This is a genomic window from Synechococcus sp. A15-62, assembly GCF_014280075.1.
Classification (GTDB): domain Bacteria; phylum Cyanobacteriota; class Cyanobacteriia; order PCC-6307; family Cyanobiaceae; genus Parasynechococcus.
On record NZ_CP047950.1, the window covers coordinates 1,466,134 to 1,517,156 of the forward strand.

At 58.0% G+C, this 51,023-nt stretch carries 77 protein-coding genes and 1 pseudogene; 38 read left to right on the forward strand and 40 right to left on the reverse strand.

Features of this window, described 5'->3' with window-relative positions; all coding sequences use genetic code 11:
• Positions 1-403: 403 nt before the first annotated feature.
• Complete coding sequence (locus tag SynA1562_RS13050) at positions 404-553, reverse strand: DUF1651 domain-containing protein (protein ID WP_370593282.1); 150 nt, start codon at positions 551-553, stop codon at positions 404-406.
• 60 nt (positions 554-613) lie between these two features.
• Between SynA1562_RS13050 and SynA1562_RS08355 the strand changes: the two genes are divergently transcribed.
• Entirely contained in the window at positions 614-853 is a 240-nt protein-coding gene (locus SynA1562_RS08355; protein WP_186495452.1) for a hypothetical protein, read from the forward strand.
• A gap of 881 nt (positions 854-1,734) precedes the next feature.
• Here SynA1562_RS08355 and SynA1562_RS08360 read toward each other — a convergent pair.
• The 4 genes and pseudogenes from SynA1562_RS08360 to SynA1562_RS08370 form a co-directional block, all read right to left on the reverse strand.
• The gene (locus tag SynA1562_RS08360) at positions 1,735-2,562 is read right to left on the reverse strand and encodes a PfkB family carbohydrate kinase (RefSeq protein WP_186493499.1); all 828 of its coding nucleotides are present in this window, start codon (positions 2,560-2,562) and stop codon (positions 1,735-1,737) included.
• A gap of 160 nt (positions 2,563-2,722) precedes the next feature.
• Entirely contained in the window at positions 2,723-3,085 is a 363-nt protein-coding gene (locus tag SynA1562_RS08365) for a hypothetical protein (RefSeq protein WP_186493500.1), read from the reverse strand.
• A pseudogene (locus SynA1562_RS13055) lies at positions 3,045-3,167 on the reverse strand (carbamoyl-phosphate synthase subunit L); the annotation flags it as partial. The pseudogene SynA1562_RS13055 and the gene SynA1562_RS08365, both read right to left, overlap by 41 nt.
• A gap of 34 nt (positions 3,168-3,201) precedes the next feature.
• Positions 3,202-3,486, reverse strand: coding sequence for a DUF427 domain-containing protein (locus SynA1562_RS08370; RefSeq protein WP_186493501.1), 285 nt, complete (start codon positions 3,484-3,486; stop codon positions 3,202-3,204).
• Positions 3,487-3,687: 201 nt separating this feature from the next.
• On the opposite strand from SynA1562_RS08370, the gene SynA1562_RS08375 reads away from it, so the two are divergent.
• Positions 3,688-3,930: a hypothetical protein gene (locus SynA1562_RS08375; RefSeq protein ID WP_186493502.1), complete on the forward strand. Its 243-nt coding sequence runs from the start codon at positions 3,688-3,690 to the stop codon at positions 3,928-3,930.
• 17 nt (positions 3,931-3,947) lie between these two features.
• Here SynA1562_RS08375 and SynA1562_RS08380 read toward each other — a convergent pair whose 3' ends face one another.
• Positions 3,948-4,109 (reverse strand): hypothetical protein, encoded by a 162-nt coding sequence (locus tag SynA1562_RS08380; protein ID WP_186493503.1) that lies wholly within the window; start codon positions 4,107-4,109, stop codon positions 3,948-3,950.
• A gap of 73 nt (positions 4,110-4,182) precedes the next feature.
• Positions 4,183-4,428 carry a hypothetical protein gene (locus tag SynA1562_RS08385; RefSeq protein ID WP_255445609.1) on the reverse strand — a complete coding sequence of 82 codons (246 nt, stop codon included), beginning with the start codon at positions 4,426-4,428 and terminating at the stop codon, positions 4,183-4,185.
• An 82-nt stretch (positions 4,429-4,510) separates the two neighbouring features.
• Between SynA1562_RS08385 and SynA1562_RS08390 the strand changes: the two genes are divergently transcribed.
• From SynA1562_RS08390 to SynA1562_RS08410, 6 genes are all read left to right on the forward strand, one after another.
• Positions 4,511-4,672: a hypothetical protein gene (locus tag SynA1562_RS08390; protein WP_255445610.1), complete on the forward strand. Its 162-nt coding sequence runs from the start codon at positions 4,511-4,513 to the stop codon at positions 4,670-4,672.
• Positions 4,673-4,892: 220 nt separating this feature from the next.
• Complete coding sequence (locus tag SynA1562_RS08395; RefSeq protein WP_186493505.1) at positions 4,893-5,102, forward strand: hypothetical protein; 210 nt, start codon at positions 4,893-4,895, stop codon at positions 5,100-5,102.
• 33 nt (positions 5,103-5,135) lie between these two features.
• Complete coding sequence (locus SynA1562_RS13060) at positions 5,136-5,261, forward strand: hypothetical protein (protein WP_255445611.1); 126 nt, start codon at positions 5,136-5,138, stop codon at positions 5,259-5,261.
• 714 nt (positions 5,262-5,975) lie between these two features.
• Positions 5,976-6,164: a hypothetical protein gene (locus SynA1562_RS08400; RefSeq protein ID WP_186493506.1), complete on the forward strand. Its 189-nt coding sequence runs from the start codon at positions 5,976-5,978 to the stop codon at positions 6,162-6,164.
• Positions 6,165-6,309: 145 nt separating this feature from the next.
• Positions 6,310-6,486, forward strand: coding sequence for a hypothetical protein (locus SynA1562_RS08405; protein WP_186493507.1), 177 nt, complete (start codon positions 6,310-6,312; stop codon positions 6,484-6,486).
• A 359-nt stretch (positions 6,487-6,845) separates the two neighbouring features.
• Complete coding sequence (locus SynA1562_RS08410) at positions 6,846-7,775, forward strand: pectate lyase (protein ID WP_186495453.1); 930 nt, start codon at positions 6,846-6,848, stop codon at positions 7,773-7,775.
• 660 nt (positions 7,776-8,435) lie between these two features.
• Here the strand turns inward: SynA1562_RS08410 and SynA1562_RS08415 are convergent.
• The gene (locus SynA1562_RS08415; protein WP_186493508.1) at positions 8,436-8,666 is read right to left on the reverse strand and encodes a hypothetical protein; all 231 of its coding nucleotides are present in this window, start codon (positions 8,664-8,666) and stop codon (positions 8,436-8,438) included.
• 144 nt (positions 8,667-8,810) lie between these two features.
• On the opposite strand from SynA1562_RS08415, the gene SynA1562_RS08420 reads away from it, so the two are divergent.
• Positions 8,811-9,008: a chlorophyll a/b-binding protein gene (locus tag SynA1562_RS08420; RefSeq protein ID WP_186493509.1), complete on the forward strand. Its 198-nt coding sequence runs from the start codon at positions 8,811-8,813 to the stop codon at positions 9,006-9,008.
• Positions 9,009-9,404: 396 nt separating this feature from the next.
• Here the strand turns inward: SynA1562_RS08420 and SynA1562_RS08425 are convergent, their stop codons facing one another.
• From SynA1562_RS08425 to SynA1562_RS13065, 3 genes are read right to left on the reverse strand one after another with little or no spacing between them, the layout of a single operon-like run.
• Positions 9,405-9,887: a DUF427 domain-containing protein gene (locus SynA1562_RS08425; protein WP_186493510.1), complete on the reverse strand. Its 483-nt coding sequence runs from the start codon at positions 9,885-9,887 to the stop codon at positions 9,405-9,407.
• A 3-nt stretch (positions 9,888-9,890) separates the two neighbouring features.
• Complete coding sequence (locus SynA1562_RS08430; protein WP_186493511.1) at positions 9,891-10,289, reverse strand: hypothetical protein; 399 nt, start codon at positions 10,287-10,289, stop codon at positions 9,891-9,893.
• Complete coding sequence (locus SynA1562_RS13065; RefSeq protein ID WP_006850800.1) at positions 10,286-10,411, reverse strand: hypothetical protein; 126 nt, start codon at positions 10,409-10,411, stop codon at positions 10,286-10,288. The genes SynA1562_RS08430 and SynA1562_RS13065 overlap by 4 nt, the downstream gene beginning before the upstream one ends.
• 259 nt (positions 10,412-10,670) lie before the next feature.
• Here SynA1562_RS13065 and SynA1562_RS08435 point away from each other — a divergent pair, with 259 nt between their 5' ends.
• Complete coding sequence (locus SynA1562_RS08435) at positions 10,671-10,922, forward strand: hypothetical protein (RefSeq protein ID WP_186493512.1); 252 nt, start codon at positions 10,671-10,673, stop codon at positions 10,920-10,922.
• Between the two features lie 142 nt (positions 10,923-11,064).
• Positions 11,065-12,237 carry a tyrosine-type recombinase/integrase gene (locus SynA1562_RS08440; RefSeq protein ID WP_186493513.1) on the forward strand — a complete coding sequence of 391 codons (1,173 nt, stop codon included), beginning with the start codon at positions 11,065-11,067 and terminating at the stop codon, positions 12,235-12,237.
• Positions 12,238-12,328: 91 nt separating this feature from the next.
• Here the strand turns inward: SynA1562_RS08440 and SynA1562_RS08445 are convergent, their stop codons facing one another.
• From SynA1562_RS08445 to SynA1562_RS08460, 5 genes are all read right to left on the reverse strand, one after another.
• Positions 12,329-12,517: a hypothetical protein gene (locus SynA1562_RS08445; protein WP_186493514.1), complete on the reverse strand. Its 189-nt coding sequence runs from the start codon at positions 12,515-12,517 to the stop codon at positions 12,329-12,331.
• 60 nt (positions 12,518-12,577) lie between these two features.
• Positions 12,578-12,826: a hypothetical protein gene (locus tag SynA1562_RS08450; protein WP_186495371.1), complete on the reverse strand. Its 249-nt coding sequence runs from the start codon at positions 12,824-12,826 to the stop codon at positions 12,578-12,580.
• Positions 12,827-12,896: 70 nt separating this feature from the next.
• Positions 12,897-13,145, reverse strand: coding sequence for a hypothetical protein (locus SynA1562_RS08455; protein ID WP_255445612.1), 249 nt, complete (start codon positions 13,143-13,145; stop codon positions 12,897-12,899).
• 65 nt (positions 13,146-13,210) lie between these two features.
• On the reverse strand, positions 13,211-13,339 hold the full coding sequence (locus tag SynA1562_RS13070) for a hypothetical protein (RefSeq protein WP_255445613.1): 129 nt from the start codon (positions 13,337-13,339) through the stop codon (positions 13,211-13,213).
• 32 nt (positions 13,340-13,371) lie between these two features.
• Complete coding sequence (locus SynA1562_RS08460; protein WP_186493516.1) at positions 13,372-13,623, reverse strand: hypothetical protein; 252 nt, start codon at positions 13,621-13,623, stop codon at positions 13,372-13,374.
• Positions 13,624-13,944: 321 nt separating this feature from the next.
• Here SynA1562_RS08460 and gltS point away from each other — a divergent pair, with 321 nt between their 5' ends.
• Positions 13,945-15,174 carry a sodium/glutamate symporter gene (gene gltS / locus SynA1562_RS08465; protein WP_186495372.1) on the forward strand — a complete coding sequence of 410 codons (1,230 nt, stop codon included), beginning with the start codon at positions 13,945-13,947 and terminating at the stop codon, positions 15,172-15,174.
• 99 nt (positions 15,175-15,273) lie between these two features.
• Here gltS and SynA1562_RS08470 read toward each other — a convergent pair whose 3' ends face one another.
• Positions 15,274-15,957 carry a response regulator transcription factor gene (locus tag SynA1562_RS08470; RefSeq protein WP_255445782.1) on the reverse strand — a complete coding sequence of 228 codons (684 nt, stop codon included), beginning with the start codon at positions 15,955-15,957 and terminating at the stop codon, positions 15,274-15,276.
• A gap of 202 nt (positions 15,958-16,159) precedes the next feature.
• Between SynA1562_RS08470 and SynA1562_RS08475 the strand changes: the two genes are divergently transcribed.
• From SynA1562_RS08475 to SynA1562_RS08500, 6 genes are all read left to right on the forward strand, one after another.
• On the forward strand, positions 16,160-16,363 hold the full coding sequence (locus SynA1562_RS08475) for a hypothetical protein (RefSeq protein WP_186493518.1): 204 nt from the start codon (positions 16,160-16,162) through the stop codon (positions 16,361-16,363).
• Positions 16,364-16,420: 57 nt separating this feature from the next.
• Positions 16,421-16,858: a hypothetical protein gene (locus tag SynA1562_RS08480; protein ID WP_186493519.1), complete on the forward strand. Its 438-nt coding sequence runs from the start codon at positions 16,421-16,423 to the stop codon at positions 16,856-16,858.
• A gap of 15 nt (positions 16,859-16,873) precedes the next feature.
• Positions 16,874-17,266, forward strand: a complete 393-nt coding sequence (locus tag SynA1562_RS08485) for a hypothetical protein (protein WP_186493520.1) — start codon at positions 16,874-16,876, stop codon at positions 17,264-17,266.
• A 153-nt stretch (positions 17,267-17,419) separates the two neighbouring features.
• Entirely contained in the window at positions 17,420-17,662 is a 243-nt protein-coding gene (locus SynA1562_RS08490; protein ID WP_186493521.1) for a hypothetical protein, read from the forward strand.
• A 111-nt stretch (positions 17,663-17,773) separates the two neighbouring features.
• Entirely contained in the window at positions 17,774-18,394 is a 621-nt protein-coding gene (locus SynA1562_RS08495; protein WP_186493522.1) for a hypothetical protein, read from the forward strand.
• Positions 18,394-19,104, forward strand: coding sequence for a GIY-YIG nuclease family protein (locus tag SynA1562_RS08500; RefSeq protein WP_186493523.1), 711 nt, complete (start codon positions 18,394-18,396; stop codon positions 19,102-19,104). Before SynA1562_RS08495 ends, SynA1562_RS08500 begins: the two co-directional genes overlap by 1 nt.
• Before the next feature lie 360 nt (positions 19,105-19,464).
• Here SynA1562_RS08500 and SynA1562_RS08505 read toward each other — a convergent pair whose 3' ends face one another.
• Positions 19,465-19,677 (reverse strand): hypothetical protein, encoded by a 213-nt coding sequence (locus SynA1562_RS08505; protein WP_186493524.1) that lies wholly within the window; start codon positions 19,675-19,677, stop codon positions 19,465-19,467.
• Positions 19,677-19,874, reverse strand: a complete 198-nt coding sequence (locus tag SynA1562_RS08510) for a hypothetical protein (protein ID WP_186493525.1) — start codon at positions 19,872-19,874, stop codon at positions 19,677-19,679. The genes SynA1562_RS08505 and SynA1562_RS08510 overlap by 1 nt, the downstream gene beginning before the upstream one ends.
• A gap of 299 nt (positions 19,875-20,173) precedes the next feature.
• Here SynA1562_RS08510 and SynA1562_RS08515 point away from each other — a divergent pair, with 299 nt between their 5' ends.
• The 3 genes from SynA1562_RS08515 (at position 20,174) to SynA1562_RS08525 (ending at position 21,163) form a co-directional block, all read left to right on the forward strand.
• Positions 20,174-20,362: a hypothetical protein gene (locus SynA1562_RS08515; protein WP_186493526.1), complete on the forward strand. Its 189-nt coding sequence runs from the start codon at positions 20,174-20,176 to the stop codon at positions 20,360-20,362.
• A gap of 152 nt (positions 20,363-20,514) precedes the next feature.
• Positions 20,515-20,790, forward strand: coding sequence for a hypothetical protein (locus tag SynA1562_RS08520; RefSeq protein WP_186493527.1), 276 nt, complete (start codon positions 20,515-20,517; stop codon positions 20,788-20,790).
• Complete coding sequence (locus SynA1562_RS08525; RefSeq protein WP_186493528.1) at positions 20,777-21,163, forward strand: hypothetical protein; 387 nt, start codon at positions 20,777-20,779, stop codon at positions 21,161-21,163. Before SynA1562_RS08520 ends, SynA1562_RS08525 begins: the two co-directional genes overlap by 14 nt.
• Positions 21,164-21,243: 80 nt before the next feature.
• Here SynA1562_RS08525 and SynA1562_RS08530 read toward each other — a convergent pair whose 3' ends face one another.
• From SynA1562_RS08530 to SynA1562_RS08540, 3 genes are read right to left on the reverse strand one after another with little or no spacing between them, the layout of a single operon-like run.
• A complete protein-coding gene (locus SynA1562_RS08530) occupies positions 21,244-21,570 on the reverse strand; it encodes a hypothetical protein (protein ID WP_186493529.1) in 327 nt (108 codons plus the stop codon).
• A gap of 4 nt (positions 21,571-21,574) precedes the next feature.
• On the reverse strand, positions 21,575-22,753 hold the full coding sequence (locus tag SynA1562_RS08535; RefSeq protein WP_186493530.1) for an AAA family ATPase: 1,179 nt from the start codon (positions 22,751-22,753) through the stop codon (positions 21,575-21,577).
• A 44-nt stretch (positions 22,754-22,797) separates the two neighbouring features.
• Entirely contained in the window at positions 22,798-23,100 is a 303-nt protein-coding gene (locus tag SynA1562_RS08540) for a DNA-binding protein (protein WP_186493531.1), read from the reverse strand.
• A gap of 609 nt (positions 23,101-23,709) precedes the next feature.
• On the opposite strand from SynA1562_RS08540, the gene SynA1562_RS08545 reads away from it, so the two are divergent.
• Both SynA1562_RS08545 and SynA1562_RS08550 read left to right on the forward strand, forming a co-directional pair.
• Positions 23,710-24,627 (forward strand): histone deacetylase, encoded by a 918-nt coding sequence (locus SynA1562_RS08545; protein WP_186493532.1) that lies wholly within the window; start codon positions 23,710-23,712, stop codon positions 24,625-24,627.
• Positions 24,624-25,202, forward strand: a complete 579-nt coding sequence (locus SynA1562_RS08550) for a pyridoxamine 5'-phosphate oxidase family protein (protein WP_186493533.1) — start codon at positions 24,624-24,626, stop codon at positions 25,200-25,202. Before SynA1562_RS08545 ends, SynA1562_RS08550 begins: the two co-directional genes overlap by 4 nt.
• On the opposite strand, the gene SynA1562_RS08555 is transcribed toward SynA1562_RS08550, so the two are convergent.
• From SynA1562_RS08555 to SynA1562_RS08565, 3 genes are all read right to left on the reverse strand, one after another.
• Positions 25,203-25,538 carry a hypothetical protein gene (locus tag SynA1562_RS08555; RefSeq protein ID WP_186493534.1) on the reverse strand — a complete coding sequence of 112 codons (336 nt, stop codon included), beginning with the start codon at positions 25,536-25,538 and terminating at the stop codon, positions 25,203-25,205.
• Positions 25,539-25,593: 55 nt separating this feature from the next.
• Positions 25,594-26,595, reverse strand: a complete 1,002-nt coding sequence (locus tag SynA1562_RS08560; protein ID WP_255445614.1) for a hypothetical protein — start codon at positions 26,593-26,595, stop codon at positions 25,594-25,596.
• A 406-nt stretch (positions 26,596-27,001) separates the two neighbouring features.
• Positions 27,002-27,529: a hypothetical protein gene (locus SynA1562_RS08565; RefSeq protein ID WP_370593178.1), complete on the reverse strand. Its 528-nt coding sequence runs from the start codon at positions 27,527-27,529 to the stop codon at positions 27,002-27,004.
• A gap of 40 nt (positions 27,530-27,569) precedes the next feature.
• Between SynA1562_RS08565 and SynA1562_RS08570 the strand changes: the two genes are divergently transcribed.
• Both SynA1562_RS08570 and SynA1562_RS08575 read left to right on the forward strand, forming a co-directional pair.
• Entirely contained in the window at positions 27,570-28,283 is a 714-nt protein-coding gene (locus tag SynA1562_RS08570; RefSeq protein ID WP_011364725.1) for a putative 2OG-Fe(II) oxygenase, read from the forward strand.
• A gap of 42 nt (positions 28,284-28,325) precedes the next feature.
• On the forward strand, positions 28,326-28,577 hold the full coding sequence (locus tag SynA1562_RS08575) for a hypothetical protein (protein ID WP_011364726.1): 252 nt from the start codon (positions 28,326-28,328) through the stop codon (positions 28,575-28,577).
• A 2-nt stretch (positions 28,578-28,579) separates the two neighbouring features.
• On the opposite strand, the gene SynA1562_RS08580 is transcribed toward SynA1562_RS08575, so the two are convergent.
• Genes SynA1562_RS08580 through SynA1562_RS08590 form a run of 3 tightly spaced genes read right to left on the reverse strand, consistent with a single transcriptional unit; the run spans position 28,580 to position 29,818 of the window.
• Positions 28,580-29,341, reverse strand: coding sequence for a metallophosphoesterase (locus tag SynA1562_RS08580; protein ID WP_186493536.1), 762 nt, complete (start codon positions 29,339-29,341; stop codon positions 28,580-28,582).
• The gene (locus SynA1562_RS08585; RefSeq protein WP_186493537.1) at positions 29,319-29,552 is read right to left on the reverse strand and encodes a TIGR02450 family Trp-rich protein; all 234 of its coding nucleotides are present in this window, start codon (positions 29,550-29,552) and stop codon (positions 29,319-29,321) included. The genes SynA1562_RS08580 and SynA1562_RS08585 overlap by 23 nt, the downstream gene beginning before the upstream one ends.
• On the reverse strand, positions 29,552-29,818 hold the full coding sequence (locus SynA1562_RS08590; RefSeq protein WP_114987863.1) for a DUF3764 family protein: 267 nt from the start codon (positions 29,816-29,818) through the stop codon (positions 29,552-29,554). Before SynA1562_RS08590 ends, SynA1562_RS08585 begins: the two co-directional genes overlap by 1 nt.
• A gap of 143 nt (positions 29,819-29,961) precedes the next feature.
• Between SynA1562_RS08590 and SynA1562_RS08595 the strand changes: the two genes are divergently transcribed.
• The gene (locus SynA1562_RS08595; RefSeq protein WP_186493538.1) at positions 29,962-30,417 is read left to right on the forward strand and encodes a Fur family transcriptional regulator; all 456 of its coding nucleotides are present in this window, start codon (positions 29,962-29,964) and stop codon (positions 30,415-30,417) included.
• A 15-nt stretch (positions 30,418-30,432) separates the two neighbouring features.
• Here the strand turns inward: SynA1562_RS08595 and SynA1562_RS08600 are convergent, their stop codons facing one another.
• From SynA1562_RS08600 to stpA, 5 genes are all read right to left on the reverse strand, one after another.
• Positions 30,433-30,633: a hypothetical protein gene (locus SynA1562_RS08600; protein WP_244273010.1), complete on the reverse strand. Its 201-nt coding sequence runs from the start codon at positions 30,631-30,633 to the stop codon at positions 30,433-30,435.
• 104 nt (positions 30,634-30,737) lie between these two features.
• On the reverse strand, positions 30,738-31,133 hold the full coding sequence (locus tag SynA1562_RS08605) for a hypothetical protein (protein ID WP_115081764.1): 396 nt from the start codon (positions 31,131-31,133) through the stop codon (positions 30,738-30,740).
• A gap of 3 nt (positions 31,134-31,136) precedes the next feature.
• A complete protein-coding gene (locus SynA1562_RS08610) occupies positions 31,137-31,352 on the reverse strand; it encodes a DUF3721 domain-containing protein (protein WP_370593179.1) in 216 nt (71 codons plus the stop codon).
• A 48-nt stretch (positions 31,353-31,400) separates the two neighbouring features.
• Positions 31,401-32,354 (reverse strand): arsenosugar biosynthesis radical SAM (seleno)protein ArsS, encoded by a 954-nt coding sequence (gene arsS, locus SynA1562_RS08615; RefSeq protein ID WP_186493539.1) that lies wholly within the window; start codon positions 32,352-32,354, stop codon positions 31,401-31,403.
• 75 nt (positions 32,355-32,429) lie between these two features.
• Positions 32,430-33,638, reverse strand: coding sequence for a glucosylglycerol 3-phosphatase (gene stpA / locus SynA1562_RS08620; RefSeq protein ID WP_186493540.1), 1,209 nt, complete (start codon positions 33,636-33,638; stop codon positions 32,430-32,432).
• Between the two features lie 179 nt (positions 33,639-33,817).
• Here stpA and SynA1562_RS08625 point away from each other — a divergent pair, with 179 nt between their 5' ends.
• Positions 33,818-35,122: a Rieske 2Fe-2S domain-containing protein gene (locus SynA1562_RS08625; protein ID WP_186495375.1), complete on the forward strand. Its 1,305-nt coding sequence runs from the start codon at positions 33,818-33,820 to the stop codon at positions 35,120-35,122.
• Here the strand turns inward: SynA1562_RS08625 and SynA1562_RS08630 are convergent, their stop codons facing one another.
• Complete coding sequence (locus SynA1562_RS08630; protein WP_255445615.1) at positions 35,123-35,575, reverse strand: hypothetical protein; 453 nt, start codon at positions 35,573-35,575, stop codon at positions 35,123-35,125.
• Positions 35,576-35,838: 263 nt separating this feature from the next.
• Between SynA1562_RS08630 and SynA1562_RS08635 the strand changes: the two genes are divergently transcribed.
• The 8 genes from SynA1562_RS08635 (at position 35,839) to SynA1562_RS08670 (ending at position 43,954) form a co-directional block, all read left to right on the forward strand.
• Complete coding sequence (locus SynA1562_RS08635) at positions 35,839-36,402, forward strand: glutathione S-transferase family protein (protein ID WP_186493541.1); 564 nt, start codon at positions 35,839-35,841, stop codon at positions 36,400-36,402.
• Positions 36,403-36,622: 220 nt separating this feature from the next.
• Positions 36,623-38,137, forward strand: a complete 1,515-nt coding sequence (locus tag SynA1562_RS08640) for a hypothetical protein (RefSeq protein WP_186493542.1) — start codon at positions 36,623-36,625, stop codon at positions 38,135-38,137.
• A gap of 82 nt (positions 38,138-38,219) precedes the next feature.
• Positions 38,220-39,338, forward strand: coding sequence for a phosphotransferase enzyme family protein (locus SynA1562_RS08645; protein ID WP_255445616.1), 1,119 nt, complete (start codon positions 38,220-38,222; stop codon positions 39,336-39,338).
• A gap of 1 nt (position 39,339) precedes the next feature.
• Complete coding sequence (locus SynA1562_RS08650) at positions 39,340-39,915, forward strand: DOMON-like domain-containing protein (protein ID WP_186493544.1); 576 nt, start codon at positions 39,340-39,342, stop codon at positions 39,913-39,915.
• Between the two features lie 39 nt (positions 39,916-39,954).
• Positions 39,955-40,974, forward strand: a complete 1,020-nt coding sequence (locus SynA1562_RS08655) for a lytic transglycosylase domain-containing protein (protein WP_186493545.1) — start codon at positions 39,955-39,957, stop codon at positions 40,972-40,974.
• A 43-nt stretch (positions 40,975-41,017) separates the two neighbouring features.
• Positions 41,018-41,689, forward strand: a complete 672-nt coding sequence (locus SynA1562_RS08660; RefSeq protein ID WP_186493546.1) for a hypothetical protein — start codon at positions 41,018-41,020, stop codon at positions 41,687-41,689.
• Positions 41,690-41,717: 28 nt separating this feature from the next.
• Entirely contained in the window at positions 41,718-43,043 is a 1,326-nt protein-coding gene (locus SynA1562_RS08665) for an O-acetylhomoserine aminocarboxypropyltransferase/cysteine synthase family protein (RefSeq protein ID WP_186493547.1), read from the forward strand.
• A gap of 17 nt (positions 43,044-43,060) precedes the next feature.
• Positions 43,061-43,954, forward strand: a complete 894-nt coding sequence (locus tag SynA1562_RS08670; RefSeq protein ID WP_186493548.1) for a homoserine O-succinyltransferase — start codon at positions 43,061-43,063, stop codon at positions 43,952-43,954.
• 25 nt (positions 43,955-43,979) lie between these two features.
• Here the strand turns inward: SynA1562_RS08670 and SynA1562_RS08675 are convergent, their stop codons facing one another.
• Positions 43,980-44,297, reverse strand: coding sequence for a hypothetical protein (locus SynA1562_RS08675; RefSeq protein ID WP_186493549.1), 318 nt, complete (start codon positions 44,295-44,297; stop codon positions 43,980-43,982).
• Between the two features lie 59 nt (positions 44,298-44,356).
• Between SynA1562_RS08675 and SynA1562_RS08680 the strand changes: the two genes are divergently transcribed.
• Positions 44,357-44,941 carry an alpha-ketoglutarate-dependent dioxygenase AlkB gene (locus SynA1562_RS08680; RefSeq protein ID WP_186493550.1) on the forward strand — a complete coding sequence of 195 codons (585 nt, stop codon included), beginning with the start codon at positions 44,357-44,359 and terminating at the stop codon, positions 44,939-44,941.
• Here the strand turns inward: SynA1562_RS08680 and SynA1562_RS08685 are convergent.
• Positions 44,932-45,846 carry an AEC family transporter gene (locus tag SynA1562_RS08685; RefSeq protein WP_186493551.1) on the reverse strand — a complete coding sequence of 305 codons (915 nt, stop codon included), beginning with the start codon at positions 45,844-45,846 and terminating at the stop codon, positions 44,932-44,934. The two genes, SynA1562_RS08680 and SynA1562_RS08685, sit on opposite strands and share 10 nt — an antisense overlap.
• A 472-nt stretch (positions 45,847-46,318) precedes the next feature.
• Here SynA1562_RS08685 and SynA1562_RS08690 point away from each other — a divergent pair, with 472 nt between their 5' ends.
• A complete protein-coding gene (locus SynA1562_RS08690) occupies positions 46,319-46,708 on the forward strand; it encodes an AbrB family transcriptional regulator (protein ID WP_006849603.1) in 390 nt (129 codons plus the stop codon).
• Between the two features lie 159 nt (positions 46,709-46,867).
• Complete coding sequence (locus SynA1562_RS08695; protein WP_186493552.1) at positions 46,868-47,143, forward strand: hypothetical protein; 276 nt, start codon at positions 46,868-46,870, stop codon at positions 47,141-47,143.
• Positions 47,144-47,170: 27 nt separating this feature from the next.
• Here the strand turns inward: SynA1562_RS08695 and SynA1562_RS08700 are convergent, their stop codons facing one another.
• The 4 genes from SynA1562_RS08700 to SynA1562_RS08715 are packed head-to-tail and all read right to left on the reverse strand — an operon-like array spanning position 47,171 to position 50,836.
• Positions 47,171-47,914 (reverse strand): amino acid ABC transporter ATP-binding protein, encoded by a 744-nt coding sequence (locus tag SynA1562_RS08700; protein ID WP_011364760.1) that lies wholly within the window; start codon positions 47,912-47,914, stop codon positions 47,171-47,173.
• A complete protein-coding gene (locus tag SynA1562_RS08705) occupies positions 47,911-48,885 on the reverse strand; it encodes an amino acid ABC transporter permease (RefSeq protein ID WP_186493553.1) in 975 nt (324 codons plus the stop codon). Before SynA1562_RS08705 ends, SynA1562_RS08700 begins: the two co-directional genes overlap by 4 nt.
• The gene (locus tag SynA1562_RS08710) at positions 48,885-49,775 is read right to left on the reverse strand and encodes an ABC transporter permease subunit (RefSeq protein WP_186493554.1); all 891 of its coding nucleotides are present in this window, start codon (positions 49,773-49,775) and stop codon (positions 48,885-48,887) included. Before SynA1562_RS08710 ends, SynA1562_RS08705 begins: the two co-directional genes overlap by 1 nt.
• The gene (locus tag SynA1562_RS08715; protein ID WP_186493555.1) at positions 49,775-50,836 is read right to left on the reverse strand and encodes an amino acid ABC transporter substrate-binding protein; all 1,062 of its coding nucleotides are present in this window, start codon (positions 50,834-50,836) and stop codon (positions 49,775-49,777) included. Before SynA1562_RS08715 ends, SynA1562_RS08710 begins: the two co-directional genes overlap by 1 nt.
• Positions 50,837-51,023 lie beyond the last annotated feature (187 nt).

Genomic DNA, 51,023 nt, shown 5'->3' on the forward strand with positions numbered 1-51,023 from the left:
GATTTGGGCAGAAGTGACCACTGCAGCAGCTCATTTGATCGCTGCCATCGCGTCATTTGGAACGTCACTGCACCCATCGCCTCCGCGATGGTGTCACCGGAAGTTCAGTCGCATGAATTTTCCATCCAATGGAGCGAAACCATTGGGCGCTGATAACACCACTGACTCCTCTTTCATGAGCGATGCGAGGAGTCAGATCAGCGTTTTCAGTTGCCACAACATTCCTGCGACTCATTTGGTCGCCGCTGTCGCCTCATTGGAACTGGACTGCACGACAGCCGGGGTGAGGGTGTCTTCGGAAGTTCTGCCGTTAGGGCTTTCATTTCAATGGTCCCTCCAATGGCCATTGGGCGCTGTCCAAAAAGGCTGACTCCTCTTCTGACCGGGGGGAGTCAGTTCAGCGTTACCTCACTGGCGGCCTGCATCGCCGCCAGGCTGTTTTCAGCACCTTGTCCCACGCCTCTATGGCGTTGTGCCGAAGCATTCGTCTGCGGGTTTGCGGGACTGGCGGGCGGGGCGGAACCCAGCTTGAAGAGCGCACACAAAACAACACTCTCTGTAATCGCAGCAAAGAGTTCAAACTGATACAGCTTGACCAGATATGGGCCAAGCCATGGGCGACTTCAGCAAGGAGCAGGAACAAGCCATCGCTCGGTCAACGATGTATCTGGTCGCAGCACTCCTGAGCATCCTGATGATTTTCATTGCAGGACTGTTTCTTTCTGCGGAACTTGAACAGCAAGCCCTGCAGAAAGCAGAGACGGCACAGCAGATCGCACGTCAACAGGAGGTCACTCCTCAAGCCAAGCGGCCATGGACTCTGTGGAGAAGGCACGCTGATCAGGAAACCTAGGGATACAGCGGTAACAACCAATCCTCACCACCAGGCTTCTCCGGCGGGGGATTGGTGGCGGATGGGTGAGAGCTGGACCCGAGGCATCAGGCAACGGCCTACTCAGCGATGGTGATCTCTGCTGTTGACGGGATGCAACAGCTGAGCGGATGGCTGGCAAAGGAGCCACTCAGGGTGGAAGCCCGACAACACCCACCAAGGGGAAGCACCTAACGAAGCGCTGCAAGCTCCGGTCACCGACGTGGCAGAAGGAAGTGGGCTGGGCGCATTAGGCGAGCTGATTAGCGGGGATTACTACTGCACTGAGAGAAAAAAACTGCAATTGTTTCCTTGTAAACGAATACTTTGCCGCTTGGAAACAAGGTTGAAGATCTGCTGATTGCTAGGTTTACATCCATTAGACCTCGAACCACCTACAGAAGATGAGTTGTTGGCAGATAGCAATTCTGGGCATTGCTCAAATTTCGAATCAATAAGCGGTCCCACGCCATATTCGTCTATGTAATTGTGATACTCGGGAAATCTCTTATATGACATTGCGGTGATTTTTTCTTTGGGCGTCCCTTTACGGAGTTGGTCGCATTCATAGGAAGCCATATTGTACGCCCACTGTGGTCCAGCATTGATAGTGGCTGGCAGCAAAAAGGTACTTACCGAAATGAAACCAAATACTGAAAAAACTTTCATTTGAAAACAAGTCTTTTTTTATTTTAAAGCTTGGATTGATAGTTATGGGTGAATGTGCGCTAAGGAGATAGTTAGTGTTCTCTGAACACCCTTGGCTAAACCACGTCAGTAGTCCATGCCCCAAAAAGCAGGAAACACCTAAGTCAGTCACGCCGAAGCCAAGATCCGCGAGCAGCAAGAACCGACCCAGACACCTAGCCATAAGGTCCAAATCGCGTCGCACAAGCAGCACCACACTGGGCACCCAAGGCAATGGCCCTCGCCAATGACCAGCGCGCAGCAAGGGCAGTGACCACCCCGGCCGCAAAGCTGTCGCCGCAGCCATAACTCTCTACTAACGGCCCAGGCAGAGCTGCAGGGTCATAACGACCACCCGGAAGACTGATCCCCCCTGCGGCACCTTCCGTACGAATGAGCGCACAGGGAGCAGGGTTCAACTGCTCCGGCTCCACCCGTTCACCTGGATCAAGGCCACTGCCAATCAATGCATCGAGTTGCACCCCCGCCTGCTGAAGCACAGGCAAACGAACCCGCGGGGTCGCGGCCAAAACTGCAGCAGAACGGCAGGCTTTCAACAGAGGCGCATCGGCAGCCGTGACGAAGAGGCCGTCGCATTCGCCGAGGGCCTCCCAGGGCAGGTCATCATCCAGTGATGGGGTCAGTCGCTCGCCGATCACTGTGATCGCCCGATCCCCCTCGCCATCGACCATGCTCACGCCCCGACGGGTTGGTGCCTCCCTCCAGGCGACATGAACCTCCAGGCCCAGATCCTTGAGCCTCTTGACGCAGGCTTCGCCGACCGAATCACGACCTAAAGCCGTAAAGAACTGAACGGGTTGTTGCTGCAACCGTGCCATCTGCACAGCAACGACAGCACCACCACCAGCAGGTTCTTGCAGGGTCCGCAAGGCATGACCTATCGCCCCGGGACGGGGGAGCTGATCCACCGCAAGAAATTCAACCCACTCAACATGGCCAACGACGGCCAAACGCAAAGGCGGCAGTGCTGAAGCGGAAGACAACGGCTATTCCGAACGGCTGGAGTCCCATCCTCTCCACACGTCGATGGAAAGTTCCTCAAAGATTGCAGGGGCCTGCTTGATCGGATGGTGCTAACAGGTCGAACAGCGTCGAACTAAAACGACGCACAGGCAGCGTTCTGTTCAGGTCATCTCGATGGAGTTAGACAACAAAAACCTGAGGACGATCGGCGACAAAGACCCGATGACCCTTGTTCAATTTCTTCTGTTGATCGCTCTGGGTGTGGTATTCGCCCTGATCTGCATCTGGATCGGTCCAGTTCTGGAAGTTGTGCTCAGCCTTGGGACCACTGGCATCGTTCTGGTGCTGGTTCGGCGCTTCAGGCCCCGCTGGATCAAAGCCTTTTGGACCTGGTGCATCGATGTTGGCCAGAATCTCCGCCCACGCCCGTAAAAGATCTGATCGATCGCAAAAGTTGCCTACGGCTCGTGTGATGAGCCTGCCTTGTGGCTCTTCTTCAAGAAAGGAACCCACCGAGGACTGTCTGATGTGCAGTGCCAGCAACCTGCAGTACGGCTTGGAAACCAATCGTTGACTTGACCACATCCTTGAGGCTGATGCTCATCACATCACCAAGGTCTTTTGCAATGTGGGTGTGATTGCTCGCCTAGAAGTGCTGATCAGGCCAGCGTCACACCCTTGTTTCGGTAGAAGGCAAAGCGCTCGCGAATGGATTCAGCCTCAGGATTCGGGGTGTCGTAGGCCCACACCGCATTGGTGATGACCTGATCGCCCACCACCACATCCCAATAACGGGCCGTGCCCTTCCAGCCACATACGGTGCTGTGGCTCGATTCACGAAAAAACTCCGTGTTCATCGCTTCACGGGGGAAGTAGGGATTGCCATCCACCTTCACGATGTCATCGCTCTCCGCAAGCACCGTGCCGTTGAAGATTGCCTGCATGATCGCTGAATCGGGCTTAATCGGCACAGACCCTAAACAGAGCTGGGCTGCTCAGTGATCGAACGACTGACTCCTGTGGCCAGACCACTTGCTTCTCCCATCGAAGTGCAACAGTCATCAGCCCATCATTTTTACGATCACGCCACCGGTGAGGTCCTTATGAAATCCATCACCGGGACCGCGGGCACCTAGGGATTTTCAATGCATCCACTCGACCTGTTCGATCGTTTTCGACGCTGGTTTGGCTGGGCTTTACCTGGTCGTCAGAGCTGGGATCGCAAGCCTGAGCAAGTGGCTCCAGAGCGCCCTGATGACTGGCTTCTGGAGCCCCCGAGTCTGGAAGAAGCCCGTTTGTTGTTTCCGCAATTGGATGAGGAGCGGGCCCTGCTTCGCTACCAACAACTCCGCCTGGAAATGCGGGAGCGTGACGGACGTGGTTTCTGATTGTGAGCTAGCCAGCCTCAGATGATCTCTTTACGGCCAGCATTGATCTTGGCTTTGGCTGATACGAGACCAAAAATCAGCAGGATGAGAAGGCCTGCATTCACGCCAACGAAAAACAATGTGTCCATGACATCAAAATGGCTTTGCTCGTCATAAGGAAAGAGAGCAAAAGATCCCATCCGCCAAAAGACTTATTCAATCCCGGAGAAAAAAGAAGTGTTGGGCTGATTTGGGGCGATCTGGCGAAACCAACTACGACTGCAAACCGCCGTCACGATCGGTTAGGTCCTGACCTTGCTGCTGTCGAAGCCGTTCGAGGAGCTCAGGATCACCAACAATCTGACGACGGCATCCGTCTTCACCCATGTAAGTGAGACGTCCATCGGCATCGATGACCAGGGCCGTCATGGGGGTGACTGGAGATGACTCGTCGATGGCGAAATACTCCTCATTCAGATCACCATTCTGCGTCCTCTCAGCACTCCAGCCCGAAGCCATCTCCAAACAGGCAGGGGGGCAACAGCCTTATCGGCAGCTTTGCTCTATGAAGGGTGGGATGAATGGGATTCTTTCCAAACGCGTGACTGACCAACAAGGCAAAGACAAGACCTACTGGATTGATGAGATCGCGTTCCTCGAGGCTCGCTTGAACGGCAGCCAGGGTGACATCGACAGCGAAGACCGAGCGGCTTGCGAAGAAGCCCTGAAGGCAGCCAAAGCAAACTTGGCAGCATCGCGCTGAAGAGGGGGCTGCCGGATGTTCAGGCCAGACCTATGGTTTAAATGTGGGAGGGAGACCTCTTCGGGCGTGGTTGCTTGATTTGGTGGGTGGTGTCACGACCTACTGCCTCTCTCACACCTCATGCTCAAGGCTGAGCCAGGCCCCTCTCCTTGGCATAACTCTTGTAATGACTCGGAAATTCATCAGCGAGTCGAACCAGTGCATCGCTTGATGAGCCCATTTGCTCGTTGACTTCATCAAATACCGAAGCGAAACAGCTCTCACACCTGATTTCAAGACAGAGCTCTTCCCAGCTCGTTTTTTGTTGATTGAAACTGGCAACAAGCTCCTTAAAAGTCACGAGCAACAAACTCTTTGGGTTTGGGCAAGACTAAGGGCAATGGCATCAATCAATTTGAAGCCGAATGACGTCAGCGATGCCATCACCTGATGGTCCAAGGCTGTGATCACGCAAAATTAAAGGATGAAACGACTGCTGCAACTGCTTCAGCGGTGGGCTGGTCAACGCCAGAAGCCGCCATTGCACACGCCTGAGGAGCTGGAGTGCTTTAAAACAGACGCGATCGACAACCGCGGCAAGCACTACTGATGCAGGGGGCCACTGAACTAGCACTACTCGCTCTGGCGTTTGTTGGGCTCCAGCTCTGGTGGCTCAGCAAGGTGTTTCTGAATCGACCCCGTCAGCCAAAACCGCTGGGCAAACCCATGCGGGCCAATTCGCTCCAAAACGAACGAAGCACCCTGCAAAAGATTTTTGATCAATCCTGATCAGCGCCATCATTGACGGCAACTAGGAGAAAACACCGATGTCTGTTGTGATCTGAACGATCAGCGTGGTGCATCAGCGACAACAGCCATGGCCCTGATTTGTTGTGCGACCTGCGGTCACATGCATTCGAGCCTTAGACGGACCTGCCCCCAGTGCAGCCAGCATGGAGGCAAGGTCACCCTCCAGCCGCTGACGAAATTGAACAAGACAAAGCAAGGCAACATCAAAAGCAGAGAGCTGCGTTTTGGTTGCTAACTGTTGAGTGAGTGAAGGAGGCACCATGGCCCTTGAAGCCCCCCCAGCAGAGGGACGTCAGTGCATCAGCTGCGGTGACATCAAAACTCTGAATTTCTTTGGTTTGGATCAGCAGGAGTGCCGTAACTGTGAATCACGACGACGCCAACAGGTCATGAAACAAAATGCCAATGATGCAGTCGAGGAGCCTTGAATCAAATTGAGCCTTAATAAGCATATGCACCAATGTTGAATTGATATCCATGGGCTATCACATGGGGAGAGTTGCAAAGACGTGTAATGGGCAAGGTTCTTTCAGCAGCAAAATGGTCGCTCGATCTACTTGGCCAACGCATCACTGCCCTTCGTCTTACAAAGAGCTTTTCAGAATCAAGGATTTACAGCGACTGGGCTTATGACGAATCACAGATGAAAGAGGCCGATTTTGGCAAGCGTGAGCAGAAATCTCATCTTGAATACGATTGCTGAAGCCACAGGCTGAATCATCAAATTCAAACACCGTGGCTTAGAAGGCGCCAAACCATGGCCTTCAACGGCGAACTGATCACTTAAGGATGGCGGTTGGCAATTTGGGTCCAAGTCCCCTAGAACGCTGTTGAGCACCGTTGCACTGATGGCCTTGATTCCCCGCTGGCAGGTCATGACTGACAGCAGCAAAGCCATGGTGAAGCGATCTGCGATCACAATTGTGGTCGTTCTGATTGGATTAACACTGCTGCGCGCAATCTTTCCTTGGATCCTGCTTGGCCTGGCCCTCTATGGTGCCTGGTGCCTGGCGAACCGGAAATAACCGATGAGCGACGACTCAGCCCCAACCAGACGAACGCTCTATCTCTGGGCCTTAGGCCTCAACGTTGTCGCTTGGGGCGGATACCTGGTTCTGACCAAGGTGATGGGAATCGATTTTGAATCGATTCGGCAAGCCAGATTGGCTGGTTAATATCCCAGCCCCCATGATCGATCTGACTGTTCCGATCAGGTCGTTGCTCCAAGGAATCGGCAAGACCGGATAAGAATCGTCATTCCCCCTGCACAAATCAGCGAGATCACGTCATAACCTTCTCTTAACGAGATGGCTGTTTCGTGAATCGCCCCCTAACGCAAGGATCTGAGGCTCATCCGTCCTCAGAAGAGAGTCGATCCGAAATCTTGCTCAGGCAGACGACGGTGCAGCGCATCTGCGGCCAGGCCTTTGTGTGGTTTGGAGTCGTGGTTATGGGAGTTTCTCTTTATAAATTCATCAGTGCTTTCTGGACTGAGGCCTCCCCTTGGCCCGAGTTGCAACTTGGGGCTGCAGGTTTGATCGTGGTTGCGGCAGGACGCGGATTTCGAAGCTCGGCATTCATAACAACACTGCTTTCAGAAAACAGCCCTTCAGCACGAGCACGACGTTCCTTTCTCATGCTTGCTCTCGCATCCTTCATCATGGGCTGCGTTGTTTTACTGAAACTTTCCGTACAAGACATCTATCGCTACAAACGCTTGCTTGGAGAAGGAGGAATCCTTGAATATTTGCAAGCTCTGATTCTCTTTACATCCGCGTGGATATCGTGGCTCATCTCCAAAGATCTACGCAGGCGCTTGTTCATGCGCCTGCATTCAGTGGTTTATGCGATCATTTCCTTCGTGATTCTGTTTGTGGGCCTAGAAGAAATTGCCTGGGGACAAATCCTATTCGGGTGGAAAACACCTGAGAACATCGCTGCAGTTAACGCCCAAAACCAGACAACCCTCCACAACCTTGATTTCTTCCAGAATTACCTTGACCTCAATCTTTTCTTGGTCTCGGTCGTGCTTTTGGTGTTAGTGCTGTGGAGACCTTCAGTTCGATGGAAACGAACAACAACCCTTGATACAGATCAGATTTCCAACGGCAACTTCTTCATACCGAGATACTTCTGGCCCCTCTTCCTCTGCGCTGCATTTCTGTCTTACTTTGTGGCGACAGAGTCGGGAACAGAACTGGTCATCAATATTGATCAGGAGTGGGCAGAGTTTCTTCTCTACTTGGCTGCAGGACTGAACCTATTGAGAACCTACATTCGTCTTGGCTTCGCACAACCGCGACCAAACCATTGAAAAAATGCTCATTGCGCCCGGCCTCGGCATTGGACATCTCCAGGCAAGGGTTACAGGTGCAGATGCACAGCTGACCTGATCCAGCTGCAACGGGCTTGATCCACGAGTCACCAAGGGTATAAATCGTTCGGTGCAGACAAAAAACCGCCCCATCTCTGAGGCGGCTCAATAGCCAAGGCAATCCCCATCACCCGGCGATCTGCACCAATCCTTGATGCAATGAAAAAATAATACTCACACAACACCAGATGTAGTGGACGTCAACACTCACTTAAGACTCTGATGAACATGCGTGAAGAGCTCGAATGAAGCAACAGGGGCACTGCATCTAGTGCTTAGAAGCCTTAGCCAGCTTCATCACCAAAATTTCAAATCACGCACGCAACAAGCCTGGCGTGAAGGAAACACCACATCTGGAGCAAGAGGCCTAAAAACCTCGACATGGCGATGCTTCATGCTGAAGACATCCTTAAGGGAGAAGCCATGATTTCTGGCCCATCCTGCCCACTGCACTTGGGAGTTCTGGACAGTCCGGACTATTGGACTGATGACGCACTGATGTCTGCAGTGCGTCCATTGAATCCAGAGGAACTGCACAACCTGGCCATCGGATCTCAGCAACAAAGGACCCGAGAACGCGGTCTTCGCACCACCCTCTGATCAACTCCGGCGGCTGAACCCAGCCAGGAGTTGATGGAACGGCGCGAGCAGCCTGTCGAACCAGGCGCCTGAGCGTCGACCAGCAGGCCGCTGCAATGCCGAGGCATGCAGCATCGGCCCGCTGGGGCCATACCCCTCAAAGGCAATCAAGGCGTCTTGAGCTCCCTGCAGCTCCTGGTCGATTCGACGGGAGGAAAAGCAGCTGTGGGCTCGGTTTCGCGACGTTGACATGTCCGGAGCGGATGCACCTACCTCCGGTCTGGCCACGGACCAGGCTGTTTGGCAGCAGTTGGTGATGCTTCTTAGGGAGCCAATGCGCCACCCATTTACAAACCGTTACAAGAGCCTTAACATTTCGAAATCTCCAAGCAAGCGATGGCTTCTTCCACTCCCAACGACGACTGGTTCCAAAACGCTGCAGCAGCTCAAATTCGCAGCGAGCGTTTCGAGCGTGCAGAGCTCCTCAATGGCCGTGTCGCCATGATCGGTTTTGTGGTGGGCGTGGTGACGGAAGCCTTGACAGGACATGGGATCGTCAGCCAGATCACCTTTGGCCTGTTCGGCTGCAACTGAATCGGTCAGCTGCCAATGGCTTGAGGTGTGCGACTGAACCCTTGCACTCGAAGCGCATTGGCAGTTCACAGGTTCTGACAAGACTCCTTTTTTGGGTAAAACGCTTGATATTGCAGGCGTTTTGCGATAAAAGGTTATGAATCGGTTATGAAGAGATGAAGACAAGCACCGCCCATTCGCGTCTCGAGTCCCTCCAGCTCGCAGCTGAAGAATGCCTGACCCGTGATGAAGCCCAAAAAATTCTGAGGAAAGCCGACAAGGCCCACGCCAAGCTCGAGTCTTCTGCAGCCCCCTTCCACCGTCCAAAGAACTGAATAGGTCACTCAGGTCCACAGAAGATGCACAGATAATTCTCCTTAGCCCATATCAGGTGTGAGTTCACTCACTCCAAATTCCTCAAATCAACTCGGGATGCTCGGGATCACCCTTGAAGGGTCCCTGGATCCATGGGCTGACCCAGCCGCCATAAAACTCGCCGGGCTGAGCCAGAGCGTCCTCTCCATCCAACCTGCAGCGATCCATGCGACGGGGATAAACACTGATCCAGCCGGCCAATAGAGAGAAGGCTTCCGTTGGCTTCGGGTAACTCCAGCCAGCGCGAACACGGCGATCGGTGCCATCAACAGCACTCAAATCCCAGTAAGACGCCACTCCTTTCCATTCACAGAACGAAGGCCGTCCCGTTGAGGGGTGGAGCGTTCCGGGTTGAAACGCTGAAGGGTGCAGATAAATCGTGGGCGGATGGAAGGTTTCACAAACGCGCACGTAGCGCTGATCCTGGGCGATCGCCTGTCCTGCAATCCAAATCTCCACAGAACCGGACACCAGCTCAATCAGAGGAGGACGGGGATAGCTCGCAACAGCTTCAACAGATCGCATGAATCAACCCATATCGAGCAGGTAGTGCATGACGGCAACCCGATGGGACACAGCAATGCCTTCGGGGGAGTCAGGGCCGATCAACGCCTTAGGGACACGATGAATGCGAGTGATGGGTTTGATCTCATAGGCCGTTCCCTCGGGAGCACCGGTGCCGCGACTGCGGTCCCAGATCCCGCTGGCGTCACCCTTGTAGTGCCCCGAAACCTGCGACAGGTGCGCATAGACGTTGGGCCCCATGCGACAGACCACGATGGCCAGACAGGCATCGAAATCGTCGGACGAGAGCACATTGATCCCATCACGGACAGCGCGTTCGTCAACCCCGAGAACCATGTCCTCGAGAGCAGTTTCACCCGTCAACTGCCAGCAACGAATGGTGACGGCGTCGTGTTGACTCACTTTCTGCGGGTGAGGTCGCCGAAATCATCGTCGTTGGGCTGCAGGAACTGCCAAACAACAGGGACTGTGAGGGCGACCGTCAGGCCAATGGTGACCCAGATCGCTGTTGTGTAATCACCCATGCCATGTCCCCAATCCAGCGGACCTTAACCAGTCCGGGTTGAAGAAGCAGCGAACACCCGAGTCACACCTGGACATGCCTTTGCCACAACCTGCTCATCCTTCTCAGGGCCGCTGCCAGCACACTTGATTTGGGGGACGAGACACCCCTCACACATGGACCAAGGGCTTCCAGAACACCTGGAGGCCCTTTTCAATAAGCCTTGACGAGTCCAGCACGCCTCACCATGAGATAATTAAGCAATCCTTAAGGGCTGCCGAATGGGTCACTTCGCTAAGCAGCTCAGCGCGCAGGAGATCAAGCAGGGCTACTCCCTGCTCAACTTGATGGAACATCTCGACCGCGAGATGGATCTGCTCAATCAGCAGCGAATCCGCGTCGGGCCAACAACCCAGGAAGGGCAGCGACTCACCCAGATCAAGCAGAGCCATTTGCGCAAACTGCAGAGCTGCATTAGCGAACTGAACACCAGTGGCTTCAACGACTGGTTGCTGCACCAGCAGCCTGTATAACAAGGCCAACACTGGGGCTCTCCAGACGAGCACTCAGTTCTCGCGGTGTTAATTCGTCATCAAGTGTCGGCAGGTGTCAGCAGATGCTTGACACCTTTGGCACAGCTTTGGCACGCTTCAGGTGGCAACCGGCCTCATTCACTTGCCCCGCGTTTCTGAGACAGAAAGCTGGATCAAGCCCTTCCGCCGTCAGATCGCAGAGACCTGCGGAGAGAGCTGGTACGTCCGCAACAACCGCGGCCGGATTCGCTTAGTAGTCCGTGATGCGGGGACTGTTTCACTCCCGTTTGAGTGGACTGCGCGTGGTTCTGCGCTTGCGTTGCCCCGCATCCAACAGATCTTCAAGCGCTGGAACGGTGGACAGATCACCCTTGCCGCGGCCGCACAAAACGCCGACACCTCCAGCAGTCACCAGAAGCTGGATTTCAGTCAGTTAATCGAGACTTACCGGGAGTTCGTCCCCAACGCTGGCGACAAGACCTGGGAGGGCTTTTATCTGCCTGTGCTGCGCAACTGCGCCAAGGCATTCGAAGGCCGACCCCCAGTGGACGGTGAAGCGTTAGCGATGCAATGCCTGGCCCAATGGGAACAGGGCACAAGAATGCGCCAGATGTGCCGGCAGAAGCTCTACAGCTTCCTGAACTGGGCGGTGCAACGCGGACACCTAAAGCCCATTTACAGCCCCCCTGCGACGCTCCCAGAGACCCTGAAGCCAAAGCGCATCGGTTACCCCCTCAGTGATGCGCAGATCCTCCAGATCCTCGACAACCTGCCTCAGGGTGAAAAGCACAACCGCTGGCGGTTCGCCATTCAGCTCTGTTCCGTCTACGGCCTGCGCCCTGAGGAGTTGCGGTATCTCCGGATTAAGGACGGAGCAAACGGGGCAGAACTCTGGACGATTTATCAGAAGTCGATGGGGGGAACGAAGGGAGCCAAGACGCAACCGCGCAGGCTGCACCCCTTGTTGGTGCGCGATGCAGATGGGTCTGCGATCAACTGGAACCTACAAAGCCGATTGCAGGTGGGCGAGAAATTGCCGCCGTTGAACAGTGAAGGCAACGGCAGCGAGGCATTAAGTCGTTATCTGCGCCGGCGGACGGTTTGGTTGTCGATGCGTGAAGACGCCAAGCGACAGGGTGAGCAGCTCACCCCCTATTCATTCCGGCATCGCTACGCCAAGGGGATGCACGCTGCCAATATCCCCATCGCCAACATCAGCGAGGCAATGGGGCACACCATCGAAGTGCACCTGAAGAGCTACGCCCGGTTCAAGCCAAACGCGACGGCAGACCTCGTGGCAGCGGTCAACGCCTGAAGAAGAAGCGCAAGTTCTGGGCGCCGATGTGGCAGCAGGTGGAGCGTCTAAGCAATCGAAAGAAGAATGAATCCGTTTTGGAGCGGGTTCATCAGATCAAGGAAGAGGCACTCCGCAAAGAGGGGTGAGGGTCTTGCTTTAGGCGGTTAGCAATGCACGCCTCGAAGTTCTTGAGCCAGACGTTGAAATCGTCGTTCTGCGCCACCACCTCTTCGCAGTGGGCAAGCTTCTCCTCAAACTCTCTTTTGGCATCCACACCAGTCGTGGTGGCCAACAGCATCAAAACGAGGAGAGCGGACTTCACTGGTGGTCAAAGCTGTAGTGCCTCAATGGGTGTTGATCAGAGGATTCCGAGAGGACCCTTCTTCTTCTTGCAGTAGCCCATGCCGATGTTCATCCAGCCCTCAAGGCATGCCTTGCCGTGGGTTGGAGCTACCTCGTAGTAGATGGGCGAGACGCAGGTGTTTCCCAGCGTGTTGACGTAGCCCAGTGGGCACTGATCGTGGCCTTCAGCCTTGGGGATCTCCTTCTGGGCAAGCGCAGGTGAGGTCGACGCCAGCAATAGAGCAGCGGTAAGCAAAGCCTTCATCGTCATCTTGAGGAAACAACTCGGATGATCACACCAAGGATCGGGGCTATCAACCTGACCAGAACACCAATCACTCTGTGATCTCAGGCCAAACGGCTCGGCAACCAGGGCTCCGCTCTAAGGCGATTTTCTTTGCCTGTCTCGCGAGGTCTTCGCCGAGATAGTCACCCTTGATCAGCGCCATCAGCCGAAGTAGCGCCTTGCTGGCTTGCTCTTCGCTGAGCCAACCAATGTCGTAAAAGGTGCAGGTGGAGTTCAGCCAACCCTGAGCCTCACCTCGGAGTTCGATCTCGAAGTCATCGAGAGGCGGAAGTGCCATTGCCGGGGAGACTCCCCACAAAGCAGAGGCCGCAACTAGCGAAGCAAGCTGAGCTTTCATCTTCATCAGAAGAGGAAGTAGCCGATCAGCAAGCCAATGACGATGCCTTTCACCCAGACGAGAGCTGCCATTTGGTACTCCGTAAGGCCGAGCTTCTTCTTGATCCAAAGGAAGGCTTGCTCGTCAGCGAACAAGACTGCACGAATAGGCCGGACGATCCAATCCATCACTGACCCGCCAGGTTGAGGTACTTGCTGATGTCGCCGCCGTTGCACCAGTGAACGGCCACAGGTCGCTCGATGAATCCGCCCTTCCCGTCTTCGTCGAGGAACTCAAAACCAGACAGGTTGACGATCCCTGTCTCTGCATTCTTCACGCAGTTCATGAACTCCTTGGACTGCTTCGCCATCGGTGCCATCAAGACAAGAGCCCCAAGGACAGCCGCCCCGATCAGACCCTTTTCAACATTGAGCTGCATGCAAGTCGGCGATCGCTCCACAGGTTCTAGGGATTGAGTGCATGTATGACTACCTTCCTCTTGCCATGCGGAATTAACTGACACCACTCCCCAAAAGGCTTCCCTCAGTCGGGAAAGACTTCTTTCTCCAGAGCATCCAAGCGGTTCAGGTCGTCCTTAAGCACGCCTTTGGCAGCATCGGAGCAGCGTCTGTTCAGCCAGGAGTAACCCACCCAGGCATTTGATAAGCGCTTTGTGCCCCTTCGCGACGAATACATGAATGCGGCATTACGCATTCAAAAGTCGTCCGTACCTTGAACTTCGAAGGAAAATTTCTTGGCTGTGACCGAACTCTCGCCCCTGGTTTCAACCACCACGGGTTTTCTGGTGTTGTTCGTTGGTAAACGCTTGAACCGCGAACTCAAGGTATTGCGGGACTATTCGATTCCAGAGCCTGTGTCCGGAGGACTTCTCGTCGCCATCCTTTTGACACTGCTTCACGTAATGGGCGGGCCCGAACTCAATTTCAACCTGGATTCGAGGGACTTTCTTCTTGTTTATTTCTTCACCACGGTGGGGATGAATGCCCGCTTCAGCGATTTAAGACGCGGCGGCCCGGCACTGTTCATTCTTTTGGGTCTGACCATCGGCTACATGACGTTGCAGAACATCATTGGCGTCACGATGGCGGGTTTGTTGGGGCTTCATCCCGCCACGGGATTGCTCGTAGGCACGGTGTCACTGATTGGTGGACACGGCACAACGATTGCTTGGGCTCCCACCTTTGCAGAGAACTTCCAGATTGACAGCGCCCTGGAAATCGGAATTGCTGCTGCCACCTTTGGTCTCGTTCTTGCCAGTGCCAGCGGCGGTCCAATTGCCCAGTTCCTGATTCGTCGTTTTCAGATTCCCTGCCCCAGCACAAAGCCTGAAAATCAACCCCTGACGGACTCAGTCAAGGACAAGCAAGATCAGTTTTCTGGAAGGAAGCAGATCGACATGACCTCCTTCCTTGCAGCCCTCTTGGCCATCAATATCTGCATCATCTCCGGCATGGTGCTGAACGGCGGCATCGCCCATATGGGCTTGAAGCTGCCTTTATTTGTGCCCTGTCTACTGGTCGGCATTCTCTATTCGAATCTGCTCCCAGAGAAACGTTCTGAGCGAGCCGTCTTCCATTGGCCAAAACATTCCACTTCGCTGGATTTGATCAGCGAACTTTCATTGGGAATCTTCTTGGCCATGTCCCTAATGAGCTTGCAACTTTGGACCTTGGTCGGCCTCGCCCTGCCTTTGCTGGTCATCCTCTTGACGCAGTTCATCGTCGCTCTGGCCGTCAATCTGCTGCTGGTATTCCGACTGATGGGAAGGTCCTATGACGCAGCTGTCATCTGCGCAGGCTTTGGCGGGATCGCTCTGGGGTCCACACCAACGGCCATGGCCAACATGACCGCAGTGACGCAGCAGTACGGCGCTTCGACGAGAGCATTCTTAATCGTTCCCTTGGTCTCTGCTTTTTTCCTGGATCTCGTCAATGCAGTCCTGATACCCGGTTTTATCGGGCAGCTCTAAGAAGACGATCATCAATTAGCCATGCAGGCCCCCCGTCACGACACGGCAAAGCAAAAGCCAGTAATTGCAGTCGATTTGCAGAACTTCGGAAACGTTGAATTAAATGCCTGCTCTGATGGCAATGAGAGCAAGTTTCACTCTGTCTGTCTCGCCAACTTTTTGACGGATTGCTCGAAGGTGGCTCTTGCATGTCTCCTCTGAGATGAAAAGCTCTTCGGCTATATCGCTGTTGCCGAGTCCTCTGCCTACTTGAGTCAGCACCGCTCGTTCTTTGTCAGTCAGCTCGGCGATGGTGGCAAGAGCGCCTTTGTCGGCTCCGCTGTTGACGATGCAGCTCACGGCTGGAGATAGCCACACACCGCCTTGAGCAACAGTCGATATTGCCTGAAGAAAGCTGCCTTCTCCGCTGAGGCCGATACCGCTTCGGAAGACAAGTCCGTTAACTCCCGCATCTTCTGCCTCCATCACGAGGTCATTGTTTTCGCGTGAGGTGAGGACGAGCGTTTTCAGATGCCGGAACTCCATTGCAAGAGCGATGCCGCTTCCCGCTTCAGGAACATCGTCAGTGATGAGGAAGTCGGCGAACGTCTCGTTCAGCAGCTCCTTGGCCTCAGCCGTTGTCGTTGCTCCTCCAACCACGTGGTCTCTGATGGCTTCGACGTTGCAGAAGCTCGCCAGTTCAAGCTTCGAGCCGAGACACACGACGAGCTTCGAACTGCCGAGAGCCTCCTTCAGTCGTGAGGCAATAAGACCAGTTGTTTTGTCGTCGAGAGCGAGCTTCACCTTCAAGGCGACTGACACACCTCAAGGGTGGTGTTTCTTCCTCCTCACAGCCACCCCTTTTTGTGAAGGAGTGGCAGATCACCTCGCAGAGGTAGAGGCGGCCTTCAGAACCCCTCCCGAAAGGGTCGATGAAAAGGCTTTGCCGAAAGACATTGATCTCACTGGCCCCAGAGGGTCAAACATACCCAAGAGGTACTCGCCCATGGCCAACCCCCTCTTCACCAAGACCGCCGCTCACGCCGCTGCAGCTGCATCTGCTGCTTTGGCTCTCAGCGCAGGTGCTCTCATAGCCAGTGCTCCGGCCAACGCTGGTGTGGGCTGCTTCTCCAAGGTCGAGGACAAGCTGATTCGCAAGGGAATGACCCTGGCCGAAACCCAGATCCCAGCTCAAGTGATCTGTCATTAATACGCCCAGAGCTTTTTTACCTACAAGCACAAAGCAACTGACGAACAGAAGGAGGAGGTGCTGGCTAATGCCATCGAGCAGGCAAAGGTCAGCCACTTGATCGGTCCTTATGACCTTTCTCTTCGCGGATGGAACGAGAAGACATCAGACCCTGCTCCTGTGTATTCCGCACCGTCTCCCACCTTTGTTGCCGCTAGTCCCAGCGCCACCAAGACGGCATCTGCATCTGATAGCCGTTGCCCTTCCGGCACCCGCTATGCCCACATCCAGTCAGGTGGTCTTCTTTTCAAGAAGACGCACTTCAAAGGCTGTGCTTCTTGGGAGGAAATTAATTTCTACGAGGCTCAAGCCGATAGGGCAGATCGCAATCGTTGGGCTCGCGCTCGTGCAATCAACGACGCAGCTCAGGAATACAACAGCGCGATTCAACAAAGCCAACCACGCTTCTGCACGACGAATGTCTTCGGCAGCACTGCCTACACCAACTGCTACTGACTCGGAGACTGAAAGATGACCAACAAATTCATCACGATCGTCGGCTCTGCAGTCATCGGCACCGCCCTTCTGGCTGGTGGTTCTGCTGGTGATGCGGCAACAGTTGAAGTAGAGCCCAAGCGACAGCCGCTGTACTCATACCAAGAGGAGTCAGTGGTGAAGCAGGGACAAGTAATCAAGTTCACTGGCACCACCACGCTGCACAACACCATCGGTATGGGCGCTGCAATCGGCGGCGTCTACACCTACGGAGGTGGCGGCTCTAAGACCCTCCAGTTCGACTACACCCTGAGCTGCGCAAACAAGGACTTCGACCGCAAGGGCGACGCCAACTACGTCTACGAATACGGCTGGCGACCGATTACTGAAGACCCAACTGCTCAGGCAGTTCATGACCGCTACTGCTGAGAAGCCATGACAGAACTGCTTCAACTAGCTGCCAGGGCTCTCCTGCTTTATCTGTTCTGGTTGTTCGGGTCGCACGTCTGCTGGAACAACCGGCAATGGGTTCTGTGGAGCGTGATTGCGTCTTTATTGCCCGTGGTTTATGGAGGCTGATCGATGTTCAAGCAACTCAAAGCCTGGTATCTGAAAACCTTTCTGCCTTTTGAGGATCCGTCGCACCCTCTGTACTCAGACGGCTCCATCAAATACGACAACGAGCTGGAGCAAGAGATCGCTGACTTCGTTGACGAAGAGCTGGCCTTCGAAGACCTGATTGGTCCGAACTACTCCCGGCAGATGGGAGACAAGCCCGCGGAGTACGAGCGCTACGGCGACAAGTGGTACCGGAAGTCTCGTTAATCCCTCATCTCTCTTTATTCACCCCAACCCAACCCAAGAAAGATGTCCAACCTCTTCACCAAAGTCCTTTTCCCCCACAAAGAAGAGACCTTCCGCAAATCCTCCTCACGGATGAGCCATCTGAATGAGCTGTTCTGTGAGGGATGGATGTATCTCGGTGGCTCAAAGGAAAACCTGCCGACCCTCAACTGGCTCTCCAATCAGGACTCCAGCGTCAGCTTCCACTGGGAAGCCGAGCGGTACATCTCGTGCCACTACTCGATCAACAGGAGCAAGGTTTCCTGCCGGGAGTTCCCTGACGAGAACCTCGACATCGATTTCGAGAACGACCTCGGGACTGCTGTCCAGCATCTGCACATGATCGCCACTCAAGCGGTGGACGATTGCTGGCCCTTTGTGTTGACCGAAGAGGAGCGCACCAGGCTGAACAGGTTCATCGCTCGCCATCTCAACGCTGAGTTTCGTGAGCTGCTGGACTTCACTGAAGACGTCCTCCCCCTTAAGGAAGAAACTGGCGACCTCTCCGATGAGGACTTCGCCTCCATCGTTGAGCTGGCTGGCGGTCAGGAGTCCTACAAGGACCTGATCGTGTGGGCTTCTGAGCGGCTGCCTCAAGCAGAGATCCAACGCTTCGATGACGTTGTCGAGAGCGGCAACACCGAGGCCATCAAGATCGGCGTGCGTGCTCTGCTCCAGCAGCGCCTCGCCGCTCAAGCAGTGGGGCAGGGCTGATGGATAAATGTGCTTTTTACCTCGTCCGGGATCACTACAGCGGTGCTATGAAGATCGGCATCTCGAAGCACCCTCAGAAGCGTCTCTCGCAGATTGCGGCTCATTACGCCGTTGGCAGGGTCAGCCTCATCAAGACCACTTGGTTTACTACGCGAGATGCGGCGCGTAGCTGGGAATCGAACTTCCATAAGCGCTACCGGATACACCGTTCACCGGAACAAGGCGGACGCGAATGGTTTGATCTCACTGATGCTCAGATTCAGGGCTTCGTCGAATGGATGGAAGCCAGCACTAATCAGCGTGCAATCAAGATCATCAAGGTCCAGGCAAAGGCTGAGAAGAGCGAAAAGGAATTATCTGCTGATCGATGGAGCGGATTTTGGAGCGGTGCACTCGTTTCACTTTTTACCGGCATCGTCCCAGGCATTGGCTACGCGATAACAGGTGGGCAACCCGTTGGGATATTCCTTGCTCCTGCAGCTGTTGGTGCATATGCGGCCTCTAGGACCAAGAAGATCAAGACGCTTTCGCAGGCTTATCAACTCGACGGTCAACCGTTGGGTTCGGTCGCTCTAGAGCGCGAATACAAGGTGATGGGGCTCTGGGACGAGCGCACTTACGCACTTAGTGGAGTGAAGTCGTCCACCTGGAAACTCCCTGAAGCAACTACTGCTGAACAAGCCCAGCGTTTCTTCGAGAGCAGCAGGTGAGATTGCAGCCCTCATGGAGGCCGTCAAGAACTTCTACTTCTAAGGACTGAAGCCAATGACCAAGCCAAAGCAGCTCCCCTGCACCGTCTGCGGGGAACCCGTCACCGTCCCTGCCAAGTACGCCAGGGCCAAGTCAGCCACCTGCGAGAAGTGCGCAAGGCAGGAGGCAAAGCCTCAGCTAACGCTGAACTGACTCCCCGACCGGAAAGAAAGGGAGTCAGCTCTTGGATCAGCGCCCAATAGTTAAAACGAAAAAAACCATTGGATGGAAGCCCTAACGACAGAAACTTCCGCGGAAACCATCGCTACTGCGATGGGTGCAGTGACGTTCCAAATGACGCGATGGCAGTGGTCAGATGATCATTTCTGCCCATAAACGTCGATCCAATCAATCGAGCCCCAGCCACCCTCCAGCAGTTCCCTGGTGCGACGACGGGCCTCGCAGTTCTCTCGTTCTGAATGGTTGCGGGCCTGCAGTTCCGTCTGCTCCTGCAGCCCGCTCCAGCGCTTTTCACTTAAAAGCCTGTCTTCAATCTCCCCGCGGCATGGCTTGCGGCGGCGCTTGGCAGCCATCAGCGCATCCGTGTCATCAGCTGATTCATCAGCACCAAAAGATCCGCAAGCCGAACCTCAACCGGGTCGCCCATCCACGCCATTTCTGGAATGCGCTCCAGCTGTTCCCGCACCCGCGACATGGTCCGCAGATTGGCGCTGGCCCGTAGCAGTGGATCGTCGTCAAGCCGGCCAAGAAACTCACGCAGATCAGTCATCAGTGACCCCTGGCCACTCATCACGTCCCAGGCGCTCCCTTGGTTAGTGAAGCCAGCACTGCCCCCAGTGCCAGCAGCAGCTAGTCGCCAGCGGTCACGCCGACATCTATTGGAAGTACGCGCATCAGTGCACCTGGACGCGATAAATACCCCCACTGGGGCAGGACAACTTGGCGCCCCCCCCCTAACGGGGGAGGAGGCCCTCGAATAAATCCCTCCACTAGGGGAAGTGATTCCCAGCTGAAACGGAGATGGTGTGTTCACGGGGCGAGAGCCCCACATATCGCAGAAGCGAGCCAATGACTCTTATCAATTTCGACTACATCGCATTGCCGTCTCATTCAAATGAGGCGTGGCTCGAGCCTAAGGAGCAATTAATTCCTGCCAAGCCGCAACGAGATCCGCTTGGTCAGCTCTTGCGTGCTGCCGTTAGACCTTTCGCCTATGTGGCTGCCCTGTTCATCGTTCTTACCGGTATCGACCAATGACCAGCATCAGAGAAGGCCAGTTCCCCTCAAATCCTTCGTCAGGTGAACTGCGTAAGAAGTACGGCGAACTTCGTGATGCCGCTCAATTCCTGAGCCGCAGCCGAGGCCAATACAGAGGTCAAGTGGTTCGGCTCACCTCACGCATCACCGAGATGGAAGTCGAGCTGCGCCAATTCGCGTCAGCTGCTGAGATGACGCTTCGCCAAAAGGCTGAGCTGGATAACGTGCTGCTCAAATATCACGACGTCTTCGAAGGCTTTGAAATTGCTGGTGATGAGTTGGAAAAAGCTTGGGACACTTATCAGGGTCGTCAGTGGCGTGGCAATGCCATTGGTGACCTGCTCAACGCCGTGACCCGCTTCATTCATTCCTGGCTGTCGGCCAAGAAGGCCAAGCGAGAGCTGGAGGGAAACAATGAATCTGCGTAACGTCATCGAGCGCTCTATCGAGGCAGATCGCACCTTGGCTCGTCTTGTCGGTCAGCACATTGACGACACTGCGCGAGGCTTGCGTGAGCTGCGGGAGATCAGCACCCAAGAGGAAACAGCTGAGACTTATCAACTGGTCGGGGCCGCTTTAGGCCCTGCCTCTTATGACACTCTGAATTCGCTTACTGATAAACGTCTTCGTCAGATGCTCACTGCCCAGAAGATCCCTGGGCGTGGACGCAAAGGCATGAAAAAAGGCGACCGGATCCAATTGTTGATGGATCACAAGGCACCAATGCTTCCAAGTTATGAGCAACTCTTGCGCTTCTGGTATGACCACAGCTCACCACAAGTCACAACTGAATACCAGTAGCCATTTAAGCCATTCGCCACATGCTGAAGGGTAGGTGTGTCAGCACACCACCCAATCAATTGCGTCCCAGCCACACTCAATTAATTACCCTTTAGCAGCCTTGTGAGTTGAGCCTGAAGCTTCAAGGCACCAACGGCATTTGAGTGATGCTTGCTTCGGATGCTGGCTTCGATGATTTCGTCCAGTAGGGCTAGACGCGTGCCAAGGAAGTCAGAACGCTCCACGCAATAATCCGCCTTGATGATCTCTCGGGCACGTTGCAGGTACGTCTCGGCTTGTCGCTTCTGTACCCCCCATTCTTCCGTGCAGAATCGCAGGATGTAGCTGTTTGTTTTCGCCGACGACAGCAGTTTGACGACGGTATGAATCCGCCGATCAATTTCTGCTTTGTCTGACTTTTTCACCATTGCTTCATTCTGTCAGGGAACAATTAGGCAGCGCGGTTGTTTCCGATAGGGGGGGTTGGGGGGAAGTACAAAAAGTCTTCTCTGCGTATGCATATTTCGGGCGACCACCAGTGGAGGCAAGGGTCTGTCTGCTGAGCTTGTCCTCTACGAACAAGCCCTTCAAAACCCGATAGGCGTGCCTTTCGGCGCAGCCCAGCTCGCGCTGGATGTCCTCAACCTTCCAGTAGCGGTCACTCCCTGCCATCAACGCCAGCGCCTGTTCCGCGAAATGGCTTCGTTGCTTTGGAGTCATGTCCCCCTCATTCGCTGAGCCTTTCAGAAGGAACGAGTAGTCCTCTTCGTTTCCCTCCAGATTCCATGCCGTGCCGTCCGCGCAGGTGCGTCCTTTCACGCACTGCAACCGCATCTGAATGTTCTGGTCCGGCTGCTGCTGATAAAGCCTCCAAATCCCCCAAACATCACTGGCGGCCCAGCCCTGACTGGCTGCGCCAAAGACGGAATCCAGGGTGATGGCGTTGGTCGTTGAGTCCTTGCTCTGCTTCCTGAGGTGGGCGCTCATCACCACGGCAACGCGGTTTTCAGAAGCCCATGTGTTCAGTGGATAGAGATCGAATCCAAACTCCGCATCGTTCATGCTCGGGCCATCTGGTCTGCCAGCACCCAAAAGCGTCGTGATGCTGTCCAGGACGATCAGGTCGTAGTGCTCTTGCTCCTGAAGAGCCCTGAGCTTGGAAACGTCTAAGAACTCCCAGTCAGTGAGCAGATGGAACTCAGCTTTGACACCCATGACCTTGAGCTTGTCGGCTGCGTTCTCGGGGCTTTCGTCGGACTGGATGAAACAGACCTTGCCTCTCTTGGTCGTGAGCTGACCCATGAAGTCCGAGCCGTTGGAGACGGCTTCCGCCAACCCATAGAGAAGCGAGCTTTTTCCTGACCCTGAAGCCCCAGCAAGCAAGGTCAGCCGACCACGCGGGATGAACTGGTCAGCAATCCAATCCGTGGCCTCGCGCGTCTTCAGGACGTCCTTGGCGGACTGGATGGGGACTTTTTGAACATCCCCCTGACACCCCCCATCAGACAAATGTCCCCTGGAAGTTTGGCGCGCTGTTTGAAGAGTCTTGGAATAAAAGCCCTCTTGCATTTTTGAAGGCGAGAGGAGCGCATCAGCAGGCAACTTCCCCATCTCAATCAACGTTTGAAAAGACGTTCTTTCATCTCCCTGATCCCTCATGACCCTGCCCTCACACTCGGGTCATTGCTGAAGGTCTCAATGGAATCCTGTTTTTCCTTTCTGAGAGCGGCACGACGCTGGGCTTCAGCCGCCACCATTTCCTTGGTGCGCTGCGCCATTGATTCACGGATGGCCGTGACGTTGTAAGTGACGGGACCGTTGGGGGTGCCGGTCGCGTAAATCCAATGCGTGCCAGGTTCCAACCTGCGATCACGCCGCATGGTGCGGATGGTGCTGTTTTTAATTGCCAGAAGCTCTGCTGCTTCGGACTCAGCCACCCATTGCTGGGGGGTATCCATTAAGAGGGCTCAGTTAGATCCCTTCGCCTTGGCAGCCATCCTGTCCAGCGTTTCCATGGTCACCTTGTTGGCGAGCAGGAATTCAGTGGGCTTTGCGTTAGCTGCAATGCACTTTTCCCAAGTCTCCTGAGAGACCTGGAAAGTCACGCCTTCCCACCGAAACAGTCGGAGGGATTTTTTGTGGTGACGAGAAGGACGAGGCAAGTTCTGAGCTTCCAGAGAAGGGGTGAACAGAACCGCCTTTGCAACTCCTAAAGCAGAGCCAGCGTCTTTTTCAACGCACCATCCGCATGGCTGGCAGATGGGTAGGGACCAGGGCCAAGACCCCGGCAAGCCACATATCAGGGAGCTGCCTAAGCAGTGCTTTAAGCGTGGACTATCAGTGAACCCATCGTCGAGCTGTCGCGTAGACGTGTCAACAGGTGGCAGAAAAGTCGTGCCAAAGGGATCAATTCTTCCAGCGGATTTTGGCACTTATTTGGCACAAACGATCTGAGCAACTCATCAGATCTCAGCTGTGTACTGAGATCTGAGGCGTGAGATCTGTTGCTGCACCAGCAGCCTGCCTAACCCTTGAATGGGCTGAGCCATCCCGGGTGAGACAACCCTTTGCCGCTTCCAGTCGTTTATCACCCGCATTACTCCGCGCCGCTGCCGAGCACCCATCGCTTTCCGATGGCGAAGTTCCGGCTGCTGCATCAACTCCTGCTGGAGCAGGGGGTCGTCCAGGCCGAGGAGGTGCATCGGCCCTTGAGCATCGCCCGCAGAGATCTGGAGAGCGTCCATCCCCGCATGTATCACGAAGCCTTCAGCCGTGATCACCTGACCCGACCGGAGCAACGTCGCATCGGGCTTCCGGCCACGCGGCCTTTGGTGCAGCGCACCTGGCTTGCCGTGGGCGGCACCCTGTTGACGGCACGACTGGCTCTCCAGCGGGGCTTGGCCTCCCATCTGGCGGGTGGCACCCACCACGCCCACCCCGGCTTCGGCAGTGGCTTCTGCATCTTCAACGACTGTGCTGTCGCCGCGCGGGTGTTGCTGGGAACTGGGGAGGTGCGGCGAATTCTGATCGTGGATCTCGATGTGCACCAAGGGGATGGTTCGGCAGCCTGCTTTCAACACGACCCCAGGGTGACCACCCTTTCGGTGCACGCCGCCAGCAATTTCCCTTTGCGCAAAGTGGACGGGGATATCGACATCCCCCTCGCCGACGGCACCAGCGACGACGACTATCTCGCTGCCATTGCCGACCGGTTGCCCGATGCCTTGGACACCATCGCGCCGGATTTGGTGCTTTACAACGCGGGCGTCGATCCCCATCGCGATGATCGGCTCGGCCGACTCGCCCTCAGCGATGCGGGGTTGAAGATGCGCGATCGACTTGTGCTCGATGCCTGTCTGCGCCGCAGGATTGCAACCGCAACGGTGATCGGTGGTGGCTATGACGCCCTCGATCCCCTGGTGCAGCGCCACGCCATCGTGGTGCGTGCTGCTGCCGAGCAGGCTCGCTTGTTCGACCTTCCATGACTGAGGGAATCTCTGAAACCATCCCCCCCTGGAGACCTCTGCTGCGCGCGGCCATGCAGCGGGAGGGGCGCTCCGTTGCCGCCCGCTGGGTGCAACTGGCCACAACAGGACGCGATGGCACACCTCGGGTGCGAACCCTGGTGTTCCGCGGCTGGGCCGGTGCAGCCCAACTCGAACTCTTCAGCGATCAGCGCAGCGAGAAGGTGACGGAACTCGCCAACGATGGAGCCACTGAACTGTGCTGGTTGTTCCCCAAAGCACGCCAGCAGTACCGCCTGCGGGGAAAGGTGAAGCTGATCAAAGCCACCGAACAACCTGAGCTCTGCCAGCAGCGCTGGCAAAAGCTCTCCGATACAGGACGAGCCGTCTGGGGGTGGCCCACCCCGGCGGATCCGCTGGACCCCACGGCGGCCTTCCCCGATCAACTGGCTGAAACTGCACCGCTGCCAGAGCATTTCGTGGTGCTAAGGCTGCAGGTGATCAGCGTTGAGCGGCTCAACCTTGGCCCCCACCCCCATCAACGCACGCGTTGGAGTGCGGACACGCTCTGGCAGGAGCAACCGCTGAACCCCTGATCACCACCAACGCTCAACGCGACCAACCGACGGACGACCGGGTTCACTGGGCACTGTCACCACCGATAGCCGCTGCAGGTCTCGGCGGTAATCAAAGCGACAGAAGCCAACGCCCGTACCGGAACAGGCCGAAAGGCTTTCGAGCCCAACAGAGGCCCAGCGCCGCTCCTCGGGCGTTGGCGTTTTTTCCGGGGCAGGACGCCAGCCATCGGCAATCAAGTGGCGATTCGCCTCGAGGATGGTTTGCCTGGCGCTGAGCTGCGGCTCAGGTCTGGCGAAGGCAGAGCCTCCCACCAACCAGGGCAGCAACAGCGACAAAACAACACAACGTGCCATGGAGGGGCCCATCCCTCTCTGACCTAGCCATGAATTGGAGCGCTGACCACAGGGGTCAGCCCGCGGTGAGCTGAGCGAGGGGCTGAATGCTGAGGGCGATCACCACACTCACCACAACACCAACGGCAGCTTTCCAGAGATCCGTGCCGATGACCTTGGCCAGACTGCCCCCCTCCCGGTTGGTGAACACGACGTCTGATGTTTGTTGCTTGATCCGCAAGGCCAACTCACGGCCGCCGATCAGGCCCAGAAACACCCAAGTGGTGCTGAGGGGGAAGCTGGAGAGGAAGGCCTTGTAGAGCAGGCAAAGACCGAACAACAGATCGATCAGCGTGGCCGAGCGCAAATCAGAACTGTTGGTCTTGGTGCGGAGCACGGCCTGAATCGGCCCACCCCCGGTGGCCACCAGGACACAAAGGCCCAAGCAGAGCACCAGCGTGCAGATGAGCATCGGAACGAGGTCCAACTGGCGCGGCAGGAACACAAAAATGTTGGCCAGGTCCTGCACCAGCCACATGCACCAGAGGAAGCCGGTGGAGAACCACTGCAAGCCGTACCAGACCTTGCTCGGGTCTTTGCCGTCTTGGGAACGGCAGAACACCCAGCGCTCCAGCAACCACAAGCCCAGGCCGTAGGCCGCCAGGCCTACGGCGAAGGCGAGTCCATACCCCGTCAGCGAGCTGCTGAGCAACATGCCGATGTTGATCGGCATGAACGATGACAACACCAGAAACGAGGTGCTCACCGGTGCTCCCCACTGGGTCAGGGCCACAACAGCGAGCGGTGGAAGCACGTAGACCCAGGTGAACGGCTCGGGCCAAGGAAACTCCTTGCCAGGCACACTGAGGCGGCCCCAGGTGGGATCACCGTTGTTGAGGGACCAGCCCAACAGCAGCACTCCACAGGTGACCGTGCAGATGAACAGCATCTGCGCGGGCTTCGACGTGCGTTTCCGGTTGGAGGAGAGATAGGTGCCGAGGGTCTGAAGCGAGTCGTTCGCCACCACGGAATAGGCCGCCAGCAGGAATCCGACGAGCATCCAGATGCTGACGTCCATCAATCCGATCAAGCCGATGGTTTGCCTTCCTTGTAAAGAGCCCTAGGAGGAACGTCGGTGCTCCAGGCCACTCGGACGTGTCGTGATTGAGGAATGTTGTGTGGTCGACGGTGATGCATCACCGGAGCGATTCGACCACGAACGTACGTTGACGGACGAATCGGTGTTGAGGGATACACACCCAAATGTCTTAAGAACGAACGGATTTGACCTCAGCCAAAGCCAAAGCCAAATCGCAGTTCCCGTCGGGCATCGCTCGGCCCGGCTTCCAAGCCCATTAGCGACTTGGCCCACGCATCATGAGCCGAAAAGAACGCGATTGCAGGGCGATCGGCAACGATTTTTCGACATTCACAAATTCCGTTCGAGACCGAATTTGGGACTGCTGCACGTCAAGGCTGTCCGATCAGTTCACCACCTTCAGAGTGCGAATCCCAGTTGCCTTGACCCAACTGGCGAGCGCATCGATATCAGCCCGCTCGGGAATGCAGATGCAACCCGTGCCGGGATAACAGCGGTGGATGCCCAGAGCACTTCGGGTGGTGTCGAAACGAGGGGTCAGGTCAAACCACAGATCATTCCCCCACGGTTCCGGACGCCCCAGGCTGTACACACCAACGGGCAGAGGGGCTGCATTGCCGGGGCTCCAGCGGCGATCAGCACTCTGGCGCCGGGCCACACCACTGGCCGCTGGCCAGCTGGCCAGCAAACGCGGGCCGCGATGCAGTTCAACCTTCCAGATGCGATTGCCATCCGGGAACAGCTCGGCCGTGCGACGGGTGCTGAGCTGCAGTGGACCCCCCTGCAGCAGCGCCGTCGTTGGCCCCTGTTGCCCAGGGAGATCAGCGGCCGTTGCCGCTACGCAGCTGCCCAGCAGCACAGGCACCAGAAGGGCGTGGCGCAGCATCAGGATCGTCATGAACGGTGCGCCCACTTTGGGGCTGCCACGATGGCCTGCAGCAGACCAAGCCTTGGTGGACGTTCTCGATCTGTTTCCCCGCTCCATCCTTCGGGGCACCCTTCCGGATCCTCTGCTCCAACAGTTGATTGGGCTGAGCGAAAGCGTGCTCGCCCATCCTGAGTCCAGCCCCGATGCTTCCGCGAAGCTGGCGGGTCAACTGCTTCAGCAGCGCGAACTGAGGCCTGATCAACCCGGCGTGCAAGAGCTCAGCAACAACCACCTGCTGCCGGCCTGTGATCGCTGGATCCGCCATGTGATGGACCGTCAGCCTCCCCAGGGTCGCGGCCCCTGGGTTCCCGGTCGCTACCGCCTTCAGATGATTGATCTATGGCTCAATTGCCAGACCGCCGGTGACTACAACCCCACCCACACCCATGGCGGCAGCTTCTCTGGAGTGATCTTTCTGAAGGTGCCACCGCAGATCAACGCCAACAGTTTTGATGGCCAACTCTGCTTCCACGGCCCGGAGGACTGGCACATTCAGTCGTTCCGCACCGGCATGGCGCACTACGTGCTGCCTGTGCCCGGTGAGTTCTATGTGTTCCCGGCCTGGCAACCCCATTCGGTGATGCCCTTCCGAGGGGATGGTGAACGCTGGTCGCTGGCGTTCAATGTGGTGGCTGCCCCCGGTGTTCCGCCCACAGCGATGCAGCAGCCCGCCCCACAGCAACAACCCCTGGGCAACGTCTCGCTCTCGAGTCAGCGACCCACGGCCAAGGGCTTCTGACGAGAACTGTCAGAGTCTTCCGATTGCATCTGTTCAGGATTCATGGGTGATTCCGAGCCGCTCCAGCAGGCCAAAGCGATCGCAGCGGCACTGGAGCAGCTGGCCGACCAGCTGCGACCTGAGGTGATTCGTGCAGCACGACTGGATGACGACGGACGCCGCGATCTCGACCGGATCGAATACGCCCTCGGGACCATCGGCAAGGCCTTGATCCTGACGGACTATTCCATCGACGAAGAGAAGGACATCGACAAACTCAAGGCCTTCCGCGAGTCGCAGAAGGGAATGGGATGAATTCAGACGCTGCTCCAGCGCAGCAGCCGGTGCTGAACGGCTCCATCAGGCCTCAGCTCGAGCAGCCTGCCCTCCGGATCATCAGCGCGACCCAAGGGGCAGGGCTGCACCGCTTTGAAACTGCAGAGAGTGGAGGGGCATCCGAGCAGCAGCACGTCAGGCCGCATGAACCAGGCCCCCTGCAAATGCTGATGGATGTGTCCAAACAGCACCGCCCGCAGGGCTCGATGGGGACGCAACAGCTCCTCAAGACTTGCCTGATCGAGGAGCCCGATCGCATCCATGCCGGCATCACCGATGGCGATTGGTGGATGGTGAAGCGCAACCACCAGGGGCAGATCACGGCGCTCCGAGCACTGCAGGCGCTCGGCCAGCCACTGGAGCTGAAGCGAGCCAAGGACACCGGCAGCTGAACCCACCCGATGGCTGCTCAGCAGCAGCACTCTCACGCCTTGCACCAACAGATCAGCGGGAGCTGTTGCCCACGTTCTGCCCAGCACCGCATCGAGCAGCAGCGGGTGATCGTGGTTGCCGGGCAGCAGAGCCACGGAACAGCGCAAGTGTTGGATCAGGGCCCGCCGCAGCCGGACATAACCACCCCAGCTTTCGTCTTGGCAGAGGTCCCCGGTGACCAGCACCAAATCGGGGTTCAAGGTGCCACCAAGCTGGAGAGCTCGCTCAAAGTGAGCAAGGGCCGGCCGACCGCGCACCAGCCCCTGATCAGCAGCCACCAGGTGTGGATCACTGAGTTGAAGAATCCTCATCGCTCTCCGGGATGGACTGCCAGCCGCTGCTCCAACGGGTTGGATCCTTGAGCTCACTCCAGAGCACCCGCTCGCGATGCGACGGGGCCAGCACAGCTGCCAACTCAACCCATCGCAGCGGGCCACGCCCGCCTTGCGTGATCAGCTCGAAATGGCGATAACCGGCCACCGGGCGCTGGCTGGTCCAGGCCCGGGCAGGACGCCAGGCCATCAGCTGGCGACGAACACCTGACTCACGGTGCTCTCAATCACGTGACCCGAAGCCGCGATCATGTCGGTGTTGTCGGCGATGAATTGCTCCATCACCCCGGGGGCGGCTTGCATCACCGCGCAAACCTTGCTGGGGTCGTCCTTGCTGACACCCCGGTAGAGCGAAGTGATGCCAGCGATTTTCTGAAGCGGCAGGGATGCGTCATAGGTGGCGACCCATTCGGCAAATGACTTGGTGATGGTGAAGGTGAGGACGTGGGTTTCCATCGACCAGCACAACAGCGTCGGTGGACGCTATCACCAACTTTCATCGTCCTCATCGGCGACCGTTGGGATCCGACGAACCTGATCCTGAGGGCAAGACAGCACTCTCATTAAGGCCTACTCTTGAGAATGAGCGAGGAGAAGCTGTGACATCGTCGTCTGCCCCTGCCGCTACGGACACCACCCTGCAGCAGGGGCTGCATCAGGACGGCCGCCGTCTAACCCCGCAGCGCAAAAGGGTTCTTGAGCTGTTCGAGCGCTGTGGGTCCGGCTGCCACCTCAGTGCCGAAGAGGTGCACCAGCAGCTGGCGGCCCTTGAGATGAAGGTGTCTCTGGCAACGGTGTATCGCACCCTGCGCCTGCTGGCCGACATGGGTCTGCTCCAGGAACTGGAGCTCAGTGAGGGGGGGCGACGCTTTGAGCTCGCCGTTGACGATCACCGCCAACATCACCATGTGGTGTGCATCCGCTGCGGCCGCACCGAGGAATTCGAAAGTGAAACTGTGCTGGAAGCAGGAGCTGCCGCCGCCACCCATGTTGGTTTTCAGTTGATTGAATCGAGCCTGAACGTTCGTGCGATCTGCCCCAAATGTCAGGGATAGATCGCAACACCTAAATCATTCAGCGCGAAATTCCTTGTCGTAAAGATCAGCCACCAGAAGCTCAATCAGCTCGACGGACACCAGTTCCTTTTCCCGTCTCAAGGTGTTCAACAAGATCTGAACCTGGCGGTGATGCATCAACGACACTTCACCCATCTCCAACCATCGGGCAGTGAGCAGGTTTTGAAGACGTTGGCGTGGCGACGATGGTGACATCAGATGCGCCCTGTTTCGCACACTGAAGCCAGCAGCACAGCCTCTGAAAAGGTGTGAGCAACACAAGTCTTCCGAAGCTTTTGTGAAGCGGACGCGCGGGCTGCTTACTGAGGATGCTCGTTGCAGGGCATCCAGTAGCGATCGCCCATGCGATGCACACCCTCACAACCCAATTGGCGCGCCTGTTCCTCCGCCTGTTCGCGGCTGGGATAGGCCAGATAGCGGGGGTTGGTGGTGGAGCGGATCTGAATCAAGCCCATGCTCATCGGGCCGGCCGTGATCACCCCCATGGTGTTCACACCAACCGCCACCAATCCCATCCCGACGATGGCGGCATTGATCACGCCCATCGCCACCACACCAATCGAAACCACACCCATCGGCACCACACCGATGCAGATCACCCCCATCGGCACGATGCCAATGGAGATGGTGCCGAGGGGAGCAACGCCGATCGCGATCCGCTTCGGCTTGCTGCCGCAATGCCCGCCTTCAGTCATGAATCAGTGAGCCCCGTGCTGGCCTGCATCACCGTGCTTGTCGCAGACCATCCACATCTCACCCATCTGGTGAGCACCGGTGCAGCCAAAGCCTGGGGCCGCCGCCTCAGCTTCAGCCTGCGTCTTGAACATGGCCTGCTTGGGCTTGCCGTGGGATCCGGCCATGGCCGTTGTAGCCGTGAGCATCAACGCGGCGACAGCAAAACAGATGCGTTGCAACTGAGTGGCCTCTTTACAGGTCCACCCACTATGCCCACAACGCGCCGATCAGCCCTGAAGTGCGCCGCCACAACTTGACCCTGCACCAGCAGTGCAGCCAAAACAATGCGGAGCCGTGTGGATGGACTGATCCAGCGAAACGGCCTCAAGGTGGACCAGATCACGAAGGTGACGCACCTGCCCGGGACAGGGCAGGCCGAGCTGCTGATTGAAATCACAGTCGTAGAGATGGCCCTGCCAATCGACACTGATCAGCTGACGGCACATCACAGCTCCCAAATTTTCAGGGTTGTGCGCATCCTCGAGGAGGGTCTGATAACGCTGCAGATCGCCGCTGCGTTCCAGTTGTTTGGCGAAACGCTGGATGGGCATGTTCGCCAACGTGAGCAGACGATCGAAGCGAATCCCCAATCCGCCCAAGACCTTCTTGTAATCCGCCTCCAAGGCTTGCTGGGGAGGAGGCAGAACCGGACCCAGCGGGTTGTAGACGAGATCCAGCTGCCGGTTTGGATCGCCCGTTCCATAGCCCAGGGCATTGAGCTGGCGCAGTCCGCTGATGCTGCGCTCAAACACGCCATCACCCCTTTGTTGGTCAACGTTCTCGGCGCTGTAACAGGGCAAGGAGGCGGTGATGCAAACCCCCTGCTCCGCCAGGAATAAAGCCAGATCGTCCTGGCCGGGTTCACTGAGGATCGTGAGATTGCAGCGGTCAATCACGGTGGTGCCGCGTGAGCGTGCCTGGCGCACCAACGCGCGAAAACCCGGGTGCAACTCCGGTGCTCCACCCGTGAGATCAAGGCAGGAGATGGAATGCTGTTCAAGGATCTGCGGAATCAACGCCAGCAACTCCGCACTCATCATCTCGGTGCGGGTGGGCCCTGCATTGACGTGGCAGTGGGCACAGCTCTGGTTGCAGCGGTAGCCGAGATTGACCTGCAACGTTGTGAGCTGTCCGCGCTTCAGGGGCGGGAAAACGGTCTCAACAACAGCCACCGGCTCCATGCGGATGAGGCTGATTCTTCCAGAAAGAACGCATCCAGGCTGGAGAAACGAATGCTCCCGCAGCTGAGCCGCTAATCAACCCACCCGGCGACGTTCAGAGAGCTGTCGGAACCAGGCGATGTACTGCTCCGGGCCATCAGGCATGAGCGCGTCAATCCGCAAGGGATCCTCCGGATCGGTGATGCCCTGCAAGCTGCCATCGGCATGGCTGGGGCGATCCACTTCTCCATGGCTGCTATCAACGAGAACAACGCGATTGGACTGACCGCACCAGGCACCGAGGTCCTGCAGCAGGTTGAGGAAACCGCGATCACTCCCACCCCGCAACCAGCCCGTGCCATCAGCCGATGGCGTGGATGTGACCGTGTCTCCCACCCCCACCAGCAATGGCATCCGTTCCGCGGAGATGCGCTGCTGCACCAACGCCAACAGCGCTTCGGGATCGTGGGGAGCCGTTCTCACGTTGAACTTCTCACCCAAGGGTGATTCACCCCAACGGCGCTGGATATGCTGATTAAGCAGCACCAGAAGTCCGGCCTCCTTGATCGACCCGGTAAGCATGAATTGAATGTCGGTGGTGCCCACATCACCTTCAGCAGCGGGCTTGATCCGTTCCTGGCCTTGCGCATCACGGCCCAGGTTGGGAGCCACATGCAGGAAGAAAGATTTCTCCAGGCCCTGGGCGGCAGCCTCGGCAAGCAACTGATGCATCAGCTCCGAGAGCATCGTCTGCAGGGCCTGCTGAGTGATGACATCAGCGGGGACGAGTTCAAATATCCCGTTGAGATTGATGGTGGGTGAAACCTGGGTGTCCAACACCGCGGCTCTGGCCACCTCGGCCAGGTCATCAACACCCACCTGAGGCAACAGGCCCGGCAATCGCTCCATCAAGAGAGCTTCCATTCGGGTTGGGGCTGCAGCGAGAAAAGCCATTTCCGCCGGCGAGACCCCGGGGTGGCTGAGGTCACCAAAGCGATCCTGCAGCTGCACCCCTCCAGCCGCCAGGCCTGGCAGATAACGGCCCTCACGTTTGGGGAGAACCGGATCCCCCAAAGCCTGCTCCACGAGGCGGTTCACCCCACGCCGCCCTTCATGCTCCCCATTGGTCAACACTGCGAATTGGCCATCCATGGCCGCAACAGCGTCCACATAGGACGGATCCATGCACCGCGTCAGTGGATCCTTCACCAATTGCATGCAGACACCGTCCAGGTCCTGCACGATCAGCAGGTCTTCAGCACCGGTGAGCTCCTGCAGCAATTGATCGAGCGTCAAACGGGGCATGGAGGTTCAAGGAGGTCGCTGCAGCCGAAGGAACAGCGGTGCACTTTCGTCGCGCAACTCATTAGTGCCAAACCCGTAAGAAGTCCAGTGGGGGGCGGCAGGCAGAACCACCGATGGCACGTGAAACACCGCAGCCATGCCATCCGCCCAGCGATCATGGCGGCCTTGATGCTCCTGCCATGCACCCCACCTGGACCGAACAGTGGTGGCCGATCAGCTTTGTGCAGGACCTCGACCCCAAAACGCCGAGTCGCTTCACGCTGCTGGAGCGGGATCTTGTGATCTGGTGGGATCGCGCCGCATCGAGCTGGCGGGTCTTCCCAGACGTCTGCCCCCATCGTCTAGTGCCCCTCAGCGAAGGGCGGATCAACGAGGAAGGACTGCTGGAATGCCCTTATCACGGCTGGAGTTTCGATGGCGACGGCCAGTGTCAGCGTGTGCCGCAGGCTCTCGAGAACACCCAGCCCAACAACCGTCGGTCCCGCTGCGCCAGCCTTCCCACCGCCACGGGGCAGGGGCTGCTGTTCGTCTGGATGGGGGCCCCCGATGCCGCGGACCCCAGTCAGCTCCCCTTGGTGCCAGCCCTGGAGGACAACCCCGACAGCTGGACTGTGCAGGACACCTTCCGGGACCTGCCGATGGATGCCGTGACCCTGCTGGAGAACGTGCTGGACGTGAGCCACGTTCCCTTCACCCACCACAAGACCGTTGGCAAACGGGAGAATGCCGCGCCTGTGGAAGCTTCCATCACGGGGGAAGACGCCAGCGGCTTCACGGCCTACTGGGAGGAGGGGCCGCGTCGGGGCAAACTCGGCGCCCAATCCACCACCTTCCATGCCCCGCAGCTGATGTGGCATGACCTCACCGCCCAGGGCTTCGGGCGAATTCTCACGGTGGTCTACGCCGTGCCGATTCGCCGCGGCGAGTGCCGCCTCTTCGCCCGCTTCCCCTTCCGGTTCCAATCCGCCGTCCCCCGGCTGCTGATCGGATTGCGGCCCCGCTGGTTGCAACACATCGGCAACCACAAGGTGCTGGAAGACGATCAGGTGTTCCTGCACTGGCAGGAGCGGGTGCTGGAGCGAGCCGGCGGCAGCCCCGCCGTGGAACGCAGTTTTTTTATGCCCACAACGTCAGATGTCTACGTGGCGGCGCTGCATCGCTGGTTGAACGGCAACGGTGGCGAGCCCTTTGCAGGACAACCCCTACCTCCGCGGCAAAGCACCACGGCGCTGATGGATCGATACAACAGCCACACGATCCATTGCCGCAGCTGCTCGTCGGCGCTGACGCGGATTCGTGCTGCCCGCCCCTGGGCATGGGCCCTTCTCTGGGGATCCGCCGTGCTTTTGGGGATCCAACAGGGCAGCGCCTGGAACAGCACCGGCTTGGTCACAGCCGCGCTCTCGGCCCTGGCACTGCGGCAACTCAACCGTTGGGAGCAAGGGCTGACGCTCGGCAGCGGCCAAGCCCCCCGCAACCGCTGATCAGAGCCCCGGCACAGGCAGCAAGGTCGGCTTCACCTTGCCCTCGATATCGACCTTGCCGCCGATCGTGATTTTGTCGTCGACAGACACGTCTGCCCGTACAGACAGCGGATCATCGGCTGTGACCGACACCTGCCCCTCAACCCCGCTGACCCGCGCATCGGCATTCACCGTCACTGCTCCCGCAATCGATTTCACCGAAACAGGGCCTTCAATCGCCAGGGGCGCATCGCCGCCGATGGTCACTTGCTCCTGAACAACAACCGGCAAAGGGGTGACGGAGCGGATGGTGACACTGGGCGGAAGCACCAACTTGTCGACCTGCAATCCGCCCTCAATCGCAATAGGAATGGGCCGACTCAGCAGCTTGGCGGCCGTGACCGCCAGAACCAGGCTGGACAACACAACCGCCGCAGGCCAGCGGTATGCCATCAGCAGATCACGGCTGGGCACAGGCCTAGAGGCAATGGTTTGAGCGCATTACAGCGTGTTTGAACCAGTTCTGCCCGTGATGACATCTGCACGGCCGCCCAAGGTTGTTATCAACGAGAAGTTTTTCTTGCACTCCGACGCAAAAGACTGAAACGCCACATTTTCAACACAACTGGATCACCAGCAAGTCATCCAACATTGAGATGAAGACTGACCAAACCTTGCGCAGCGCAACGACACCGGTTGATCCCAACAGATAGCATGGTGAAAGCTAACAATCAGTGATGACGTTTTATCTCTACGGCGGCCCCAAGACCCGTGTTTCGATGCCGAAATGGTACTTGGCAGAAAAGGGAATTTCTTACGAATACGTCAACATTGATCTGGCAGCTGGTCAAAATCTTGCAACCAGCTATCTGGAGGTGAATCCTTTCGGCAAATTGCCTGCCCTCAAGGACGACAGCAATGGTTTGGTGCTGTTTGAGTCGGGCGCCATTCTTCAGTATCTTTCCGAGAATTACGCCAACGAGATCAACGATGCCGCAACTCGTGCCTCGATCAGTCAGTGGATTCTTTTCGCCAACTCCACACTGGCGATCGCGCTATTCGTTCCCTCCAATAAGGAGCGGGAGTTTCCAAGGCTGATGGCAACTCTGAATGACATCTATACCAAGAAACAGTTTTTGGTGGGGGATTGCTGGACCGCAGCAGACTGTGCAGTCAATGCATATCTTGGCTACCTCCCTATTTTCTATCCCAACGAAGATCTCTCGGCTTATCCAGAAATCCAAGCCCTCAACGAGCGAACAAGGTCCAACCCGAATTACAGAATGATCATGGGCCTTTGAACCATTCAATAGCCATTAATTGTTGACTTCTTGCTTATTTCAATTGTTCAGCCTGCACTGCTTCGCATTCGCAGGCCTCTAAAAGCACCTGCAGCAATAAGACGCGATTGAGCTGGGTCAACTCAGAGGACGCCTCTGGGCGAAACTCCGCACTGCCCAAGCAAATGGCGTCTGTCTGCGGTGAGCAGTCCCCTCGAGAACGCTGCTTAGTCTTGCCCTCATGCGCAATTCCTTCTTCGATCAGAGCCTCGACGCCGGCGCAATCCGCCGGCGCGTTCAGGAGCTCTCGACCGGCAAGGTGGGGTTCTACAGCGTCGGGCTCTATCCCGCCTCGCTGGCCTACAACTGCGCCATGCAGAACGCCAAAGGGCGTCTGTTGCTGGCCCCTCGCCCTGGCCGGGACCTTCTGGGAGCGTTCCCCGAAGAAACGATTGCAACGATGGACGATGAGCACGTGGAGACCGTGCTCAACATGGGCGGCCACCGAAACGGCGACGAGCGGATCGCCAACACGCTGAGCGATCTGATCCAGCGCTGCGAACTTGTTGTGCTCAGCGCCAACAGCAATCACATCGAAGAAGACCTCCAGGAAGCCTGTCGCCTGCGCAAAGAGCTCCACCGGGAGCAGGTGGTGCTGGCCTGCCTGGCGGGATCCTTCAGCCACGATCCAATCAGCAACAGCGCCTATGTGCTGTGCGAACAACAGCCTGAGCTTGCGTTCTTCTCCGGCTTCCATCGCCATGGGGCTCTGCGCAACCCCTTCGACAGCTTCACGGCCAACTTCTGCCATCCCAATGCCCTTACGGCCATGTTGGGAGCCCAACTGATGGATCAACTCTCCCCCAACATCCAGGTCTCCGCTGGTGTTCACAACGTGGAGGGGCAATTCATCAAGGCCGCCAAAAACATGGCCTCGGTGTTTGCCGGCTTCGGCTATGGCTTCCATCAGGACAACCCCGGCGTGTTGCCCACGCTGCTGACCCTGCTGCTGAACCAGTGCCTGGACCAGGCAGCCACCGTGTCGATGGCACGCCCCGACCGACAACGGCTTTACCACCGTCAGCCCTTTCCCCTCACAGAGCTGGGCTACGCCGTCCCCAGGATTGAATCCACCCTGGTACGCGATGGCGACTTCGAGCGGGTGCGGGACCACACCTTCAGCCAGCTCACGGCGATGGTGGCCGATGTGCGCGGCAGCATGATGCTGCCGGTTTCCGGCAGCCCCACCCGCAACTTCCAGGCCGGGCAAGTGATGGCCGAAGCGATGCGCGATCAAGGCCGCTGCCCCCATTCGATGGAGGAGTTGGAGCAGTGGTGTGAAGCCGCAGGCCTGCGTAAAGGCGGACTTGAAGGCCTCAAGTCGCTGCGCTACTGGCCTCAGATCGCCCGCAAATACGCGATCCCGGCCAACGACGCCTCGATGGTGAATCTGCTCTACATGGCGATTTATGGGCGTGCTGGCGTGAAAGAGACGGCTTACCGGGTGATGACGGAAAGCCGGGAACTCTCCAGCTACTGCCAGGAATCCGTACGACCCAGCCACAGCCGTCGCTACGCCGAAGCGCTGCAGAATCTCGATGTTCCCAAAGCCCTCGAGCTGGTGGTGAACGCCGTGATTGCTGACAACGCCAATCAGGCCATGGGCAGAAAGATGGCTCTTGACGAGAACGGTGAGACCGGTACACCGGCCTACCTAGAACTCATGGATGTGATCGAAAGCCAGCTCGAGGCCTGAGTCGGCTGTAGTTCTGCACACCTGAACGGGGCAGAGCACCGGAAGAACGGCAAGGTGCCTTGTGAGACCCATGCGACCGTTCATGACCGAGGCCCTGGAAGCCATCGCCGATCGCTTCCATCCTCGCGAGGGGATCAAAGCCATCCGCTCCCTTGGCTCGGGCAACGTCAACGAAACCTTCCTTGTGACCCACGAAGGGCAGGGCGGCGCCTTCGTCATGCAACGCCTGAACACAAACGTGTTCGATCGGCCTGACCTGGTGATGCAGAACCTGCAGGCCCTGGGCGACCACATGGAACGCCGTCTCGCCTCTCCACCCCCACAACTCAAGGGGCGGCGCTGGGAAGTGCCCAGGGTGGTTCCCTGCCGGCGAGAGGCCTCCCCCTGGATCGAACAGAACGGAGAGTTCTGGCGCTCGATCACCTACATCGGTGCGGCGACCACGAGCGACGTCATCCGGGACAGTGCCCACGCCCAGGAAGTGGGATACGGGCTGGGAATGTTCCACCACCTGATCAGCGATCTGCCCACCGATCAACTGGCGGACACCCTCGAGAATTTCCATGTCACGCCGGCCTACCTCCAACGCTTCGAAGCGATCGCCCCGGCCCCAGACCGCCTGGGGCCGGCCGAGCGTGACGCCTGCGCATTCATCGAGGCACGTCGCCAAGGCATCAATGTGCTGGAAGCAGCACTCACCCGCGGTGAACTCCATCACCGCCCCATCCACGGGGACCCGAAGATCAACAACGTGATGATCGATGAGGCCAGCGGCCAGGCGATCGGTCTGATCGATCTGGACACCGTCAAACCGGGGCTCATTCATTACGACATCGGTGACTGTGTGCGCTCCTGCTGCAATCCAGCCGGTGAGGAAACCCTCTGCCTCGACGATGTGAGCTTCGACATGGAGCTCTGTGAGGCGATCCTCACGGGCTACCTCTCCGTTGCGGGTGGGTTCCTGAGTGACTGGGACCTGCACTATCTGCCCCACTGCATCCGCCTGATCCCCCTGGAGCTTGGTCTGCGCTTTCTCACGGATCACTTGGAGGGCGATGTGTATTTCCGCTGCGATCGACCTGGGCACAACCTGCAACGGGCCCTGGTGCAGTTCCGACTCACCGAAGCGGTGGAGCAGCAGTTCAACGCCCTGGAGCAACTGGTTGCGCGGCTGAAGCAGCAGCCAAATCCAAACCTCTGAGATGGCGCGTTCTGCCGTGATGCTGCGTCAGGGCTGCCGCCTGATCCCCTTTGAACGGTCCATTCCAGCGGGGGTCCAGATCAGCGCTGAGCTGGTGTGGAGGCGCGAGGGTTGGCTGGAACTCAGCTATGGGGTTCTGGCTCGCGCGGCCAAGGGCATCGGCGTTCTGAAACTGCCGGCGGGGCTGAAGGATGGGCCCCAACAGGGGCAGCGCAAAGATGAGCTCTGGACCACCACCTGCTTCGAGGCATTCATCGCTGCCCCCGGAGAGCAGCGTTATTGGGAAGTGAATCTGGCGGCCAATGGCGATTGGGCGCTCTATCGCTTTGATGGCTACCGCAGTGGACAAACCCAACAGGAGCTGAGCAGCCCCCCAACGGTGCGGCTGCAACGCGGATTGCACCAACTGCGGCTCGACGCCCGGATTGCCTTGGAGCCCTGGTGGACACCAGATGTCTGCCCAAACCTGGCACTTACGGCCGTGATTGACCGTGGACAGGAAGGGCTGAGCCATTGGGCCCTCAGCCACGGCCCCAAGGCGGACTTTCACGACCGCAGCACCTTTCTTGCCGCCTGAACCGCACCGGTAGGGTCAGCACAGCGCCCCTGCCCCACCATGCGCAGCCGCAATGTGCTTGCTGTCTCGGCCATCACGGCAAGCCTGCTGACAGGGCTCTGGCTTAGGCCAAAACAGCCGCAGGCTGCAGCCGAAGCGGTTGTTTCAAAGCAAGCTGTTTCCAAGCAGGCTGTCTCTAAGCCACTGGTGACTGAGCCAGGGGTGAAATCACCTGTGCTGCTTCCTGCTCAGGCCAGCCAACCGAAAACCAAAGACGGCCGGCAGTACCCCCTTGTGCCAGCTGAGCCAGCCGAGCTGGCAACACTGCTGGCGGCCGTTGAACAGGCGCTAAGGGATCCCGCCACAGCGGCCGAGGCCCTGCCCGATCTCGGCCATCAACAACAGGTGATCTATCGGGTCTTGTCGACGGACCAACCCAGATCTCAGCAAGTGATTAAGGCTCTACCTCCGCGCTGGCGCAGCGTGGCGGAGCGCCACCTGGCAGCACGGCGTGAATTCGTTCGCATGAGCCGCGGTCGTGGACCGACGATGCTCCCCGCCTGGCGGATCATTCAGCCCGAACCAGCGGCGAATCTGCTCAGCTATTACCGCAAGGCCGAGGCAGCAACAGGGATCGAATGGGAGGTTCTGGCGGCCGTGAACCTCGTGGAAACCGGCATGGGACGCATCGACGGCATCTCCGTGGCCAATGCCCAGGGCCCGATGCAGTTCCTGCCCACCACCTGGGCCGAACCGGGGATTGGCGCCGGGAACATCCGCGATCCCCACGACGCCATCCAGGCAGCAGCGCGTTACCTGGTGAGACGGGGCGGACTGCAGGACATTCGCCGCGGCCTCTGGGGTTACAACAACAGCGATTACTACGGCCGCGCCGTGCTGCTCTATGCCTCACTGATGAAGGAGGACCCTGCCGCCTACACCGGCTTGTATCACTGGGAGATCCACTTCAATGCAGCGGCCGGTGATCTTTGGCTGCCGGTGGGTTACAACCAACCGCAGCCCATCACGGTTGAGCAGCATCTGCAAGCCAACCCAGCCAGCAGATCACCAAACGGGTGAGCATCGACACCTACGCTGAGACCTGGCGTGATCCAGGAAGCGGGTGTCCAAGGAAACCTCCCATCGCGGTGATGAACTGAAGGGTCTCGGTTGGTCCGAGGCTGATGTGGCTCGCTACATCGAGCTGTGGGAATACCGGCAGCGCTGGGGGGCCATGAATTTGGAACGGGAGGATCGCCTGTTCCTGCGCAAAGCGGAAAAAGCTCTGCCGGCGATTGTGACTGGACGGGCCGCCGCCAAGAAGTCAATCAAAGACAAGACCTACTACCGTTGGCTGCGCTTCCATCTCGATGCGATGACCGAAGCCGAGGCGGGGATGGGCCTTGGCGACGGTGAACGCGGAGCATGGCCAGTGCTGCTGGAGGCTGAACTCCGTTTGCTCGACCATTACGAGCCCGTGCTCGGCTTGCCCGACACGTTGAAGGCCAAAGCCCTCAGCCCTGTGCGTGAAAAGCTCACGGCCCAAGTGGCTGCTCTTGGCAACACCAAGGCCTACGACTTCCAGGCGCCTCTGATTGCGCTGAAAGCTGAAGACAGCAGCAACCGCTGGAAACATCTGCGCGAGGTGGATGCGAGTGATCGCACCTATCCGTTGCTTAGCGCCGATGGCGTGGCTGGATTCCGCAGCGAAGCGCACCGCGACATTCAGGCCGTGATCCGCAGCACGTTCCCTTCTTTGGCGGAAACCGACAAACCCGAGCTCTCTGACGACTAGAACTGGGGCAGTGGCCCCGCCGAAGACCATGTCTCACCGCTTCGAGACCCTGCAACTGCACGCCGGGCAGTCCCCGGATAGTGCAACCAACGCGCGAGCGGTTCCGATCTATCAGACCAGCTCCTACGTCTTCAATGACGCCGAACACGGAGCCAACCTCTTTGGTCTGAAGGAGTTCGGGAACATCTACACCCGCCTGATGAACCCCACCACCGACGTGTTTGAAAAGCGCGTCGCCGCCCTTGAAGGCGGGGTGGCCGCACTGGCGACAGCCTCAGGCCAGTCGGCTCAGTTCCTGGCGATCACCAACTGCATGCAGGCGGGAGACAACTTCGTTTCAACGTCTTATCTGTACGGCGGCACCTACAACCAGTTCAAGGTGCAATTCCCGCGCTTGGGAATCGACGTGCGTTTTGCCGAAGGCGACGACGTCGCGAGCTTTGCAGCACAAATCGACGACAACACCAAGGCGCTCTACGTGGAAGCGATGGGAAATCCCCGCTTCAACATTCCCGACTTTGAGGGTCTTTCAGCGCTCGCCAAAGAGAAAGGGATCCCCTTGATCGTCGACAACACCCTGGGAGCCTGTGGAGCTCTAATGCGACCTATCGACCACGGCGCTGATGTGGTCGTTGAAAGTGCGACCAAGTGGATCGGGGGCCACGGCACCAGCCTGGGGGGCGTGATCGTGGACGCCGGCACCTTCAACTGGGGCAACGGCAAGTTCCCGTTGATGAGCCAGCCCAGCGCGGCGTATCACGGCTTGGTGCACTGGGATGCGTTTGGCTTCGGCAGTGACGTCTGCAAAATGCTGGGCCTTCCGGATGATCGCAACATCGCCTTCGCCCTGCGGGCAAGGGTGGAAGGGCTGCGGGATTGGGGGCCGGCCGTCAGTCCGTTCAACAGCTTCCTGCTGCTGCAGGGCCTGGAAACCCTGAGCCTGCGCGTTGAGCGCCACACCGAAAACGCCATGGCCCTGGCCACCTGGCTTCAGGACCATCCCGCCATCGCCCATGTGAGCTATCCCGGTCTGGCCGGTGATCCTTACAACGCTGCCGCGAAAAAATACCTGACAGGCCGCGGCATGGGATGCATGCTGATGTTCTCCCTCAATGGCGGCTACGACGATGCGGTTCGCTTCATCGACAGCCTCAAGCTGGCCAGCCACCTCGCGAATGTGGGCGATGCCAAAACGCTGGTGATTCATCCCGCATCAACGACCCACCAGCAACTGAGTGAGGCTGAACAAGCCTCTGCTGGCGTGACCCCCACGATGGTGCGGGTCTCCGTTGGCCTTGAGCACATCGACGACATCAAGGCCGACTTCGAACAGGCCCTCGCCGTTCTCAGCTGAATGACGTCACAGCCCCCATGGCGCTGATTCTTCCTGGCAGTTACCACAAAATCGCGGAGGTTGAACGCAACCGGATCTCCTGGATTGAGCCTGAACAGGCTGAACGCCAGGACATCCGGCCACTGCGTATCGGCATCTTGAACATCATGCCGCTGGGCAAGCAGTACGAGTTCAACCTGCTGCATCCGCTGGGCCTATCGGTGCTGCAGATCGAACCGATTTGGATTCGCCTTAACTCCCACGCTTACAAGAGTTGGGATCAGAACCATCTCGACCAGCTCTATGTGAGCTGGGATGAAGCCTTGTCCCAGGGTCCTCTGGATGGCTTGATCATCACCGGTGCCCCCGTGGAACACCTGCCCTTTGAACAGGTCAGTTATTGGAACGAACTGGTCCAGTTGATCGAGGAAGCACGCAGCACCTGTGCCAGCACCCTCGGACTGTGCTGGGCCGGTTTCGCCCTCGCCTACCTTGCGGGCGTCGACAAGGTGGCCTTCCAACAGAAGCTGTTCGGGATCTACCCGATGCGCAGCCTTGTGCCGGGTCATCCATTGATGGGAACCCAGGACGACCATTTCGTCTGCCCCCAAAGCCGTCATGCCGGACTGCCGGATGCCGCGATGGAAGCCGCCGAACGGGACGGACGTCTTCGTTTGCTCGCCCACGGCGAACAGGTGGGCTACACCATTTTCGAGACATCGGATCAGCGGCAGCTGATGCACCTCGGCCACCCCGAATACAACGTGGGACGGATCCTCGGAGAAATGGAACGCGACCGAGCCCGCGGAGATGTTCCGCCGCCCGAAAATTTCGATGCGGCCCAATCCCAGACCCTCTGGCGCTCCCACCGGAATCTTCTATTCCAGCAGTGGCTCTGGTTCTGCTATCAGCGGGTCAGCCTGAAGGCCTGATCAGGCTTGGCTGCAGCAGCACCCCTTAACCGTGTCGTTTCGAAATGGATTCCAGATTGGCCGAAGACTCCTGAGCGACGGCATCTGGACGCTCAGCGGATTTGCGATTGAGTTCCCGCTCCAGCGAGGCGATGCGTCTCTCGCGAAGGCAATGACGGCATCCACCCAGGGTTTGAAGATGCTTTTCAGGTGTGATCGTGATCGGTTGAACCGGATGGGCGTTGCAACGGATTTGAACAGGACTCTTGTAACTGCGCCAGCGGATCAGGCTGTAATCGAATTGATCACCGAAGCGCTGTACAGCGCGCTTGAGGAATTCGTCTTGGGTGATTCGGGCTCCCATGCCACCGAATGTATGGGACAGTCTCGGGATCGAACCGACCTCGTCATCCGACGTCACGAATGACCATCCATCCAGCTGCAGCTGAAACGGACTGGTCCCTGCATGAGGGTTGGCTGAAGCCGGATCTTGCAAGGCACTGGCAAACACAGCTTGAACACCAGCTCCAGTGGGAGCAGCCCGTCGTTCAGGTCTATGGCAAGCGCCACCCGGTCCCCCGAATGACGGTGTTTCTTGCCGATGAAGGAATTCATTACCGTTACAGCGGTGCCATTCACACCGGTGATGGATGGCCTGCATGGTTCAAGCCATTGCTGCACCAGGTGAATGAAGCCTGTGAGACCAACTTCAACGGATGCCTGCTCAATTGGTATCGCCATGGCGATGACCGCATGGGTTGGCACGCCGATGACGAACCGGAAATTGATCAGCGGGCTCCGATTGCCTCCCTTTCACTCGGGGCAACACGGGATTTTCAGCTCCGCCACCGCAAAACTGCACACCTAAAAAGGTCTCTGCCGTTGGCCGATGGTGACCTTCTGGTGATGCACCAGGGCTGTCAGAGCCGATGGATGCACAGTGTTCCTCAGCGGCGCAAAGTGCAGAGCACCCGCATCAACCTCACCTTTCGCCGTTTTCAGAACTGAGACCGCAGCAGCAAACCCCACGCGGGCGCTGTGATCAAGGCCAACAACGTGCTCCAAAACACCAGCCCAGCGGCACGCTCCTGATCAGCACCCACAGACTCTGCAATCAGCAACAGAGAGATTGCCGTTGGTGCGGCTCCTTGCAGAGCAACCGCCTGAACCATCAACGGCTTGAACTGGAGCAGAGACGCCAGCAGCAGCAGAAACAACGGATAAAGCAACAACTTGGCCAGCAGTGGCCTCAGCAGCTGCAGAGGACGTGCCACCGGAGCAATGCCCTGACGATGAATGCTGCCCAGGCGCATGCCCACCACCATCAGTGCCAGCACAATCACGCAGCGGGAAGGCCACCACAACGCATCGGCCATAGACGCAGACCAGGGAGTCATCAGAACCAGCAGAGCGCCGATGAGCCCTCGGGTTGCCGGACTAGCAGCAAGGTTGCTCAGCAGCCCTCGCAGCCGTTGGGAACCATCAACCTGCCCCCCGAGCATCAACGGCCCCAGGCTCCAGGCCATCAGGGTCGCCCCCAGGTCGTAACCAATGACGATGGGCAGAGCCTCGCCGGGCAGGAAGGCCAGAGCGAGAGGAACTCCGAAATAGGCCGTGTTTCCGGTGCAGCTGCCAAGCCTCAGCGTGGGAGACACAAGCTCAGCCAATCCAGGCAGGCGAGCGGCTCCCACCAAAACAAGGCTCATGGCGAGCACTGCAAGACCCGCGGCCTGCAACATGTCGCCGCTTAGGCCACCCTTCAACAGCAGCCCCATCACACTGATCGGTACACCGAACCGCACCAGCGGTTCGGCCAAACGGGTGGACAAGGTTTGATGTCGTCGACCAGCCCAGAACCCAATCAGAAGAGAGGGCACAAGCTCCAGCAAAAACCGAAGAATTGGCACCTCCATCAAACGATTCGACCCTAGAAAGCTGAGGTGACTGAGGACTTGGCCCGAGACCTAATCTGACGTCCGATCGGCCGCGTGGATCCAGCTGATGCAACCAGCTTCACGCCATCGCATTGTGCGCAGTGATCAATCAGAAGATGGGCTGACACGGCAGCGCTTTGACAGCTACGACGCTGCCTACGATGAACTTGAGCGTTACTACGGCGATTTTTGCTGCTCTGATGATGATCGTGTCGAGTACTCGATCGTTTGTGAATCCTCAGACACTCCGGAGGTTTAAACCACTGAGGGGGCCTCAACATCAGCCCGTCAAGCTTCATCGCAGAGGGACAGTCTCAAAAGCCAGACCACAGAGACGCATCCCTAGATGGCCAGGTTTCAAACCACTGAGCCTTGGCAATATCGGCTCGATTGATTGACATCCAGCCAGCCAACCAGTTATGAACTATGTATTCATTGAGACGCATTTAAAATGCTGACTGGTTCCGAACTGCTTGCCAAGGTCAAAGAACTTGGAGATGTTTCCAAATCCGATCTGGTGAGAGCTTGCGGATACGTCTCTGACAAGAAAGATGGTGGTGATCGCCTGAATTTCACTGCGTTCTACGAGGCTCTGCTCGAGGCTAAAGGCGTCAATCTGAGCAGCGGTGGTGCTGCGATTGGCAAAGGCGGTCGCAAGCTGAGCTACATCGCCAAGGTGCAGGGCAATGGCAATCTGCTGATCGGCAAGGCCTACACCGCCATGCTGAACCTGGAACCCGGTGACGAATTCGAGATCAAGCTTGGCAAGAAAGCCATCCGTCTGATCCCCACCGGTGCAGCTGCGGAGCACAGCGAAGCTGCCGATCAGGTTGACGAATGATCAACTGATCCATCACTTCAAGGTGAATTCCTTTCAGCCCCTCCCATCCCAGGAGGGGCTTTTTTTAGGCAACGACGCACCCAGGGCCTTCCCGCAGGCACGCCGGGGCTGGCATCAATAATGCTGCTCGGTAAGGTGAGCCTGACTGGAGCGACAGAGTTGAAATCCATCAGGGCAACAATCGCTTCGTTCCTGAGCAATACGTTTCTTTTGGGGGGCTCAGTCGCCCTGTCCATCCATATCGTGCTGACCTTTTTTCGGATGCACGGACTGGCGCTGACCCTCGCTTTTGTGGCGTTTTGGCTGATCAGCGTGACGGCCTACTTCCAATGGCAGGAGAAGCAGTCGGTGCCTCGTACCGCCAGAAAAACGTCGACGCACGACAAGCACAGCCAAAAGCCCACTGAGGCTTGGAGAGAACGACAGTCAGCCTGAGGCTCTGCACGAGGTTCTGCAAGCCCTTTAGTGCTGCATCTGATTGAGGAACCTGCGGCTGCGTTCTTCCCTGGCATTGCTGAAGAACGTCTCCGGATCGGAGGTCTCCACCACCTGGCCCCGATCCATGAACATCACCCGATCCGCCACCTCACGGGCAAAGCCCAGTTCGTGGGTGACCACCACCATCGTCATGCCGCCTTTGGCCAACTGACGCATGGCATCCAACACTTCTTTCACACGCTCCGGATCCAAGGCGCTGGTGGGCTCGTCGAACAGCATCACCTCAGGATCTAACGCCAGAGCACGGGCGATCGCCACCCGCTGCTGCTGACCACCACTGAGCTGCGCTGGGTACTTGTGGGCCTGCTCTCGAATGCCCATCTGGTCAAGGAGCTCCATCGCCCGCTGCTCGGCAGCCGCCTTGGCACGCTGTTGCACCTTGATCGGGGCAAGGGTGATGTTGTCGAGGATGGAAAGGTGAGGAAACAGGTTGAACTGCTGAAACACCATCCCCACGCGCTTGCGAATCGCCCGCACCTGACGTTCCCCATGGGTGGCATCCAAGGGAACCCCGAGCACATCAAGAGCTCCGCCATCCAGCGACTCCAGACCGTTGAACGTGCGGATCAGCGTGCTTTTGCCGGACCCGGAAGGACCCATCACCACCAGCACTTCGCCGCTGTTCACCTCAAGGGTGACGCCATCGAGAGCTCGAACCCCTTGGGAATAGCTCTTGACCAGATCAGTGGCACGAATGGCGACAGTCATAAGGCGGAGCGGGCAGGGTCAAGCTGAACTTCCAGGTGGCGGGCCAGCAACGCCATGGCCGTACACGCCAGCCAGTAAACCGCAGCAAGCCAGAGATAGACCTCCAGATAGCGACCGATGAATGCCGGATTCGCCAACAGGCTGCGGCTGATGCCCAGCAATTCCACCAAACCGAGAATGGCCATCAGGCTTGTGTTTTGCAGCAGACCCACCGCCTGGTTGGTGAGCGACGGAAGCGCAACCCGCAGCGCCTGAGGCAGCACCACCAATTGCAGCGATTGACGGGGCGACAGCCCCAGCACGGCTCCAGCCTCCCGCTGGGTGGGAGGAATCGCCTGCAGTCCACCACGCACATCCTCTGCGATGTACGCCGCTGCAAACAAGGCGAAGGCCACAACCGCCCGCAGAACCCGATTGATCTCAAGCCCGGGCGGCAGGAACAACGGAATCAGCAGTTGTCCAAAAAACAGAACCGCAATCAACGGCACAGCCCGCATCAACTCGATGTAGGCGGCACTGCTCCAACGCAGCACCGGCAGATCACTGCGCCGACCGAGGGCAAGAAGAATCCCCAACGGAAGTGCCAAAGCACCACTGCCTCCCGTGATCAGCAGCGTGAGCGTGAGACCGCCCCAACTGCGCGTCCCGACCGGCAACAATCCCAAACCTCCGGCCAGAAGCCACAGTCCCAGCGGTGCCATCACGATCCAGAGCAATGGCAACCAGCGGCGAACCCAGCCACGCTTCGGACCGACGAGGGTCAGCAGCGTGAGGGTGATCAATGCAGCCATCCACAGCAGCGGACGCCAGCATTGATCCGCTGGAAAACTGCCCACCGCATACAGCGGCAGATTTGTGGTCACCACAGACCAGTCGGCCGCAACCAGCAGCCAATGCAGCATGGACCAGCCAGCCCAGCCCATTAGAGCCAGCAGCAGCAGGGTGATTCCACGGTCCAACCAACGGTTCATCAGCGGCTCCTATTCAGACGACCCAGCACGGCACGGTTGAGGGCAGCCATGCCACCGCTGATCAACAAATTCAGCAGCAGAAAGCTGAGCAGCAGCAGCAGGAAGCCTTCAATCGCACGGCCGGTTTGGGTGATGGAGGTGTCACTGACGGCGTAGAGATCGGCGTAGCCCACGGCAATCGCCAGGGTGCTGTTCTTGGCGAGATTGAGGTATTGACTCGTCAACGCAGGAAGAATCGCCGGCAGCGCCTGCGGCAAAACAATCCGACGCAGACCAAGCCCTTCCCCAAGCCCAAGGCTGCGAAAGGCCTCCCACTGGCCCTGTAGCACCGCATTGATCCCACCACGCACGATCTCTGCAATCGACGCACCAGTGAACACCGTGAGCCCAACAAGAACCGCACAAAATTCAACGCTGAGATTCAGACCCAACAGCTGAATGCCCTGATTCGAAAGCCGGATCAATCCACCGACAGGAACCGAAGGAAGGCCAAGGAAGGCAACGAAATACCAGAACAGCAACTGCAGGAGCAGAGGAACCTGACGAATCAAGGCCACATAGCCACCGGCCAGGCTGCGCAGAAGTCGGTTGCTGCTGCTGCGGGCTGCACCAGCGGCAACTCCAAGGACGGTCGCCAAAACCAGCCCCGCCGCGATCACCTTGAGGCTGTTCAGCCAACCGATGGTCAGAGCCCAGAGGTAGCTATCGGATGGGGCATAGGGGAGAGCTGTTTCCGCCAGAGCAAAACCAGCGGGTCGGCCCAGCCAGCCAAAACCCAGACCCAGACCCGTCCGGATCAGATTGACCGCCAGATTGTTGACCAGCAGAGCCAGCAGGCCGATCAGAGCGGCGGCGACACCAACCTGAACCAGGAGACGACGCTGCCGCATCAGGTGAATGGTGGGGAAAGCATCAAACCACCTTCACCGGCCAGGCGGTTCGCTCCCCGGGGAATCGCCACGGCACTCTCCGGTCCGAGATGACGGTTGTAGATCTCGCCGTAATTGCCGGTGGCACTGATCACCTGAACGACAAAGTCATCGGCGAGTCCGAGTTTGCGACCCAAGCCTGGATCCACACCCAGGAAACGCCGCAGCGAGGTCTGGGAGGGATCGGCTGCGGCTTGCTTCACCACCGCATCCACATTCACTTGGGTGATGCCCCGTTCCTCGGCTTCGATCAGGGCATTGACCACCCAGGTCATGGCATCACCCATGGGCTGATCCCCACCCACCACAGCTGGAGCCAGAGGCTCTTTGCTGATCCGGTCATCAAGGATCTGATGCGCTTGGGGATCACTGAACCCTGAGCGCGCCGCCGCCAGTTGCGAACGATCAGATGTCATGGCTTCGCAGCGCCCCTGGAGGTAGCCGCCCACCACCTGATTGAGATCCTGGTATTTGATCGGTGTATAGGGAAGCCCCTGGGAGGCGAAGGCGTCGTTGAGGTTTTGCTCGGTCGTGGTGCCCGACCCCACGCAAATGGACTTGCCACTTAAATCAGCCAGTGAACGCACTCCGCTAGCAGCATTCACCATCAGGCCCTGTCCGTCGTGGAACACCACAGGCCCGAAGCGCAGTCCATTGCCCCCCATCGCATCGCGGCTGAGGGTATGGGTGGTGTTGCGGGACAACAGATCGATCTCGCCCGATCGCAGGGCCGTGAACCGCTCGGGCGCGGTTAAAGGCCGGTATTGAACCTTCTCAGCATCACCAACGAAAGCCGCAGCCATGGCACGGCAGATGTCGACATCCAGGCCGGTGTAACGCCCATCAGGACTGAGAAAACTGAAGCCTGGAATCTTGCCGCTCACTCCGCAAAGCAACTCTCCGCGCGCCTTGACCAGATCGAGACGAGAGCCAGCTGCGCTGTCCAGAGACGCGCAGGAAGCAAGAAACGAGGACAACCCAGCCAACGCAACGATCAGAACACGCGAACTGGTTCGGAACATCAGTGTTGGGACGAATCGGGTGGGATTGTCCCAGATCCCGAGCACATCCCCCGCATCCGACCTACGTTCACGGCAATCAATAAGGCTGCAATGAAGGTCTGGGCCTGCCTTTTGGCCGGACTGATCGCTGGAATCACGGCTCCCGGTGCTTTCGCGTAGGACAAGCATGACCGTGGGACTTACAACA

Excerpts from the sequence above, each read along its gene's own strand:
- SynA1562_RS08355 (WP_186495452.1), top strand. The coding sequence starts at position 614 with ATGGGCGACTTCAGCAAGGAGCAGGAACAAGCCATCGCTCGGTCAACG.
- SynA1562_RS08370 (WP_186493501.1), bottom strand. The coding sequence starts at position 3,486 with ATGCAGGCAATCTTCAACGGCACGGTGCTTGCGGAGAGCGATGACATC.
- SynA1562_RS08375 (WP_186493502.1), top strand. The coding sequence starts at position 3,688 with ATGCATCCACTCGACCTGTTCGATCGTTTTCGACGCTGGTTTGGCTGG.
- SynA1562_RS08380 (WP_186493503.1), bottom strand. The coding sequence starts at position 4,109 with ATGGGATCTTTTGCTCTCTTTCCTTATGACGAGCAAAGCCATTTTGAT.
- SynA1562_RS08385 (WP_255445609.1), bottom strand. The coding sequence starts at position 4,428 with ATGGCTTCGGGCTGGAGTGCTGAGAGGACGCAGAATGGTGATCTGAAT.
- SynA1562_RS13060 (WP_255445611.1), top strand. The coding sequence starts at position 5,136 with ATGAAACGACTGCTGCAACTGCTTCAGCGGTGGGCTGGTCAACGCCAG.
- SynA1562_RS08400 (WP_186493506.1), top strand. The coding sequence starts at position 5,976 with ATGGGCAAGGTTCTTTCAGCAGCAAAATGGTCGCTCGATCTACTTGGC.
- SynA1562_RS08405 (WP_186493507.1), top strand. The coding sequence starts at position 6,310 with ATGGCCTTGATTCCCCGCTGGCAGGTCATGACTGACAGCAGCAAAGCC.
- SynA1562_RS08415 (WP_186493508.1), bottom strand. The coding sequence starts at position 8,666 with ATGTCAACGTCGCGAAACCGAGCCCACAGCTGCTTTTCCTCCCGTCGA.
- SynA1562_RS08420 (WP_186493509.1), top strand. The coding sequence starts at position 8,811 with ATGGCTTCTTCCACTCCCAACGACGACTGGTTCCAAAACGCTGCAGCA.
- SynA1562_RS08425 (WP_186493510.1), bottom strand. The coding sequence starts at position 9,887 with ATGCGATCTGTTGAAGCTGTTGCGAGCTATCCCCGTCCTCCTCTGATT.
- SynA1562_RS13065 (WP_006850800.1), bottom strand. The coding sequence starts at position 10,411 with ATGGGTGATTACACAACAGCGATCTGGGTCACCATTGGCCTGACGGTC.
- SynA1562_RS08435 (WP_186493512.1), top strand. The coding sequence starts at position 10,671 with ATGGGTCACTTCGCTAAGCAGCTCAGCGCGCAGGAGATCAAGCAGGGC.
- SynA1562_RS08445 (WP_186493514.1), bottom strand. The coding sequence starts at position 12,517 with ATGCTGTTGGCCACCACGACTGGTGTGGATGCCAAAAGAGAGTTTGAG.
- SynA1562_RS08450 (WP_186495371.1), bottom strand. The coding sequence starts at position 12,826 with ATGAAGGCTTTGCTTACCGCTGCTCTATTGCTGGCGTCGACCTCACCT.
- SynA1562_RS08455 (WP_255445612.1), bottom strand. The coding sequence starts at position 13,145 with ATGGCACTTCCGCCTCTCGATGACTTCGAGATCGAACTCCGAGGTGAG.
- SynA1562_RS08460 (WP_186493516.1), bottom strand. The coding sequence starts at position 13,623 with ATGCAGCTCAATGTTGAAAAGGGTCTGATCGGGGCGGCTGTCCTTGGG.
- SynA1562_RS08475 (WP_186493518.1), top strand. The coding sequence starts at position 16,160 with ATGGCCAACCCCCTCTTCACCAAGACCGCCGCTCACGCCGCTGCAGCT.
- SynA1562_RS08485 (WP_186493520.1), top strand. The coding sequence starts at position 16,874 with ATGACCAACAAATTCATCACGATCGTCGGCTCTGCAGTCATCGGCACC.
- SynA1562_RS08490 (WP_186493521.1), top strand. The coding sequence starts at position 17,420 with ATGTTCAAGCAACTCAAAGCCTGGTATCTGAAAACCTTTCTGCCTTTT.
- SynA1562_RS08495 (WP_186493522.1), top strand. The coding sequence starts at position 17,774 with ATGAGCCATCTGAATGAGCTGTTCTGTGAGGGATGGATGTATCTCGGT.
- SynA1562_RS08500 (WP_186493523.1), top strand. The coding sequence starts at position 18,394 with ATGGATAAATGTGCTTTTTACCTCGTCCGGGATCACTACAGCGGTGCT.
- SynA1562_RS08505 (WP_186493524.1), bottom strand. The coding sequence starts at position 19,677 with ATGGCTGCCAAGCGCCGCCGCAAGCCATGCCGCGGGGAGATTGAAGAC.
- SynA1562_RS08510 (WP_186493525.1), bottom strand. The coding sequence starts at position 19,874 with ATGACTGATCTGCGTGAGTTTCTTGGCCGGCTTGACGACGATCCACTG.
- SynA1562_RS08515 (WP_186493526.1), top strand. The coding sequence starts at position 20,174 with ATGACTCTTATCAATTTCGACTACATCGCATTGCCGTCTCATTCAAAT.
- SynA1562_RS08520 (WP_186493527.1), top strand. The coding sequence starts at position 20,515 with ATGGAAGTCGAGCTGCGCCAATTCGCGTCAGCTGCTGAGATGACGCTT.
- SynA1562_RS08525 (WP_186493528.1), top strand. The coding sequence starts at position 20,777 with ATGAATCTGCGTAACGTCATCGAGCGCTCTATCGAGGCAGATCGCACC.
- SynA1562_RS08530 (WP_186493529.1), bottom strand. The coding sequence starts at position 21,570 with ATGGTGAAAAAGTCAGACAAAGCAGAAATTGATCGGCGGATTCATACC.
- SynA1562_RS08535 (WP_186493530.1), bottom strand. The coding sequence starts at position 22,753 with ATGGGGAAGTTGCCTGCTGATGCGCTCCTCTCGCCTTCAAAAATGCAA.
- SynA1562_RS08540 (WP_186493531.1), bottom strand. The coding sequence starts at position 23,100 with ATGGATACCCCCCAGCAATGGGTGGCTGAGTCCGAAGCAGCAGAGCTT.
- SynA1562_RS08550 (WP_186493533.1), top strand. The coding sequence starts at position 24,624 with ATGACTGAGGGAATCTCTGAAACCATCCCCCCCTGGAGACCTCTGCTG.
- SynA1562_RS08555 (WP_186493534.1), bottom strand. The coding sequence starts at position 25,538 with ATGGCACGTTGTGTTGTTTTGTCGCTGTTGCTGCCCTGGTTGGTGGGA.
- SynA1562_RS08560 (WP_255445614.1), bottom strand. The coding sequence starts at position 26,595 with ATGGACGTCAGCATCTGGATGCTCGTCGGATTCCTGCTGGCGGCCTAT.
- SynA1562_RS08575 (WP_011364726.1), top strand. The coding sequence starts at position 28,326 with ATGGGTGATTCCGAGCCGCTCCAGCAGGCCAAAGCGATCGCAGCGGCA.
- SynA1562_RS08580 (WP_186493536.1), bottom strand. The coding sequence starts at position 29,341 with ATGAGGATTCTTCAACTCAGTGATCCACACCTGGTGGCTGCTGATCAG.
- SynA1562_RS08585 (WP_186493537.1), bottom strand. The coding sequence starts at position 29,552 with ATGGCCTGGCGTCCTGCCCGGGCCTGGACCAGCCAGCGCCCGGTGGCC.
- SynA1562_RS08590 (WP_114987863.1), bottom strand. The coding sequence starts at position 29,818 with ATGGAAACCCACGTCCTCACCTTCACCATCACCAAGTCATTTGCCGAA.
- SynA1562_RS08600 (WP_244273010.1), bottom strand. The coding sequence starts at position 30,633 with ATGTCACCATCGTCGCCACGCCAACGTCTTCAAAACCTGCTCACTGCC.
- SynA1562_RS08605 (WP_115081764.1), bottom strand. The coding sequence starts at position 31,133 with ATGACTGAAGGCGGGCATTGCGGCAGCAAGCCGAAGCGGATCGCGATC.
- arsS (WP_186493539.1), bottom strand. The coding sequence starts at position 32,354 with ATGGAGCCGGTGGCTGTTGTTGAGACCGTTTTCCCGCCCCTGAAGCGC.
- stpA (WP_186493540.1), bottom strand. The coding sequence starts at position 33,638 with ATGCCCCGTTTGACGCTCGATCAATTGCTGCAGGAGCTCACCGGTGCT.
- SynA1562_RS08625 (WP_186495375.1), top strand. The coding sequence starts at position 33,818 with ATGCACCCCACCTGGACCGAACAGTGGTGGCCGATCAGCTTTGTGCAG.
- SynA1562_RS08635 (WP_186493541.1), top strand. The coding sequence starts at position 35,839 with ATGACGTTTTATCTCTACGGCGGCCCCAAGACCCGTGTTTCGATGCCG.
- SynA1562_RS08640 (WP_186493542.1), top strand. The coding sequence starts at position 36,623 with ATGCGCAATTCCTTCTTCGATCAGAGCCTCGACGCCGGCGCAATCCGC.
- SynA1562_RS08645 (WP_255445616.1), top strand. The coding sequence starts at position 38,220 with ATGACCGAGGCCCTGGAAGCCATCGCCGATCGCTTCCATCCTCGCGAG.
- SynA1562_RS08650 (WP_186493544.1), top strand. The coding sequence starts at position 39,340 with ATGGCGCGTTCTGCCGTGATGCTGCGTCAGGGCTGCCGCCTGATCCCC.
- SynA1562_RS08655 (WP_186493545.1), top strand. The coding sequence starts at position 39,955 with ATGCGCAGCCGCAATGTGCTTGCTGTCTCGGCCATCACGGCAAGCCTG.
- SynA1562_RS08665 (WP_186493547.1), top strand. The coding sequence starts at position 41,718 with ATGTCTCACCGCTTCGAGACCCTGCAACTGCACGCCGGGCAGTCCCCG.
- SynA1562_RS08670 (WP_186493548.1), top strand. The coding sequence starts at position 43,061 with ATGGCGCTGATTCTTCCTGGCAGTTACCACAAAATCGCGGAGGTTGAA.
- SynA1562_RS08675 (WP_186493549.1), bottom strand. The coding sequence starts at position 44,297 with ATGGGAGCCCGAATCACCCAAGACGAATTCCTCAAGCGCGCTGTACAG.
- SynA1562_RS08680 (WP_186493550.1), top strand. The coding sequence starts at position 44,357 with ATGACCATCCATCCAGCTGCAGCTGAAACGGACTGGTCCCTGCATGAG.
- SynA1562_RS08685 (WP_186493551.1), bottom strand. The coding sequence starts at position 45,846 with ATGGAGGTGCCAATTCTTCGGTTTTTGCTGGAGCTTGTGCCCTCTCTT.
- SynA1562_RS08690 (WP_006849603.1), top strand. The coding sequence starts at position 46,319 with ATGCTGACTGGTTCCGAACTGCTTGCCAAGGTCAAAGAACTTGGAGAT.
- SynA1562_RS08700 (WP_011364760.1), bottom strand. The coding sequence starts at position 47,914 with ATGACTGTCGCCATTCGTGCCACTGATCTGGTCAAGAGCTATTCCCAA.
- SynA1562_RS08705 (WP_186493553.1), bottom strand. The coding sequence starts at position 48,885 with ATGAACCGTTGGTTGGACCGTGGAATCACCCTGCTGCTGCTGGCTCTA.
- SynA1562_RS08710 (WP_186493554.1), bottom strand. The coding sequence starts at position 49,775 with ATGCGGCAGCGTCGTCTCCTGGTTCAGGTTGGTGTCGCCGCCGCTCTG.
- SynA1562_RS08715 (WP_186493555.1), bottom strand. The coding sequence starts at position 50,836 with ATGTTCCGAACCAGTTCGCGTGTTCTGATCGTTGCGTTGGCTGGGTTG.